We start from the raw sequence: 57,218 nt of genomic DNA, 5'->3' as shown, positions 1-57,218 counted from the left end.
CGTGTTCTCCGGGTTTGGCTGGCTGATCGAAAGCTCGATCAAACACCACTTCGCCATGGAAGATGCCAAAGAACTCGAAACCATGGCCCAGGCGGTTCACCAGGCAATAGTTTCAAGCACCGAAAATGATGACCCTTCCCTCCTCAGACAGCGATTTGGTGATCTACTGGTCGGGCATCACGACGCATCACTTTACATAACCGACCAGAACGGAAAAGTACACTATTCCAGTTCCGGGCCGGATCTGTCGATGCTTGAAGGCATTGCAGTAAAGACAGCCAAAGATGCCAACATACAGGAATGGACCGATGGCGAACATCGCTTTCATATCCTGGTTCGCAAGATGCGTGACAATACCGCACAAGGTAATCAGGTCTACACCATCGTTGCAGCACTGCCTATAGACTTTCACCTGCAGTTTCTCAAACGCTTTCGCCATACTCTGTGGCTCATGATCGCCAGTGGTTTCGCCATTACCAGCCTCATGGGCTGGGTCGTGGTTCGCTACGGACACGCACCACTGCATCAAATAATTACCCAAATACGCCACATCTCCGCGAATGAACTGAATACGCGTCTGTCGCCGGAAACGGTGCCGCGTGAACTGACCGATCTTGCTGTCTCGTTCAATGAAATGCTTGAGCGCATGGAAGAAGATTTTCGTCGCCTTTCCAATTTTTCTGCCGATATTGCGCATGATCTGCGTACGCCGGTGACCAACATGATGACCCAAACCCAGGTCGCCCTTTCGAAGCCACGTACGATCGAGGAATACAAGGAGATTCTCTTCTCGAATATCGAAGAATACGAGCACATGGCCCAGATGATCAACGACATGCTTTTCCTTGCAAAAGCAGACAATGACCCTGACGACATGAAAACAGCTGAGGTGGATCTGGCAAGTGAAGTGGAGACTCTGTTCGAGTTTTACGAGGCATGGGCCGAAGAGCATGGGGTTAAACTGAAACTTGAAGGCACTGCCAAGGTACCGGGTGATAGACTCATGCTGCAACGTGCATTGGGAAACCTGCTTTCCAATGCGATACGCCACGCATCTCCGGGAGCTACTGTACGGATAGAACTCAGTGCTACAGCTATGAACGAAGCCTATATCGTAATAGAAAACCCTGGCCCGTCAATATCACCCGAACACCTCCCCAAATTGTTCGATCGGTTCTATCGTGTCGACCCGGCCCGGCAGGAGGGTGGTACCGGACTGGGATTGGCCATCGTTAAATCCATCGTTGAAGCGCATGGCGGCAGCGTCAGTGTAACTTCGTCCGAAGGCATTACCCGTTTTCAGGTCATACTACCCACAGGCTAATGACCATGATGGTGAGGTTGCGGCTTTACCTCAAGGTTTTCAATCTCTGTTTCCTCAAGATACTTTACAAACCCCCGACTCAGACGTCTCGCCAGACTCTGTCCGAGGACTGCACCGGATTGCGCAATCGTCTCCTCGATCTGCGCTTCTGTTGCTTCGAGCAAGTCGTAAGTAATATCGACGATATCGCCTTCAACATCGACGCGCTTGATACCCATCATCGACTGGAGCTGTTTAATCAATCCCTCTCTGGCTTCAGCTGACAGTGGCTCCGACAGTTTCAGGCGCCGTCGCTTAAGCACTACCCGGCCTTCCTGTCTGGGGGATTTATGCCCGGCTGTACCTATATACAGATTAGGGTTATCTAAAAACCGCTGTTTGCATTGCTCGGAGCAAAATGAAAAATGCATCCCCAGGTAGTCGATAGACAACTCACGCGGATCCACCATCATGTCACAGACCGGATCCCTGACTTTTGTGTATTCAACACTCATAATTTCCTCACTTGTTGATTGTCCATATCGTTAATGCCACGACATGCACAAGTATAGAACCTGTGCACTACACACAGGTCAATACGGCAAATAACACTACCCCGAGTATAGATACAAAGATCATTTAATTCTTTACCATGCGCGCTATACTAGCGGAACCACGCTGGCCAACAGCAGTCTGACCAGAACCTCAAACAAAAACCAACAAGCGGGTTTCATGAAGACAAAGATCGTCATCATCGGCAATGGTTTCGCCTCCCTGTTTTTTATCGGTTACCTGTTATCACTACCGGTCTTCCCGGTTTTTGCATTCTTTGTGCGACGGATTTATTCACGCTACGACATTACCGTTATTGGCAATGGCCAGTTCATCTATTTCCCGGCCATACCTGAATTCATCACCGGCAAAAAAACGAAGGATGGCATCACGCTTGATATCCGACCCTGGCTGTGGCGTCGCAACATACATTTTATAGATGACCAGGTAGTCGATGTTCAGGATGGTGGAAGAACTGTACTGACCACACAGGGTCGTTACACCAACGATGCCCTGTTCATAGGCACAGGTCCGGCGTTCCGGGTCGATGATATTCCCGGCACAGGCATACATACCTTTTCACCCTGCGGCGGGCCGGATGACATGAATGCCTTCATGCAACGGCTGAACACCCTACAGGAAGGTATTATCTACGTGGGCTTCAAGCTCAATAAACTCGATGGCTTTGTTGCCGGCCGCGGTGGCCAGATGTACGAGTGCGCCTGCCTGTTTGACTATGCCCTGAAAGAAAAGGGCCTGCGCGACAAATTCGAAATTCATCTTTTTTCCCCGGACATTGCGCCGGGGGAAACCGGCGCCATCACCGATCGGCTGCTCGAGCGCGACATTATCCTCGACTACGGCTATGAGCCGGCGGAATTTATCGATGGCGGTATGCGAGACGTAGACGGCACTTTCAGAAAAGCGGACCTGATCCTGTTTACACCCGGCATCAGAGCACCAGACTGGGTACAGCAATCCTGTCTGCCGGTCTCCGTTGGCGGTCATATCGCGGTCGACAGGTTCGGCTGTGTACAGGGCCTGGACAAGGTTTTCGCTGCCGGTGATTGCAGTAATCATGAAAATCCACCGCCCTGGGTGCCTCACCAGGCTCACATGGCGCAATTGCGCTCACAAGCCGCGGCTAAAAATATGCGCGCTGTGTTAAAAGGCAAAGAACCCACACACACCTATCGCTTCGAACTTTCCTGCATTTTGAACATGGAGAACGATGCGATATGGCTGCATGCCGCCAACGATGATAAGCCGCCATTCTGGAATATTTTTCCGCGTCATTCGCGCAAACTCATCACCGTCAAGAACCTGTTTGAGCGACTGTACCTGTTTTATTTGCGTTACCTGTAGGCTGTCAGCATGCCTGCCAGGACTGACTGACAAGAGGACAGACAATAATGACTACCCTTGAAGAATACGGATTACTGCTGGGCCTGACAGTCGGCACCATCGGCTTTGTCCTCAGTCTGTATGCCCTTGCCAGCGCGTTTGGCAAAGCGCGCAAGGAACCGGGCAAGGAGGTACCCGCAACCGCTGGCCAGTTGTCACGCGACCCGGTCTGGGTGCGTTACCACGCCCGCTACTATGGCTACGCGTTACTGTTTTTATCCTTCGATATGGAAATGGCCTACATGTACCCCTGGGCAGTGGTATACAAGCAGGAAGGACTGGTTGCCCTGCTCGACATGGGCGTCTTTCTGGCCATTCTGTTTCTGGGATTACTCTACGGCTGGAGTCAGGGTGCGCTGCGGAGACAATAAATGATTACCGGCGCCCGACAGGGAAAACTGTCCGGATTACGGCGGCTGGTTGCTGGCGCGATGGCCCGTGATCTCAACGTATTCCTCATTCCCGGTCCCGACATTGCCCGCGCCCACGGCCTGGACATTGAAGCGGCCGGACTGCAGCGGGTCGCCAGCCCGCGCCACGCCAGTGTGCTGCTGGTGGTCGGCCCTATTCCCCCGGCGTTGCGGGAAGCCGCAGCCGTAGTTTATGCCCAGATGGTCCGCCCGCGGGCGTTGTTCGTACTGGGTACAGAAGACCTGTCGCCTTTACCAGGCGCTGACGTTGCAACGGGGCTTTCCCAGCAGAATTTGCTCGAAGGTGTGCGTCAACTGCGCCATGTATTTTCCGAAAGCGCCTTCCGCCCGGACGTATCGGACTTCGACGCGCCGGTACTGCAAGTCCGTATCGAATATACCTGCCCGATGCATCCGGAAGTCGTCCGGGACGAACCGGGGTCCTGCCCGAAGTGCGGCATGTTCCTGGTGCCACGCGAAGTCCAGGCCGGCGTTGGGCATACGCATGCGGATCAAGCACAGGCTGATGCCAGTGCGGATACGCAGGTGACACCAGCTCATGACTATCACCACATGGATCACGACGCAGCGGTCGAATATACCTGCCCCATGCACCCGGAAGTCGTACAGAGTGAACCCGGCTCCTGTCCCAAGTGCGGGATGGACCTGGAACCCCGCGAGATACAGGCTGAACCGGCGCACGATCATTCACATATGGATCACGATGCGGCAGTCGAATACACCTGTCCCATGCACCCGGAAGTCGTACAGAGTGAACCCGGTTCCTGTCCCAAGTGCGGGATGGACCTGGAACCCCGCGAGATAACGGCTGAACCGGCGCACGATCATCAACACATGAACCATAGCGCCATGGATCACGATGACATGGGCTTCATGTCCATGATCGACGTTACCAAAGACCTGCCACGCAGTGGTGATGGCCTGCAGATGGAATGGATTGATGCCCCCTTCGGGCCTTTTTTCCCGGGCCTGCCCGGCGGATTACTGCTGACACTGACACTCGACGGAGATACTGTCGCCGGGTCCGAAGCACTCGCGTTGAACGGAAACCGGGAACTGCTCTGCCACTCACCGATGGACGCCACGCACTTCATCGAAAGAATGGCCGACCTGGACCCACTGGCACCCGTTGCCTACCGGCTCCTTGCCTGCCAGGCACTGGAAAAGGCCGCTGGCGAAAAGGTGCCTGCCGAAACGGCACAGGCGCGTGCCGGCGCGCTGGAACGGGAACGTATCGTGAGCCACCTGGGCTGGCTGGCGCTGTTTGGGCAACAAACCGGTTTCGACTGGCTGGTGCAACGCGCAGCAGTACTGCAACTGGATTTCCGGCATGCCGACATGAAACAGGTCGCGGCGCTGAGACCAGCCATACAGTCCCTGATGAAACGCCTGCAACGAACGCCTTTACTGAAATCCCGAATAGCCGGTATCGGCCGGCTGGCGCAGGATACGGCACTGCGCGGTCCCGTGGCGCGCGCCTCTGGAATCAGTGACGATGCACGCAATACGGATAAGACCTTTATCACCTTGGGGTTCACACCAGCCAGGCGTAAAGAAGGCGATGCCCTGGCCCGCCTGCACGTCCGCCTTGATGAAATCACTCACAGCCTGATGCTCATTGAATCCGCTGGCGCCATCGCGGTACCGACACCCCCTCTTCCCGGTGAAGCATCCGGGAGCAGTGAAGCCAGCGTAGAAACACCCCGCGGCCCGGCCCGCCTGCAGCTGACACTGGAGACGGGGCAGGTCACTGCGGCACAACTGGAGACCCCATCCACGCACCACCTCACCCTCATTGCCCCGCTGACCGAACAACAGGAACTGGGTGATGCGCTGGTCGCCGTCGGTTCCCTCGACCTGTCTCCCTGGGAGGTGCGGCAATGACGACCGTGCTCCTGCTGCTGTTACTGGCATTCGGCGCCTACCTGGTCGCTGTCCTGGAAAACTGGACAACGTGCGGACGTTTTCGACTGGCCGCGCCGGTACTTGCCGGCATCGCCCTGCTGGGGCGGGAATCTATCCTGACGCGCAAACCCGACCGGATTTTCTTCGAGGTCGCCCCGGTGCTGCTGTTGCTCTCGGCAGTACTCGCGGCTGCCGTCGTACCGCTGACACCGAACCTGATCATCACCGACCTTGCCACCGGCGCACTGTTCATCAACGCCGCGCTGGTCTATGTACTGGTGGCCCTGCTGATGGCCGGCTGGGGGCCGGACGGCGCCTATGCCATGGTCGGTGGCTGGCGTTTTCTCGGCCAGCTTATTGCCTATTCCATGCTCATTGTGATGCCGATTACTGCGGTTGCGATGCGTGCCGAGTCATTATTTACCACACAAATCGTGATCTCACAGGCGCAGTTGTGGAATGTCCTCTATCAACCACTGGGCTTTGTGCTGTTTTTCATCGCGGCCATGGCACTGGCGTTTCTGCCACCGTTTGACCTGCCAACGGCGAAAGGTGAACTGGCCGGTGGCGTGGAAGCCGAATATACCGGCGTCCGACTGGCGGTGTTCCGGCTTGGACGCCTGGCGTTGATTATTACCCTGGCGGCAGCCACGGTGATTTTCTACCTCGGTGGATGGCAGGGTCCGTGGCTACCGCCCTGGGCCTGGAGTGCCATCAAGATACTGGCAGTGACCGCCACCATGCTGCTGGCCGGACGCATGATGCCGCGCATCCGCGAAGCACACCTGCTGGCCTGGTGCTGGAAGCTGGGCATCCCGCTGGCGCTGCTGAATATCTTCCTCGTCGGTGTCCTCGTACTGGTGTTTCCATAATGACGGCGCAAATGTTCTTTATCGGTTTCTTCGGGCTCGCCGCGGTGTGGTTCGGGGTTGTTGTGTTCCGCACGTTTTCGATGGTGCGCTCTGCGCTGGCGCTGCTGTTCTCACAGACCGCGCTTGGCGCCCTGTTCCTGACTATGCAGGCAGAGTTTCTCGGCGTATTGCAGATCATGATGATGGCCACGGAGATGAGCATCATGGCCATTTTTATGGTGATGTTCATGATGGATCCCGGAGGTCTCGGCGAGATGGAGATGACCCACCAGAAACGCCTGTCACTGGGCACCGGTATCGTTTCCTTTCTCGCTGCTGTAGCCGTCGCTGTGTTTGTGGACTGGGGACCGGTGGCCAACGCTGCACCGGGCGCTGCGCAACAGACGGTCGATCTCGGCCTTGAGCTGCTGGGACGATCGATGCTGATTTTTGAAACCGCCGGTATCACCATCCTCACTGCGATGATTGCAGCCACGGCGGTGTCCATAAACAAACCCCTGGATTCCGGCATACGCCGGAATGACGGTAAGGGTAAGGCATCAAAGAGACCGGCAAACGATGAGCATTGAACTCCTTCTCGCCCTGATGACCGGCGCGGCATTGTTCGGGGTCGGCGTCTACGGCGCCCTGTCACAGACCAACCTGGTGATGATCATGATGGGTATAGAACTGATGCTTGCCGCGGCCATGGTCAACCTGGTGGCGTTCTGGCGTTACCTTCACCCGGATAACCCGGCCGGGCAGATGTTTGTACTGATCATTATGACGGTGATGGCGATCGAGATGGCGGTGGGCTTCGGCATTGCCATAGCGCGCTTCCGCGCCAAAGGTTCGGTGGAAATGGAAGAAGCCGCGGAGTTGAAAGGATGAACCTGATTGCTATCGCCATCCTGGCGCCACTGTCCATGATGGTGTTGATCCTGTTACTGCGGCGTTTACCCGCTGCGCTGGCGTTACTGGGCGCTGCGGTCGGTCTGCTCGCCAGCATCGGATTACTGTCCAATGCCTTTAACGGCATGAGTAGCGAGCTGATCCTGCCCGGCCTGCCGGACATGCCACTACGCCTGGTCGCCACACCCCTGACCGCGCTGCTTTCCACACTGGTTGCTGTCGTCAGCAGCCTGGTGCTGGTCTACGCCGCCGGCTACATGAAACAGGACAACGAAAAGATCCGTTTCTTTGCCACCATGCTGCTGTTTGTCTCGGCCATGCAGACGCTGGTACTCGCCGGTGACTGGATCCTGCTGCTCGCAGCGTGGGAACTCATCGGCCTGAGCAGTTATCTGTTGATCGGTTTCTGGTACCGGCGACCGGGCGTCCGGTCCGCCGCCACCCGTGCCTTCCTGACTACCCGCAGCGCTGACCTTGGACTGTATATCGCGGTGTTCATCCTCATTGCCCATGCCGGCAGCAGCGATATCGCCGTTACGCTGAACACCGGGGGTAACACCGCAGTCGTGGCCGGGCTTTTATTGCTGGTCGCCGCCATGGGCAAGTCAGCGCAAACCCCGCTGCACGACTGGCTGCAACGCGCCATGGCCGGACCCACACCGGTGTCGGCACTGCTGCACTCAGCCACCCTGGTCGCGGCCGGCGCTATTCTGCTGATCCGCACGGCACCGATGCTGCCCGCGGAAACGCTGCTGGTGGCGGCTATCATCGGCGGCATTACCACCGTTGTGACCGGGATGATCGCGCTGGGCGAGCGTGACCTCAAGCGCCTGCTCGCTGCGTCGACCTCAAGTCAGTACGGCTTGATGCTGGTCGCAGTAGGTGCCGGTGTGCCGTTGGCAGCACTGTTGCACCTGATCGCGCACGCCGCGATCAAGAGTTCCCTGTTCCTCGGTGCCGGTGTGTTCCAGCATAGTCGTGAAAGCACCATGCTGACTGAGCTGAAAGGCGCCGGTCGTGACCGGCCGCTGGTATTTTCCGGTTTTGCACTGGCGGCACTGGCGCTGGCCGGCATCCCGCCGCTGAGCGGTTTCTTTTCCAAGGACGCCATCATTGCCGCTGCGCTGTCTTCACCCAACGCCTGGCTGCTGGCCTCGTTCGCGCTGGCCGGGACCCTGCTGACCGGTGCCTACATGGCCCGCGCGTTACGCATCCTGTGGCGTGGCGATCGTCAGCATCGCAATATCGCAGGGCTTGGCTGGATGGGCGCCGGACTGGCGGGACTGGTTACGCTGGCCGTCATTCTCGGCGCCGCCTTCCCGTCCATTGAGACCCTGCTGCACACTGCATTGTCCGAAAACACCCTTGCCCGGATCCTTGGACTGGGCGCTGCACTGAGTGGTCTGACGCTGGGCTGGTTCATCGCCGGGCGACGTCTGCTGGGACCGCTGCTGCCCTGGGCGCAACAGGGCTTTGCCATTGCCGGCGGTTTCGATACCTGGATGGTGCGCCCCGCCCTCGCCATGGCACGCAGCTGCGAACAACTGGAACGCGGCCTGTATAACACGGTACTTGCCGTGGGCCGGTCAGGCCTCGCCATGGGCCGTACCATACGCCGCAGTGACGACCAGGGCATCGACGGCCTGATCTTTTCACTGGTGCGCGGCACGGTCGCACTCGGCCAGCGCGCCCGTACCCTGCAGAGCGGCCTGATCCATCGCGAAATGGCCATCACCGTGGTCGGCACGGCACTGATTCTCGTCACCCTGCTGGTGACTTTACTGGTTTATTGATAAGGAGACGCACGCGTGCTTCCCATTGTGTCCATCACCCTGTTCCTGCCGCTTCTCGGCGCGCTGCTCGTTATGGCCTTGCGCAAGGCGCCGGCGCCGGTCGTGCATACCATCGGCATCAGTACCAGCGGGCTAACACTCGTGGGGGCTCTGTGGATGTGGTCGCGCGGCGTCAACGCAAGCGGTTTTGCCCAGCTCGAACAGTTTGAGTGGATGCCGGCCATCGGCGCGGCCTACCGCGTGGGCGTGGACGGCATCAGTCTGCCACTGGTGCTGCTGAGTGCGCTGCTGTTCTTCCTGAGCTTTATTTATTCAGCCAAAGTGAAGGAACGGCCACACGCCTATGTCGTGTTGATGTTGCTGCTGGAAACTGCCTCGATCGGTGCCTTCACGGCACTGGATGCGATCCTGTTCTATGTGTTCTTTGAAGTGTCACTGGTATCGATGTACTTCATGATTGCCGGCTGGGGTCACGAAGACCGCCAGCGTGCCGCGCTGATGTTCTTCATCTATACCCTGCTGGGCAGCCTGCCGCTATTACTCGCCATCCTCGGGCTGTACCTGGGCAGCGACCCGCATACCTTTGATATGCGCGTCTGGATCGATAGTCCACCGTTAAGCGGCAGCGCGGCCATGCTGGCACTGGTGGCCATGCTGTTCACGTTCGCGGTCAAGACGCCGGTGTTTCCGTTCCATACCTGGCTGCCGGCTGCGCACGTTCAGGCGCCTGCCGCCGGCAGTGTCATCCTCGCCGGGGTGATGTTGAAATTCGGCACCTACGGCCTGATACGTTTTGCCCTGCAGATGACACCGGATGCGTTTCGGGAGGCAGGTATTGTCATCCTGGTGTTCGGTGTCATCAGTGCCATCTACGGCGCCTTTGCCGCGCTGGCACAAACTGACCTCAAACGCCTGGTGGCCTATACCTCGGTCAATCATATGGGCTATATCATCGTTGGTGTTGCCATCGCCGCACTGGCTGTCGATCCTGCAGTGCGCGCCGTGGCCATGGACGGTTCGGTATTGCAGATGGTCAGTCACGGGCTGGTCACCGGCGCCCTGTTCATGCTGGTCGGTATGTTGCAGGACCGCGCCCACACGCGCGAGATGGACCGGTTCGGCGGCCTGCTTAAAATCGTACCGGTACTCGGCTGGTCCTTTGTGCTGGCTGCCTTCGCCTCGCTGGGCCTGCCGGGGCTGGCGCACTTTCCCGCCGAGTTCCAGATCTTCCTGGCGACACTGCGGGTCGAACCTGCTGCCGTGATCGTTATTCTCGGTATCGTCATTACCGCCGGCCTGTACCTGAGAGCGATTGGCAAGGTCTTCCTTGGCGAACCGCGCGAACAGTGGGCCGGCATGGGTGACCTGAATACCCGCGAAGTACTCGCCATCTGCCCACTGTTGATCCTGATCGTGGCGGTAGGCATTGCACCGGCCTGGGTGCTGGATGTCATTCACAAGACGACGGCCGCGTTGCAGTTCTGATGGCAGACGATCTTGCCCTGCTGATCCCCGAGATCACGCTCCTGCTGACCATCGTCTTCGCGCTGGTGGCCGAGATGCTGCGCCTGCCCCGTGTTGCACTGGCCGTCACACTGATCGGCCTGCTGCTCGCCACCGGCCTGACCCTGCCACTGCTGGGCACAGACACCAGCGTGTTCAGTGGCACCTATCGCATTGATACCTTGAGTGTCTGGGCCAAGCTCATCCTGTTACCTGCGACAGCGTTATCCGTTCTGCTGGTACGCGCAGAACTCGCGGGCAGTGATCGCGAAGGTACCGTCTATGTACTGGTCAGCCTGGTCACGCTGGGTTCACTGGTACTGGCCAGTGCCGGTGACACCATGCTGCTGGTGCTGGGTATATTGCTCTCCGGCCTGGCGTCCTTTGTGCTGGTCGCCTGGCTGCGTAACGCTATCGCTACTGAAGCCTCAATGAAGTTTTTCGTGTTTGCTTCGGTCACCGGCGCCATCATGATCTTTGGCCTCAGCTACTGGTTTGGCGGTACCGGTTCGACACTGCTCAGTGATCTGGCCCGCCTTGATACAAAACCGGTGATCGCCGCGGTTGGCCTGATTGGCGTCATCGTCGGACTGGGTTACAAGGCTTCACTGGTACCGTTTCATTTCTGGGCGCCGGATGCGTATGAAGGTGCACCCGTGTCGATCGCCGCTTATCTGTCAGTGGTTCCCAAGATAGGCGCTATCTTTGCTATCGCGCAAGTGGTACGCGATTTACCCCTGAACACAGGTTGGCCCCTGGTCATTGCCGTGGTTTCCGTACTGACCATGACCTACGGCTATCTGGCTGCGCTGGTGCAGAACAATGTTGTGCGACTGCTGGCCTACTCCTCCATTGCACAGGCCGGTTATTTTCTGCTCGGCATTGTCGCTGTTGGAACCAGCACGCTTGCGTTCGAATCCCTCGTTGTTTTTGCCGCCGCCTACGCCGCCATGAATCTGGGTGCTTTTACTGTGGTTATGTGCACCGGCCGAACGCTCGATACGTTCTCTGACATCGGGCGCAAAAAAGTGGCCATGAGCGTGGCGATGGTGGTGTTTCTGCTTTCCCTGGCCGGCATCCCGCCGCTGGCAGGTTTCGTCGGCAAATTTATGTTGTTCGGTGCCTCGATCGACGCGGGGTTCACCTGGCTGGCGGTAGTGGCAATTCTCAACAGTGTGTTGTCACTGGCGGTCTACCTGCGCGTTGTGGTGCCGATGTATCAGCAAGGCGGCGATGCAACGGAGCCACCTCCTGTACCAGCCGCTGAACCGATAATGCCATTGATAAGACTGGTGTGGATCATTGCTTTCATCTTTACATTGGGCATCGGGCTGGCGGCACAGAGTCTGCTCGGACAGCTTGTCTGACGGCTCATGGTGACAGGAACAGTATGGCTTGCACGTCGGGTTCCTGTCAGTTGTCCCCGTTTCCACACCGCCGTGCTGACCCTTGACACCGTACGCCGGTACAGCCTCTATTCTTACCGGTTAAATGTAAACCGTTCTTCAGTGCAGGTAGTGTGCCGGCATTGAAGTAACGCAACACACGGAAACCTGAGCCAGGAACACCTGGCGGGAGGGCACCATGGCACAACAATTCGATCTTGTCGTTATTGGCAGCGGCACCGCGGCTACTGTGAGCGCGACACACTGCCGTAAGGCCGGCTGGTCCGTCGCCGTTGTCGACCATCGTCCCTATGGCGGCACCTGTGCACTGCGCGGCTGCGACCCGAAGAAAATGCTGGTTGCAGCTGCCGAAGTCATGGACGGTATAGCCCGCATGGCGGATGTGAATGTCATTCAGGGGAAAGCGAGCATCGACTGGGCGGCATTGCAACGCTTCAAGCGCTCGTTCACCGACCCGGTGCCCGCGCGGCGCGAGCAGATGTTGCAGGAACAGGGTATCTCGACCTTTCACGGCAAAGCCTGCTTTACAGGCATCCGGCAGGTTCAGATCGGCGCCGAGACCCTGGATGCAAAGCATATCGTCATTGCAGCCGGTGCGGAACCGGCGCCACTACCCGTCGATGGTGCCGGGCACCTGATGTTGAGTGACGCCTTCCTTGAACTCGAGACGCTGCCACAGCGGCTGGTATTTGTCGGCGGCGGCTTTATCGGCTTCGAATTCGCGCATGTGGCCGCGCGCGCGGGCGCCGATGTCGTTATCCTCAACCGCGGCCCACATCCACTCAAGCAGTTTGATCCGGACCTTGTCGCTGCACTCGTCGAACGAACTCAGGCGCTGGGGATCAGAGTGCTGTGCAATCACGAAGTCAGGGCAGTTGAACAAACCAGCGACGGTTACACCGTTCGCGCCGCCAGCCCGGATGGTAAGGCTGTTTTTGAAGCGGTCAATGTCATCCACAGCGGGGGACGTGTGCCGGCGGTTAGCGATCTCGACCTCGAAGCTGCGAATATCGCTCACGAGGGGCTGCGTATTTTGCGCAACGACTTTTTTCAGAGCACGTCCAATCCGGCGGTTTATGTCGTCGGCGATGCCGGCGCCCCGCCATTGCCGCTTACGCCTGTTGCTGCACTGGAAGCCGGCGCTGCTGCCGCCAATCTGCTGGAAGGGAATCACGCCACAGTCGACTACACAGGCATACCGACCGCGGTGTTCACGGAACCGGTGCTCGCACGGGTCGGTCTGCTGGAAGCAGAGGCGAAAGCACACGGACTCAGGTATCGCGTAAAGCACGAGACTGTTCCGGGCTGGTACAGTGCACGACGCATAAACGAATCGTGCTATGCATTCAAGGTGCTGGTCGAGGATGGGAGCGAGCGCGTGTTAGGCGCCCACGTAGTCGGTCCCGGTGCCGTCGAAATCATCAACCTGTTCGGGCTTGCCATGCGCACCGGCCTCAAGGCTACGGATCTCGCTTACGCCACCTTTACCTATCCAACCAGCGCATCTGACCTCGAATCGATGTTGCCATGAGCACCCACACCGGAATGCATCGAGGCTGCCCTCGGGCGTAAGTTACAGGGAAAAACGGCACTATGGGACTGTATGGACGAGCAATCACTCACCGCTGGGCTAACTGAAGTCGCTGACCACGCTCCCGGCAAACCCGGTATACCGCCCACCTGGAGCGGCGGACGCAAGAACGCCGTGGGTTGTTCGCTTGGCCCGTCACGCCTGTGGTTTACCCTCGGCCGCGGCATCATCAATGAAGTCTACTATCCACGCGTCGACCTGCCGCAGATCCGTGACCTCGGCTTCATCGTCGCCGATGGCGCCGGTTTCTGGGTGGAGGTCAAACGTCTGAATGCGTACACCATAAGCCAGCCCGAACCGGGCATCCCTGCCTACACGCTGGAACACCGGCACTCGCGTTTTACGCTGACACTGCGTATCTCACCCGACGCACAGCGTGATGTGCTGCTGATCGAATGCCGTCTGCAGGGTGATAAAGCACTGCGTCCCTTTGTACTGCTGGCGCCGCGACTGGGCGGAACCGGTTACGATAATCATGCAGCAACGGCACACTACCGTGGACGCCGTGTACTGTGGGCCGAACAGGGGCCGTTTGGCCTGGCACTGGCCGCTGTGGACGCACATCAGCATGACGCTATCCAGGAAGCCAGCGCCGGTTTTGTGGGTAGCAGCGATGGCTGGCAGGACTTCAATCGCAACGGCTCCATGCGTTGGCGTTACCAACAGGCCGGTCCCGGCAATGTTGCGTTGACCGGTGGTCTGCCCCGTCACTCAGTTCTGGCGCTCGGTTTTGCCAGCAGTCGCGAATCCGCTGCCACAGTCGCTCTTTCCGCCCTGCCAAGAGATTTTGGCAGCCCATGGCAGCAGCAAATAGATGATTGGCGTAACTGGCATTCAGACTGCGGCCTGCGTTGTGCACTCGACCTGGGCCTGCCCAATGCCCTGCACGATGAACTGAAAATCTCGGCAATGGTGCTGCGCACTCATCAGGACCAGATCTTTACCGGCGCCATGATCGCCAGCCTCAGTATTCCCTGGGGCGAAACGCGTAACAAGCGTGGCGGTTACCACCTGGTCTGGCCGCGTGACCTGGTGGAGAGTGCGGGTGCACTGTTGGTACTGGGCGCCGATGACAAGGCGCGTGAAATCCTGCGCTATCTCATTGCCACCCAGCTTGAAGACGGCCACTGGTACCAGAACCAGTGGCTGGGAGGGAAACCTTTCTGGCAAGGCACCCAACTCGATGAGATCGCCTTCCCGGTGTTGCTGGCGGCAGAACTGGCCGCGCGCGGTGCCCTGGACGGCATCGAGGTCGGTGACATGGTCTGCCGCGCGCTGATGTTTATTGCACATAATGGCCCTGCCACCGACCAGGATCGCTGGGAGGAAAATGCCGGCGTCAATACCTTCACCCTGGCGATCTGTATCGCCGCACTGGTCAGCGGCGCGGACTTTCTGGACGATCCGGACAGGGAAACGGCGTTGGCCATTGCTGACTTCTGGAACAGCCGGATCGAGTCCTGGACCGCTGTATACAACACTGCGCTGGCGCGACAACACGGCGTTAACGGCTATTACATTCGCACTGCCCCGCCGAAAGTCATTATGGATGAAGAAGCGCTAAGTGAGCAGTTACCGATCAAGAACCGGTTACAGGATCCCGGGCTGTCCGCAGCAGAACAGATCAGCACAGACTTCCTGCAACTGGTACGTTTCGGGCTGCGGCGTGCAGACGATCCGTTAGTCACTGACAGTGTCCGGGTTATCGATGCCCTGCTCAGGGTGGAGACACCGAACGGTCCGGCCTGGTATCGCTACAATGGCGACGGTTACGGTGAACACCGTGATGGGTCTGCATTTGATGGCACCGGTCACGGTCGCCCCTGGCCGTTGCTTACCGGAGAACGCGGCCACTACGAGTTGCTGGCCGGTAACGACCCCTTGCCATACCTGGGCGCCATGGCTGCGATGACAGGACTTGGCGGGATGCTGCCGGAACAGGTCTGGGACAGTGAACCTGTTCCCAAACACCGGCTGTACCCCGGTCGTGCGACAGGGTCAGCCATGCCGCTTGTGTGGGCTCATGCAGAATTTATCAAGCTGGCATATTCCCGCGCAGCCGGTCATCCGGTAGACAGGATCGATACGGTATGGCGCCGCTATGCTGGCCGGCGCCCGAAAGTCGATCTTGCGGTTTGGTCACCCGGGGCACCTGTTGAATCCATGCTACTCGGTGAGTCGCTGTGCTTGTGTCTGCCACAGCCCGCCACGATTCGCTTTCAGATCGGTAACACAGGCACGACCGGGACGTTGCACACAACACAGGCCGGTCTTGGCATGCACAGAACCACCTTGCCGGTTGAGGGGCTCGCTACCGGTGAATCAATACACTTTACCATCGAAACCGACGAGGTCGATGGCGCACTACAGGGCAATCACCGGATCAACATTGTCAGCCGCGCGCTTCACGGGTGAACAGGCGCCACATTAACCCCAAGGTTATACACCAGTTCACCACCAAAATAGGCCGCCGTCAGAAGGGTCCCGGTTCCCACCAGGGAAATGGCGAAGAACACCCAGCCTGTGGTCGCAGCCAACCGCATACCACGCCAGCGTGAAAACACTTGCCATACTGCAAGGCCAATCAATATCCACAGTGTTGTAAGGCCAAGCTCCTCATGCTGTTCCAGTGGCGCCTTGTCAAAGCCGAGGTCTACGGCTTTATCCAGTGCGATATCACCAAAGGTTGCAGCCACTATCGCCGCCAGGGCGGCCAGTACCAGTGCACTCAGACCAGCCGTGGGAAGGCAATCTCTCGATGCAAGATCACCTTTTCTTACCAGTACAAAAAAATCAATCGCAATCGCTGCCAGGAACAAAACGATCGGGAAATGAACCAGCATGGGATGTATATGTGCAATATCTATCATTAAGTAATCTCCTTGCGTCTGAATAGTATCATCGAAAACTGGCTCATTACCGCAGCGAAGCCGATCAACGCCTGGCCGGTAAAAATGACAACTGTCGCTGACCGGCGATATCAGCGCATAGGGACAATGATCAGCTGTTAAAATTAACGACCGGCCGTTTTACGCCCGCAATCGCCTGCCGAACAGACGCGCCACGAACGCCCTTCGCGCTGCAGTAACTCATCGGCTGCGGATGGCCCCCATTCTCCGGCGGCATAGTTCGGGAAATCGCGCGGCGGCAACGCGCTCCATACATCGAGTATCGGCTCCATCAGCTGCCAGGAGGTTTCGATAATATCCGCGCGCTTGAACAAGGTGGGATCGCCCTGCATGCAATCATAAATCAGTGTCTCATAGCCGGTACTGGGCTCATGTCCAAAGTAATCATCGTAGCTGAAATCCATTTCCACCGGACTCAACCGGAGTGCCTGGCCAGGTACCTTGGCATTAATTCCCAGGCTGATCCCTTCACTGGGTTGTATGCGCAATACCATGACATTGGGCTCAACCTGTCTGTCTTTCAGAACAGAACGTTTGAACGCGGCATTCGGCGCATGCCTGTACTGGATCATGACCTCGGTGAAACGACCGGGCAGGCGCTTGCCCGTACGCAGATAGAACGGCACACCGGCCCAGCGCCAGCTGTCGATCATAAGACTCAACGCAACAAAGGTTTCGGTCTCGGAATCCGGCGCAACACCCGGTTCCTGGCGATAGGCCGGCACACGCTTGCCGTCGGGCATGACACCGGTATCGTATTGGCCGCGTACGGTATGGGTCAGCACCTCTTCTGGTGTCAGCGGCTGAATAGCACGCAACACCTTGGCCTGCTCATTGCGGATTTCATCGGCATCGAAGGATATGGGGGGTTCCATAGCAATAATGGAAAGCACGGCCAGCAAATGATTGGGGATCATGTCCCGCAGCGCGCCGGCGCCTTCGTAATAACTGGCGCGATTTTCAACGCCCAGCGGTTCAGCAACGGTGATTTGCACATGATCGATATAACGACGGTTCCAGATGGGTTCGATAACCCCGTTGGCAAAACGGAACGTAAGGAAGTTCTGTACAGTCTCCTTGCCGAGATAATGATCAATCCGGTACAGCTGGCGCTCATCAAATACCTCCAGCAGCCTGCGATTCAGTACACGCGCGGATTGCAGGTCACGACCAAAGGGTTTTTCGATGACCAGGCGGCGCCAGTGACCGTCTTGCTCGGCAGCCAGGCCTGCACCGGCAATATGCCCGGCAATATCGCCAAAGAAGGTCGGTGGCGTTGCCATGTAAAACAGGTAATTGCCTGGCGTTTTGCACTGATCGTCCAGCTCACACAGCTTCTTCGCCAGCGCCTGGTAAGCCGCCGGATCCCGGAAATCACCTTGCAAGTAGTGACAACACTTGACCAGTCGGTTCCAGACATCCTGTGAATAGTCGCCATCGAGGTGCGCGCGACTTTCGCGATTCATCAGCTCACGGTACGTTTCGCTGCTGAAGTCTTCGCGACTGACGCCCAGGATGGCAAATTTTTCCGGCAGCTGGTTTGCCAGGGATAAATAATAAAGCGCAGGAAACAGTTTACGCTTGGCCAGATCTCCGGCTGCGCCGAATATCACCATAATGCAGGATGGCGCCGGAAGTGTATCGGTCTGTATTTCAGTGTCTGGCATGATGCATTACTCTCGATGGCATTATTTTTTATTTTCCTGGTGACCGCAAAATCCGCCGCGCACCACTCGCTTTATGACCGACGGTTCAGTACTTTGATTGCCCGTGAAACCGCATTTTATGCGCGGGCATCTTGCAGTGCATGCGCCACTGCATCGAGTAATTTTTCGTAGGCAAGGACAAATTTGTACAGACCTTCCGTCAACAGCGCATCGGTAACGTCATCCAGTGAGATACCTTCCTCTTCCAGTGTCGCCAGGTCTGCTTTTGCCTGCTCCAGGTGCTCTTCCAGCTGCGCCCGTACCGAGCCATGGTCACGAAATGCATCCAGTGTAGCCGGTGGTACCGTATTGACGGTTTCCGGTCCAATCAGGGACTCAATATAGAGTACATCACTATAGGCCGGGTTCTTTGTGCCGGTACTGGCCCACAACAGGCGCTGACTGCGAGCGCCTCGTGCGACAAGGGCTTCCCAGCGCTCGCCACTGAACAGGGCCCTGTATTGCTGGTAGGCAAGTTTGGCATTGCCGACGGCCGTCTTTCCCTTGAGCGCCTGCAAACGTGCTGTAACTTCCCCGGATGTAGCGGTTTCGAGCTTCTCATCCAGCAGCCGGTCTACTGCACTGTCTACCCGACTGACAAACAGGCTGGCCACACTGGCTACCCTGGATAAATCACCACCGGCCTTGTCCAGACGCTCCAGACCGCGCAGGTAGGCTTCAACCACCCGCGCATGAACCTTGCGCGAAAAAAGCAGCGTGACATTGACGTTGATCCCTTCCTCAAGCAGGGTCTCTACGGCAGGCATACCCGCTTCGGTAGCCGGAACCTTTATCATCAGGTTCTCACGGTCAACCGTACGCCACAAATAGCGCGCCGCCTGAATCGTACCCGCCGTGTCATGGGCCAACCGTGGTGAAACCTCAAGACTCACATACCCGTCTCTGCCCGTACTGGCGCGATAGACCGGATGCAGGATATCGGCGGCGGACCGGATATCATCAACAGCGATTCGCTTGTAAACAGACTCGGCATCACTGCCCTCCTGTTCTGCCAGTTCCCGTATCACCTCGATGTAATCATCACTTCCGGCAATGGCTTTCTCGAAAATAGCGGGATTAGACGTCATTCCCTTTACACCATCGTCCTCGATCAGCCGTTTGAGTCCACCATTAGCCAGCAGACTGCGGCGAATATAGTCCAGCCATACTGACTGGCCAGCTTCTTCCAGTTGCCTTACCGGGTTCATTCTCTCTCCTTTGGCATATATGGCGAATGTATCAATACCACCTGCAACGACCGCTGGCAGGCGACTGATTCGAGTGGTATACAGGCAAAAAGTTCCTGTCTATGTTATGTCAGGGCTACGCTTACGCGAGGCCGTCACGTTATAGATCGGCACCCAGATCAATGCGAAATACCAGCCATATGCCCAGGCTTCCACCAGCCCGATAAAGAAGCTTTTTACACTCAGCCACTCAAAGCCTGGAAGGAGATCCTGCCAGACTGTATACATCGCGTATCCCGGAAAAAGCAAATCAAAACCAACACACAATACAAACGTAATCGCCAGAAACAGACTGGTAGCGTTACCAACTGCATATATCGAGATTCTGTTTTTCATGCCTCATCTCCTGCACCCGGTCCGGGTGTATGAATACAGGTTCAGTTGTACAGGTCATCACGTCGCAGCGGTACAGGTTGCGGCTGATGCCGGTGGCCGGCCAGCACCTGGTGCAGGCTGATGCTTCCTTCGTCAAAATACCAGGCACAACCCGCCATATACAGGCGCCACAAACGGTACGTTACCTCACTTGAGCAGGCGATTGCCTCGTCACGCTTTCCCTCAAGCCTGTCAACCCAGTGGCGTAATGTAAGCGCGTAATGTCGCCGCAGACATTCAACGTCAAGCGGTTCAAAACCGGCCTGCTCCATAGCGTCAGTCACATCACTGATACGTGCCAGTTCGCCATCAGGAAAAATATAACGGTTCATGAAGCGGGTCATCGGCGTACGCTTCCAGCCAGTCTCGCTGGTGATGCCGTGATTCAGAAACAGGCCGTCGGGTTTAAGTACCCGTCGCACGGTACTGAAATAAGTCGGTAAATTTTTTATCCCTACATGTTCAAACATGCCCACACTTACGACGCGGTCATATTGCCTGTCATCCGGAAGTTTGCGGTAATCCAGTAATTCAATATGCACCTGCCCTTCCAGACCACTGTCATGCACTCTCGTCTGTGCCAGTTCAAGCTGGGCCTCGCTGAGCGTGATACCGTGCACCTTTACCCCGTAGTGGCGGGCAGCCCACAGTGCCAGGGCACCCCAGCCACAGCCAATATCCAGTAGTGTCTGGCCCGGTTTCAGGCGCAGTTTTCTGCATAGATAATCCAGTTTATCCCGCTGCGCCTCGGCCAGCGGCTGACTGTTACTGCGATAGTAGGCACAGGAATACACCATCTCAGGGTCAAGCCATAACGCATAGAAATCATTGCCGACATCGTAATGGTGGGCAATACTGGATCGGCTGTTCCGGTGCGCCGTCAGTTTTGCCCGCCGGAGTCGTGTAGACCCTATGCAGCGCCTTAGCCCTGGCAGACGTAGTACCTGTCGCACCAGGTGCAAGCGTGTAAGCAGGGACAGGTCCAGCTTTTTCAGGCTGTCCTCAAGCTCAAACAGGGATACAATGTCACCTTCCACATCAATTGCACCAGCCAGGTAGGCGTCGACAAGACGTAAAAGATTGCGATGAAGTATCAACTCACGTAATGCTCCAGGCTCCCTGAAAACTATAGTACAGGGCGCACCGGACTTCCCTTGCACAAGCGTGTTATCCCAGAGTCTGACAGCTATTTCACCCTGGTAATCCCTGAGCACTGTTGAAACGATATCTGCGCCAATCAACCCGCGACTGTCGCACTGCCTGGTACCCGGGCTGGGATCCTGTAATGAATCGAATTTTCTTCCTGAGAGCAGCATGCTGTCACCTCCATCAAGGTTATTCACATACTTCGTGGTTACACTTCTCTTTTCGGCGAATATGATAAACAGACTCAACGGGCAAAACAGCAACGATCCCATCACCGTCCAGACCCGTGTGAGCGGCCTCTACGATGGCTTCGGCAATCTCTTCTGCCTTGCCTTTCCCGATAAACACCTCGATACGAACATGCTCACACATCCAGTCCGGTTCATAGAAATTGGCATATTCACCGTAGCCCTTGACCTTGGTGACACTGACACCAGGTACACCCATGCTGCGCAGTTTTTCTTCCACCGCCTCGAGGCGCTCAGGTCGGAAGATAGCCGTTACTTTTCGAAAGTCCATAAATTTCTCCTTTATCAGATGCGTGCATTACGCAGGCGCAAGGCATTGCTGATGACTGATACCGAGCTGAAACTCATTGCAACCGCTGCAATCATGGGTGACAGCAGGATGCCGAATACCGGGTAGAGTACGCCGGCAGCAATCGGGACACCGAGCGAGTTATAGACAAAGGCAAAGAACAGGTTCTGCTTGATATTGCGCATCACCATACGGCTCAGGCGACGCGCCCGAACGATACCGCGCAGGTCACCTTTTACCAGGGTGACGCCGGCACTTTCCATTGCCACATCCGTACCGGTACCCATGGCGATACCGACATGTGCCTGGGCCAGTGCGGGAGCATCATTGATACCGTCACCGGCCATGGCGACGATGCGACCTTCATCCTGGAGTTTCTTCACAATGGCTGCTTTCTGATCCGGCAATACCTCAGCCTCTACCTGGTCAATATTCAACTTGCCGGCAACGGCCTGTGCGGTGGTTCGGCTGTCACCGGTCAGCATCACAATGCTGAGACCCTCCTTGTGAAGGTCCTCAATGGCTTCCGGTGTAGATGCCTTGATCGGGTCCGCTACGCCAATCAACCCGGCGGCTTTACCTTCTATTGCAACCAGCATGACCGTCTGACCTTCTGTCCGGCCTTTTTCAGCCAGTTGCGGCAACTCACCCGGGTCGATGGACAGGCTTTCCAGCAATTTCAGGTTCCCCAGTGCCACAGTTTGGCCATCCACCTTCCCGACAACCCCCTTACCGGTGAAGGATTCGAAATCCTCGGTCGAAGAGAGAGAGACACCTTCTTTTTCTTCAGCACCACGCACAATCGCTTCTGCCAGGGGATGCTCGCTGGCGCGCTCAAGACTGGCGCTCAGGCGCAGAATGTCGTGCTCCTTGTAACCATCGACCGCAACAACCGACACCAGTTGTGGCTTACCCTCGGTCAGCGTACCGGTCTTGTCGACCACCAGGGTGTCCACCTTGCGCATGACTTCCAGCGCCTCGGCGTTTTTGATCAATACACCCATCATCGCGCCCTTGCCGGTACCCACCATAATTGACATGGGTGTAGCCAGTCCCAGTGCGCACGGACAGGCAATGATCAACACGGCAACCGCATTGATCACAGCATTGGCCAGCGCCGGTTCCGGACCCCAGTTCCACCAGACAAAAAAGGTGAGAATAGAAATCAGTACCACCGCCGGCACAAAGTACGCGGCAACGATATCGGCGAGTTTCTGGATGGGTGCACGGGAACGCTGCGCTTCAGCCACCATCTTGACGATCTGTGCAAGCAACGTATCTGAACCTACCTTCTCGGCACGCATCAACAAGCTGCCGGTACCATTGACTGTTGCACCGATCAGCTTGTCGCCCGGTGCTTTCTCGACCGGGAGAGGTTCACCGGTAACCATGGATTCGTCCACGTTACTCAGACCATCCTGCACCGTGCCATCGACGGGAATCTTTTCACCGGGACGCACTCTCAGAATGTCACCCACTTTTACCTGCTCCATCGGGATATCTTCTTCAGAGCCATCTGCGCGAACAATACGTGCTGTTTTCGGCGCCAGGCCCAGCAACATTTTGATGGCGGTATTGGTCTGGCTACGGGCGCGTAATTCCATGACCTGGCCCAGCAGCACCAGGGCGGTAATCACAGCAGCCGCCTCGAAGTAGACCGGCACCACGCCGGATTCATTGAACACCGATGGCGGGAATATGCCCGGGAATACTGTTCCGGCCACACTATAGATCCAGGCCACCCCAACACCGATGCCAATCAGGGTGAACATGTTGAGGCTGCGGTTGATGATAGACTGCCAGCAGCGCACGAAAAATGGCCAGCCGCCCCACAATACCACCGGTGTCGCCAGTATCAGCTCAAGCCACTGTCGGGTATGTGGACTGACGATTTCCGCCACTGTATCTGGCCAGAACTCCGCCGCCATGGCGCTAAAGAATACCGGGATGGCCAGTAACGTACTCACCCGGAAGCGCCGGGTCATATAGTCCAGCTCGCTGGTGTCTTCTTCAACCTCCACGCTTCTTGGCTCCAGCGCCATACCGCACTTCGGGCAACTGCCGGGGTGGTCCTGGATAATTTCCGGGTGCATGGGACAGGTGTACTCGGTTTTTGTAGCCATCACCGGTACTGTCAACGGCTCCAGCGCCATGCCGCATTTTGGACAGGAGCCGGGGCCGGTCTGCTGTACCTCCGGGTGCATGGGACAGGTGTAAAGTGATGTATCGATATCACAGCTGTTATCTACACAGTAGCCACCGGGCTGGTTTTCTTCATCATTCGCCGGCTTTTCCGGGTGCAGGTACATCTCCGGCCTGGCCGTAAACTTCACACGGCACGAGTCACTGCAAAACAGGTACACCTTGCCCTCGTGGATATACCGGTGCTCTGTTTCTTCTGTAACTGTCATGCCACAGACAGGATCAGTCTGTGGATTTCCGCTACTTGTTGACTTGTTTGCATGCTCTGACATGGTGATTCCTTTTTTTATTTTCCGGAAAAACATCCCATCATATTGAAATAGCCAGGCCCGATACGGCTAACCGGGCTTCAGGCACTCCCTTAATTCATGTTCGGTTGGCAACTCACGAAACCTGACTTCACCATCCACGACCAGGTTCGGTGAATGCCGGATCTTGTATTTCTCCACCAGTTCCGGCTCGTCCTCGACATAAAACACCTTGTAGTCCACACCAAGGTCGTCCAGTTCACGCGCCAGGTTCCTGTAATGGGTGCAGTCTCTGGATGCGATTATCATTACGTCCATTTTTATCTCCTGTGTTGAGGTCAATTGATCATTCAGGTCAGGTACAACTCAATGTTTGTTTCCGGGCGACTCATTTTCATTTCCGGCAAACGATTCGATCAGGTGACAGACAGAATTACCGTCCGGGATGCCATCAGGCATGTTTTCCCACTGATCGAGCGCCTGTTCCATTCGGGTCTGTAATGCCATGAGTTCCTCCAGCTGCCGGCGATTTTCATCGATACGCTGGTTCAATATTTCACGCACGCGTGGGCAGGGTGATTTCCCCTGGTCGGAGTCATGCATGATTTCCCGAATCTCATTCAGTGTATAGCCCAGGCGCTTTGCCTGCCGAATAAAGCGTAGCCAGCCCACTTCACGATATTGATACAGGCGGTAACCGTTATCCGGGTTTCGCTTCGGTCGCAGCAGGCCCATACGGGTGTAGTAACGCACCGCATGAGGCGTAGCGCCGCTGCGATTTGCCAGGTCCGTTACAGTCAGTGTGTACATAACCTCTCCGCTTATTTCACAATTGCCATTTGATGGCCTTCCCCGGCTGGGAGGGCAATCTCGCCCAGTACTTTCAACGAATCCTGCTCCACAACCCAGATCTTTGGTTCGCTGCGACTGGAGACATAGAGCTTGCCGGTTCCATGAATCGTATTCAGGTGGTAGGGCGCCGGTGAAAGGCTGGTCTCACGGATCACCTTCCCGGTCTCGGAATCCAGGGCAATCAGCTTGTCACCCTGCTTGCTGCTGACAAACAGTGTCTTTCCATCGTCACCGATATCCAGGCCATGCAGGTTATTTCCAACCTGCCAGCTATCAACCACCTTGCCCGTTTTGATGGAAACGGCGGAAATCTTCCCAGCACGTGGATTAGTCACAAATAATCGACTTCCGTCCCCGGATAACACCATATGCGTCGGCCCGGGGCCTCCTTCAAGCGTACGAGTTACCGCCCATGTAGCGGTATCTATCTCGCTAATGGTTCCATTGCCGCTGTTCGTCACAAAGGTCCGTTTACCGTCCGGCGTAACCACGGCGTAGTTTGGTGCAGGACCCGTGCTGACGGTTTTGATGACCTGGTTACTCTGCATATCCACCACGCTAATACCACCACGCGTCGGGTGAGTGGAAATGACGTAGCGACCGTCCGGTGTAATCGCCTCGTGGTGCGTCCATCCGGACACAGGAATGGTCAGCATCACGTGCCCGTGGGCCGGGTGAATGAGAGCCAGCTTACTGTTGGGCGTGTCGGCGGACTGGCCCGCGGCAAGCGGTGTTTCACTCAGACTTCCTGCTACCAGGTATTCTCCATCCGGGGTCGCCACCAGTCCGTGTGGATTTTCGACGCCGGTAAAGGTGGCGGTTATTTTTCCGCTGGCGGCATCAACGGCAATAACCCTGTTGCCTGACCCCAGCGGGATATACACTGTTGGTGCAGCCAAAACCATCCCTGTTGTAACTGCCAGGGTGGCAACGAATAATCGGATCAAGTGCTTCATGGCTAACCTCCTTGATTACTGAATTCATCATGACTGGTGAATCGACTTTACAACCTGCACCTTGGACACAGGTCAAGGTTTTTATAACAGGCCGCCCGGGGCTCCATGAAAATAATCGGCTGAAACCCGGGTGCCGGGTAGTGGCGCTGAAAAAGATCGGCCACACAAGTGACGGCAAGCAACCGTCTGAAGGGAATTACACGATAGGCGGGGGTGACTCGGGAGTGATGTTCAAACCAGTATGGCGATCCTGCAGGACGGCTTTCATGTGCTCCTTGCCCATGGCAGGAAACTTCACAGCGCCTGTCAGCAAGGCAATGAGTGAAAAAGCTGTGAAATGGTGACAGCTGTCGCTATCCATCGAACTGCAATCGTCAACACGACAGGTGCAGGATACTTTTTCGGGTGACGCCTTTTGGCTAACTGCAGGCGCTCGTTCCTGCATGGCGTGAGGACATGGCGCCATACTGTCGCCACTGATAACTGACAGCTGACTTCCGGCCTGTACTGTCGCAAGTGCCACAGCAACCGGCGTGGTGGCCAGGCTCACCACCAATAGCACATTCAGCAATGTCCGGAAAACCGATTTCATAGCCCTGCCTGTCAAGCCCTCGTTGTTAATAACGAATTGTGTGGTTAAACCTAGCACAAACTCCCGGATTTATCAGTGTGACAGGCTAATATCTGTCAAAGTTTCAAGTTGTGTAAGCTGAATCTAACCGGGAGGCCCAATCAATGGGATCTGGAATAATATCGTTGATTGAATTCAGTCCATATACGCAAATGACAAAAGAGCATATTGCCGGCGCAGCCTGGCCTTCCGTCAATGCATACACGATATTACCTTTATTCTCGCGCGTAGTCAGACTGTCACCTGGGTTGCATCCCGGCCCGGGCGATCCGGATAGAGTCGTACTGTCGGGTTTTAGTAACCCTCTCGACCCGGAAAGCGACCATGCCACAGAATACTGATAGCTACGCTCAACAACCGATAGCTGAAACGCTGAGAGCCTTTGAAGTCAAGGCCGATCAGGGCCTTTCTGACGCCGAAGCAACCCGGCGCATCGAACAGTATGGCTATAACGAAATCGAGGAAAGGGAAGAATCGCTCTGGCACCGGATTTTTCGCCGCTTCTGGGGGCCGATTCCATGGATGATCGAGATTGCCGCGGTCCTCTCTGCCCTGGTGCAAAAATGGGAAGATTTCATCATCATCATGATTATGTTGCTGGTGAATGCTTTCCTGGATTTTTTCCAGGAGCACCGGGCTCTTAACGCGCTCAAGACACTGAAGCAAAGCCTCTCCCACGAGATCACCGTGTTACGCGATGGGAAATTCAAGACCATTCCGTCCCGGGAACTGGTACCTGGCGACATCATCAAGCTCAAGATCGGCAACATCGTGCCCGCAGATGTGCAGTTACTCTCAGGTGACTACCTGCTCATCGACCAGTCGGCACTGACCGGTGAATCCCTGCCAGTGAGCAAAAAGGCCAGTGAGACGGCCTATGCCAGCACCATCGTCAGGCAAGGCGAAATGCTGGCAGTCGTAGTGAACACTGGCAACAACACCAACTTCCATACCGTGGTGGCCCTGGTGGCCAAGGCATCGCTGGAGGAGCGCAGCCACTTCCAGAAAATGGTAATTCGTATCGGCGATTTTCTCATCCTGATCACCGCTGTCATGGTGGTATTGATCATCATGGTTGCGCTGTTCCGCGATGAAAACTTCCTGGAGATCCTTCGCTTCGCCCTGGTGTTGACCATAGCCTCCATCCCGGTCGCGTTACCGGCGGTGCTTTCAGTCACCATGGCAGTAGGCGCCCTGAACCTGGCGCGGCGCCAGGCCATCGTCAGCCGTCTTGCAGCGATTGAGGAGTTGGCGGGAGTGGATGTGTTCTGCTCCGACAAGACCGGCACGCTCACCAGGAACGAGATGCAGGTCGCCGAACCGGTAGTGCGTGAAGGCTTTCAGGAACGTGACCTGTTCCTGGTGGCGGCACTGGCCTCCCGGATCGAGAATAACGACCCCATTGAACTGCCCATCTTTCAGTACATCGATGAACATTTCCCCGACCTGGACTGGCGTGCCTGCCACCAGGTGCAGTTCACACCCTTTGACCCCGTACGCAAGCGTACGGAAGCACAGATTGAAAACGGCGATGAGCGATACATTGCCATGAAAGGTGCGGCCCAGGTGCTACTGGAACTGGCACAGCTTTCCGATGACGAGACCCGCGAAATCAATCAAACGGTGGAGCAACTCGCGACCAAGGGTTATCGCACACTGGCCGTAGGCCGCCAATACAAAGACACCCCACTGGAACTGTTGGGCCTGATCCCGATGTATGACCCACCACGCGAGGATTCCGTGCACGTCATCGCCGAGATGCAGAACAACGGCGTCAAGGTGAAGATGGTAACCGGTGACAACCTGGCCATCGCCAAAGAGATCGGGCGTCTGTTGAACCTTGAGCAACGCACTATCCGTTCGGCGCAACTGTCGGGTGCTGCCAGCAACGAGCTGCTGACTCTGGTTGAGGTGCTGACGACCGAGATTTATCACAACCTCAAAGGAGATGTGTCGCTTAAGGAAGCCAGACGTTTTGCCAGCAAGGTGATGGCGGGAGTGGAAACGCTCTACGATACCCGCCTGCTGGAGCGCGAGTTCCTGCACACCCACGAATCCGCCATCATCGAAATGATCGAGGAAGTGGACATCTTTGCCGAGGTAGTGCCGGAAGACAAATATCGAATTGTCGACACTTTGCAGAAAGGTGGTCACATCGTTGCCATGACAGGCGACGGCGTCAATGACGCCCCGGCACTGAAAAAGGCCGACTGTGGCTTTGCTGTTTCAAACGCCACCGATGCAGCGCGCGCAGCAGCGGACATTATCCTTACCGCACCCGGCCTGGGCGTCATTAACGAAGCGGTGAAGCAGGCGCGCATCACATTCGAACGCATGAAGAGCTATACCATCTTTCGTATCGCCGAGACCATTCGCATCATTCTGTTCATGACACTGGCGATTGTGGTATTTAATTTTTATCCTATCACTGCACTGATGATTATCGTTCTCGCATTACTGAATGATATCCCCATCCTTGCCATCGCTTACGACAACACCAAAGTGTCCAGCAAGCCGGTGCGCTGGAACATGCCGGAGATACTGACTGTCTCAAGCGTACTGGGGATCGGAGGTGTACTCTCGTCATTTCTCCTGTTCTACATCCTCATGCAACTAAATTTCTCGACAGAAATGATCCAGTCGATGTTTTTTGCCAAGTTGGTGATTGCCGGTCACGGTACGATCTATAACACCCGCATCGACGACTGGTTCTGGAAAAAACCTTACCCGTCCTGGCTGCTTTTCGGGGCCACGTTCTCTACCCGTATCCTTGGCACCCTGATTGCCGTCTATGGTTTTCTGATTACACCCATCGGCTGGAAATATGCCATGTTGATGTGGGTTTATGCCCTGTCGTGGTTTGTGTTCAACGATGTGCTGAAAATGCTGACCTACCGCGTGTTGCGGCGGGAGGGAATAACCACCTGATAGTGGTAAAGGAATCATACCTGGCCAGCATGTATGTACTGAAAACCGTTGGTAACCGCGATAAAACAAAACCCTGAGACCAGTAATAACATGACCTCCATTCAGTCAAACCAGCATATAAAAGGCCTTATCATTGGCCTGACCGCCGGTATGGGTGGCGGACTGGTTAGCCTGGGAGGCGGTACACTGGTTATCCCGATGCTGATGGGCTGGGCCGGGTTAAGTCCTGTCAATGCACGCGGCACCGCACTGTTCGTCAGCCTGTTCACAGCCTCCATGGCCGGGCTGGTCTATGCCCGCCACGGGATGTTCGATCTGCGAGTGATACTGTGGGTTGCCGTACCTGCATTGCTGGTTACCCCGCTGGCGGCTGCCTGGTCGGAAAACTGGCCAGCGGCACGCCTCAAGGCCGGCTTTGGCGTCGTGGTCATGCTGGGCGGACTACTGGTTATCTTTCGTGACCTGATCACAACCAGTGCGCTGGTGCCGGAAAATCTGCAACTGCCCTACCTGTTGGCGGTAGGCATTATCGAAGGACTGGTGGCCGGCGTCATCGGCATTAGTGGTGGCCCGGTACTGGCACCGCTGTTCGTATTTGGCCTGGGCATGCCGCAACAGCTGGCGCAGGGTTGCTCACTACTGGCCCGATTGCCCGCTGTGTTGACCGGCAGTTGGGAAAACTGGCGCCTTGGCAATGTGTGGATGAGCCTGGTTCCGTCCCTGGCATTCGGTGCCATTATCGGCGCCTGGCTCGGTAGCAGAATTGCACTGGCCTTGCCGGAACAGGGGTTACGCATCGCCTTTGGTATCTTACTGGTCCTGCTGGGGCTCCACTACCTGCATGGCAGTCGCAGAGCCCGCACACGCTTACCCGTTAGCGAATGGAAACCCTGATGCTCAATAGTAGTAGCCCAGGTAATAATATCACGTTATAAATGTACTGACTTGCAAGGAGCGTTAGATGCTTAAGATACTGAGTATAGAAATACTGTTGAGCGCAGTACTGGGTGCCATACTGTTTCGCCTTGTTTGCGCGTTGACCCGCAGCAACACGTTATCATGGGCCGCTGTCGTGATCTCGGCTGGCATCATCCTGTTCTTTGTCCCGGGCCATGTGGATGAGAGATTGATCGTTGAGTACGGTGGAAAGTTGCCACTACCCTATGAACTCAGCCCGTTGGTCGTCAATCTCCTGCGCTGCCTGGGACTGGTTGCCGGCGCCTGGCTGGCCTCGCTTGCCGTCGCGAAAAGAAAAAAGATGGGGCTTGAAGACGAACCGCCCTACGATGATTTCCCGTGACAGGCGTCCTGTCTATTGCCGCTCTGCCTGTTCCAGTGCACGGGTAAGGCGGGTCAGCTCAAACATTGCAGCCTCATGGGAGTTTCGAAATGACGCATGCCGCTCTCTTTCTTGCAGATGCAGATTCTTCTGCAACCGGTGTTCTTCCAGTAGCGTATCATCTATATCAGAGTATGGATTGCCTTTTTTCATAAGCGCCTGCAATCGCTTTTCATAGGCGCCTACGCGTTGCACATGATCTTTGACACGCCTGGCGTGTTCATCCAGCGAGCTGCCCTCGTCGGGCAAGGCGCGCTCCATTCTGAACAGCAGCAGTTTGAGATACCTTTCCTCACGTCGCCACTTTTCAACATCCTCCAGCCACGTGTCGTGTTCACTGCGCCATTTCTTTACTTCACGGTGGAGTTCCTCGATATTTTTCGGGGAATGCTTGCGGTTGGCAGGGTCTGTCTGCCCGGAGTCTTCATCCATCCTGCTTACTCCCCCTTTCATCGGAAAACCACTGTACCAGTCGTTGCTGAACCACTTCAACCTGCTCCAGCCCATTCATCAAGGTATGCAATCTTCCGTCATCCGACCTGGCAACCGCAATCGGTCCATTCCGGGCGCCAAGGTCCAGCGCCCTGTAATCATCCCGGTCTTCTTCGATGATTACGTCAATACGCAGGCCCCTCGCCGCGCAGCGAAGGCGCTTTTTCATACGAATCAGCTTATCTCTGTCGGTGCCAACGAGTGTAATTTTCATGTCCCGGTACTGAACGGCCGCCCTTCCCCGGCTTCCTCGTGCAACACACCATCACGCAGCCGGTAGAGGCGTTTGAACACCGGGATGATGTTCTCGTCATGCGTCACGACAATAATCGCCGTGTTGGATTCTGCCGCCATTTCGTGCAGCAACTGCATGACCGACATGGCCCGGTGGCTGTCCAGTGGCGCAGTCGGCTCATCGGCCAGAATAATCGAGGGCCGGTTGGCCAGTGCACGGGCTATGGCCACCCGCTGCTGTTCGCCGCCTGAAAGTTCTTCGATCCGTGCTGCAGCGCGATCGGTGATGTCCAGGATGTCGAGCAGTTCATTTGCCCGGTCATAAGCCTGGTGATTGGTCTGCCCCTGCAACATGGGCAGGATAGCAATGTTCTCGGTCGCATCCATAAAAGGGATCAGGTACGGGCGCTGGAAAATAAAGCCGATCCGGTCCCGCCGCAGGGTGCGCCGGTCACTGTATTGCCAGCCGCTATCGAAAAGCGTATCGCCCCCCAGCGTGATGCGCCCGCCGCTGGGGTCGATGATGGCGCCCAGGCACTGTAACAGGGTGGTCTTGCCGGAACCGCTGGGGCCGAGCAACCCTACCACCTCTGCCGGCTGTACATACATGCTGGCATCTTTCAGCGCCTGCACAGCCGATGCGCCCTTGCCATAGGTCTTGCTCAGATTCTCTACCTGTATGGCCGGCCCGGTCATGGTCAACCACCGATCGCCGAGCCGGGTGGAATACGCAGTGCCGCACGGATACCCGCCACGCTGGCGAGGATACAGATGACCAAAGTTATGATCAGCGCACGCAAGGTATCCTCCGTCAGCAACAGGACATGCTTCGGGAACAGGGGTGCCCAGTAGGTCACGGCCAGTTTGCCGGTGAGAAAACCGATCAGGCCCAGGCCAATGGCCTCCAGCAGGATCATGCGTGATATCAGACTATTGGGTGTTCCGATCAATTTAAGTACGGCAATCTCTTTCAGCTTGGTCTGGGTCATGGAGTAGACCGTCAGGGCCACAATGGCGGCACTGACCACCGTCAGGATTACCAGGAACAGCCCGATCTGCCTGGAGGCCATGGCAATCAACTGGCCGATGAGGATCTGTTCCATCTCTTCTCGCGGGTAGGCGGTCAGGCGCAGCCACTGTTCGATATCAGTTGCCACCTGCTGCGCATTTACCCCGGGCGCAAGCTGTACCAGCACAGTATTGACCCGGTGGTTGGAAAACAGTGTGTCTTCCAGGCCACCGAGCAGCGCCGGGTTGCCGGGCGGGTTGAGTCGGGGATTGTCTTCCAGCAGGCGCCGGTCACGAAACAACGCATCGTTGTCCTTGAGAAACTGGATTTCCTGGGCATCTTTCAGGGGCAGAAAAAGGATGGGGTCACCGGAAGGGGAACGCATCCCCCGGGTCAATCCCACCACCCGGTACACATGACGATGGACAGGGATCAGGTCGCCTACCCGGAAACCGCTGCGCTCGTCAGCCACCAATTCGTAGTGGGAACGGGTAACCGGCCTTCCAGCCGTCAGCTGCAGTCGATTCTGGCCTGGCTCAATACCCTCCAGCATCACCCGCACACTGCGGCCGGCATGACTTACCTCCAATGTGAGGTAGGCCACATTGGTCGCGCGCGTCACGCCATCGATGGCCAGGATTCCCCGGTAGATGTCGTCGGGCAGAGATGAAGGTTCTGCAAACGGGCCCAGCGTATTCTGCTGCACCACCCAGATATCGGCATCGGCAGCGCGCAACAACGCGCGGCCATCATCCACCATGCCACGAAATACGCCTGCCATGGTCAAGGTAACGCCAATCAGCAGGCCCAGCCCGATGCCCGTCAACACATAGCGACCAACGGTGTTTGAGATATCCCGGTAAGCCAGGCTAATCATGGTCGGTGGTTTTTAACCGCTTGTCCTCACTCAAGGGCTTTGGCGAGTAGCTCACCACAAGATCCTCCGGCGTGACGCCAGTGTGTATCTGTATTTTCCCGTCCAGGGTTCGACTGCCGGTTCTGACGGGCGCAAAGTGCGACTTGCCACTGACAATCAACCAGACGCCCGTCTGTCGCTCGTGCGTCTGTAAAGCCGCGGCAGGCAACCAATACGCATTCGGCACCTCCGGTGCATTGATCGTCACATTGGCCAATGTACCAACGGCCACACCTTCAGGAATCTCATCGAAAGCTACATCGACCCAGCGCTCCTCGGTGAGACTATCGGCAATCAATTCAACACGTGCCACGCTTCCGTTCAGAGGCTGTTTCGGCTGACTGCGCAACAGGATTTCCGCTGACTGTCCTTTGCGGATGTCCCCGCTGCCCCGCTGTTCGATGCGGGTGCGCACCCAAAGCGTGGCCGGTTCGATCAACCGCAACACTGTTGTACCCGCTACAATCACGGAGCCGGGCTCCACCTCACGCGCGGTCACCAGGCCCTCTACCGGACTGACCAGCTTCAGCTCCTCGATCTGCGCCTGCAGTGCCTTCAGGTCAGACTGCAAGCGCTGCAAGTCGTGACGTGCCCCTTCCAGATCAGCCTGGGCACCGCGCACCTGATCCGCTGCCGTCTTCGCATCCGTCTCCTTCGTCTCTGCCGCTTCGTGACTGATCTGGCTTTTTGCCAGCAGTTCCCGGTAGCGTTTGGCCTCACGTCGTGCCAGTGCAGATCGGCTGTTGGCCTCATCAAGCCGTGACTGGGCCGCCTCTACCTGGTGCTCACTCCGTTCGATACTCTTTTGAGCGCTCTGTAACCTGTCGGGCAGATCCACCGGGTCCATCTTGCCGAGCAGTTGGCCGGTGATGACCCGGTCGCCATGATCGACGTCCAGTTGCAATACCCTGCCAGTTCGCGTCGGGCCGATGGTGTAACTCCGCCGTGCTTCCACGGTGCCTACGCCAAATAGTGCAGGTTGCAGATTCCCCTGCGTCAGCCGCACCGTCTGCACCGACACCGGCGCGAGTGGGCCCTTGATCATAATCAATGCCAGCACGCCCGCAATTGCGAACAAAAGCAACAGACTGTATATCAAGCGCTTACTACGATTATTCAACAGGCATCCTGAAATCGGTTTTACGTTGTGTGTGCTGTCTGCAGCTGAAATCTTTCATCGGGATCAAAATCCTCAATCATTAACCCGACGCCATCCGGCTCACTGTGCACGATCATCCCTTTAACATAGTACTTGTCCGTACCGGCACCATTTCCAGGCAGAAATTCAATATCCATAGACCGGTTTCCGTGTTGCTGCTGATAGATAGTTTCCACAAAGACACCACTCGCCGAGATATTCCGGGTCTTCCCGACGGCCACCGGCACACCATTACTGTACAGCAGGACATTCAGCTGTGCATCGACACGTTTACTATAACGGTGTTCCATGGAAGGTGTCTCCTTAATGCAGTGATGAGTCAGATTGTTATATTGCAGTTGGCAAAGTGTATATTACTTTAGCAGCCCTGCCTGCCAGCGCCACCCCGGCAACCTTTACCCTGATGACCACGGCCACCACCCCGCTCAGCGCAGCGACGAAAAGCAGGCAGATGGTTTTCCTGTGAAGCACGCTGCAATTGCAAAAACACTGATTGCACATCGGCATAGTCCTGCGTCATATCCAGCAAACGGTTGTACAGTTCGGCATTTTCAATTTCTGCCTCGACACCCATTTGACACGCTTCAGTCTCCGAAGCAGGTATCTCAATCTGATCCATCCACGGGTCTTCCGGTACCGGGATGTCATAGTGTTCATACAAGGGTAACAATGCCTGAATATGACGTTCCTCGGCCTCTACGATATTCACGAATGGCCGAATTTCACCCCAGGTTTCGATAACTTTACGGTAGGTAGCCCGGGCCTTGTATTCATCATCAAGAGCCTCGTTCAATGCCTGTTCCAGTTTAGCCCTGCTCATTGCAGCCAGCTCTCCACTGTTTGTCTGTCAGGAATTCCGCCCGCATGAACAACCTTGCCATCAACAACCACACCGGGTGTCGACATCACGCCGTAGCCCATGATGTCCTTGATATCCTCGACTTTTTCCACCACGACATCGGCACCTTTGTCGCGGGCGATATCCTCGATAAGTTTCGCTGTCGTTTTGCAGTTGGCACAACCGCTTCCAAGCACTTTGAATGTTTTCATCACTTACTCCTTACGTCACTGAAATCGTAAACCGGGCCTAACTGGCCGGTTCACAGGATGCCGGAAATCCTGCCCCGATCAGGGCGGCTACAATCGCCTCGGGGTCGGGGCTACCTTCGATATGTGCGAGGTTATTCGCCAGATCAATACGCACGGCCTTTACCTCATCAAATGCCTTGATGACTTTTTGCGCACGGACAATGCTGTTGCCACAACAGATGCCGCCGACTTTAATTTGTACATCAGACTGGCTCATGTTTTTCTCCTGTTCGGGTTATAAAAATCTACAGTACGAAATTGAACACATAGCCCACCAACAATATGCCGGTGGAGACGACAGCTGCGAAGGTGGCAATCAACCGGGGCTTGAGCACCTTGCGCAGAATAATCATTTCGGGGGCCGACAACGCAATCACACTCATCATGAACGCCAGCACGGTACCCAGCGCGGCACCCTTGGCCAGCAAGGCCTGCACGACCGGGATAACCCCGGCGGCATTGGTGTACATGGGTACGCCGATCACGACCGCCAGCGGTACGGCCCACCAGGCATCACGCCCCATAATGCTGGCCATGAAATCTTCCGGCACATAACCATGAATGGCCGCACCCAGTGCGACACCCATGACGATATAGAGCCAGACCTTGCCGACAATTTCGCGTACATGTTTGAAACCGCTACCGATGCGTTCGGACCATTCCATACGGGTGTCGGGTGTTGCCACGTCTGTCTCGCTGTTTTGCAGCTCGCGCACCCAGTCTTCCAGGTGATGCTCCATCCCCAGTCGCCCGATTAACAGACCGGACAGGATAGCCACTGTCAGGCCCAGTCCCATGTACAGGGCAGCGATTTTCCACCCGAACAGGCCAAACAACAGTGCCAGTGCAATCTCGTTAACCATGGGTGCAGCGATCAGGAAGGAAAAGGTCACGCCGAGCGGGACACCGGCCTGCAGGAAGCCGATAAACAGGGGCACGGCCGAGCAGGAGCAGAAGGGTGTAACAATGCCCAGCCCGGCAGCCATGATGTTGCCTACGCCGGTACGCCTGCCGGACAACAACGCACGCGTCCGTTCAGGAGACACGAAGGTATGGATCACGCCCATCACGAACACAACACCCGTCAGCAGTAACAGCACCTTGGGCGTGTCATAAAAGAAAAATTGCAACGCACCGCCGAGATGGCTGTCACGTGCTACCGGCAACAGGCTGACCAGCAGTTCCGAAGCGGGCAGCAGGGATTGGTACAGTGCGAACCATGCCAGCGCTGCCAACACAAGGAATACCTGTGGCTGCCGACCGGGCCAGTGTTTCATTTTGAGGGCTATCGCTTGCATCGTGTGTCTCCGTCGTTACCCAGGGAGACGAATGAACCGGAAAAAGGATGCAGGGCGAGTCCGGAATCAGTTACTTTTTTTCGAGCGCGGTTCGAAGCAGCACACCTTGCCGGCCTCGTCGAAGCGCACCTGGCAGGCCTCGGTGAGGTGGGCGCGCAATCGCCGACGGGCTCGCTGGACGCGTGATTTTACCGCTGGAAGACTGATATTCTTTTGATTTGCATAGTCTTTTTGTTTCATGCCTTCGAGATCACAATGACTCAGGGCATCGCGATCCTCTTCATTCAGCTCAGAGAGGGCGCGCGGCAGACAAGCTGCCATGCTGGCGATGGCCACCGGCTCCTCACTGTCACTGGCAAGGTCCTCCGGTAATGCAACCTGCTCGCGGCTCAGCCGCAACCGGTCAGCCAGGGCATTGCGCGCCACCTGGAATAGCCAGGCGCGTGCGTTATCGAGTTGGCAAAAGCGCTGGTCCTGGCGCATGGCCTTGAGGAACAGATCCTGCAGCATGTCTTCGGCATCTGTCTGACTTCCCAGGCGACGGCGGAGCCAGGCCCGCAATTCATTTTCATGCGCATTCCAGGCTTTCATCAGACAATTCATTCGCAAGGCCTTCTATTCATACACTTGCGCTGCGTCGCAGGATACCTTTCAATTCAGTTCCCGGCGCCACCGTATTGTAGACGGTACCGTACTTGCGAATATTTTCGTGCATCAGTTCCAGCTTGCGATCATTTTCGTCGCTGTCCACTGTAATTTCATACTCGATGCGCATCATCTTTGGCGGCGAATCCTGACGTACGCCGTGCACTTTCACTGTCACACCGCGATAGTCAAAGTGAATCATGGGTGCGATACGTTCCAAATTTTTCAGGATACAGGCCGCTACAGCAGCCAGTAGCAACTCTGCCGGATTAAACGCATCGGGACGTCCATCCAGATCGGTATCAATAACCAGTTGCGCCTGTTTGCATTGCGCCAGGCTGCCGTGCGTATCAACACGTTGTGCAGTCACCTCGTATTCCAGCATCAGACTTCTCCCGGCAACCAGGGTAATTGGATCGTATCAGGCCCGATGTTCGCCATGGAGGTGCAAGTCAACCGGACAACATTCTTCATAGCCTGGGACGCCATCGCGGCGTTCATACCAGTCTTGTGTGCGACTCACGATGCCCACGACAATCAGCATCACCGGCACTTCGATAAGCACACCGACCACCGTAGCGAGCGCTGCACCGGACTGGAACCCGAACAGGGAGATCGCGGTGGCCACGGCCAGCTCGAAGAAGTTGCTGGCGCCGATCAGCGCGGAAGGCCCGGCAATACAATGTGGTGAGCGCACCGCACGGTTGAGCAGATAAGCGAGGCCGGCGTTAAAAAACACCTGGATCAGGATCGGCACTGCCAGTAGTGCAATAATCAATGGCTGGGCGATGATCTGATCACCCTGGAATCCGAATAGCAGTACCAGGGTGGTTAGCAGTGCCAGCAGCGAGACCGGGTGCATGCGGTCAAGTACCCGTTGCAAACGCAGATAACCGTGCTCGCCTTTCAGCAACGCGTTTCGCCAGACATTGGCAATCACTAACGGCACGACAATATAAACCAGCACCGACAGCAGCAGCGTTTCCCATGGCACCGTGATGGCTGACAGGCCGAGCAACAACCCGACAACAGGTGCAAAGGCAAAGATCATAATGACGTCGTTGAGCGCTACCTGTGACAGGGTGAAGTGTGGCTCTCCGTTCGACAGGTTGCTCCACACAAACACCATAGCCGTACAGGGTGCGGCCGCCAGGATGATAAGCCCGGCGATGTAACTGTCGATCTGTTCTGCCGGTAGCCAGGTCCGGAACAACCCGCCGATGAATAACCAGGCGAGCAAAGCCATGGAAAACGGTTTTACAGCCCAGTTGACGAACAGGGTTACGCTGACGCCTCGCCAGTGTGCGCGTACACCCTTGAGTGCATGCAGATCGACCTTGAGCAGCATGGGGATAATCATCAACCAGACCAGCACTGCAACCGGGAGGTTGACCTCTGCTATTTCCAGTCTGCCGATGGCATGGAAGGTCTCGCTGAAGAAATGGCCCAGTGCAATACCGGCAACAATGCACAGAAATACCCACACCGTCAGGTAACGTTCAAAGAACCCTATCCTGGCGCCGCCCGATTTTTTAGCCGCAACTTCACATTGTCCACTCATGCGACTGAATATATGTTTTTACGTATATATTGTCAACCGAATATTAATGCCTGGGCCAGCATACATGTCGGGTAATATCCTTCAATCGACCTCAACGGACTGCCGCGTCATCTCGATATCCTCAAGATCCCAGCCTTTCTTGTCAGCCATCGGTTTATAGGTCCAGCGATAGATGAGCCGGGCGGTCACCTTGATTGCACCCTTTTCCGGCAGGGTAAAGTGGAAGGTCGAGTGGTCGGTTTCGCGTGGCGGGATACGGGTATTGAACAGCTCATGATCCGCATTGAAGCCACCGGCGGGCACCATACCGGTTTTGGTGACAAACGGCCGGGCAAACATTTTGCCGGGATGGCCGGCAAAGTCACGTTCCGTGTTGCCGACGCCAGCCAGGGGCGGCAGTTTTTCCTGCTTTCCGCCCAGGTGCTGCAAATGATTGCCTGCGGCATCCTGCGCATCCACCACCAGGATAATATTTCGTAATGTTGCACCACCCGGCAGGGTGTGGCCGGCGCCACTGTTTGTCACGCTGGCATCGACCACCAGCACGCCATCCTTTTTACCGGCTTCCAGTTTCAGTGTGGCCGCCTTGTCCAGCATGTCCTTGCTGTGCCCGCCGTGGAACAGGTGTCGTCGGATTGTCTCGGCCTTGCGAACCTTGCCACCGATGGCCACAGGCCGATCTTTTCCACCCGTCGGCATGTGGCATTCCTGGCACTGCTGCGTAACAGCGCCCTTGTCATAGGCCGCCTTCCAGTCCGCATAGGTACTGATCGACAACAGGTGCTCCTGGTTCAAATGACACATGGCACAGAATTCCGATTTGAGATGGATCGGTGACATTACAGTCTTGTGCGCGGGTGAAACCGCATCGTCATAGGGGCCACGTTTGGTGTCACCGCGCGCCCGCGTCACGACATGGTTGATATCCGTGGTATAGCGGCCGGTGTCAGGATCACGAATCACCCTGACGTCTGCCACGGTATGGCAGAAATCGCAGGATATTCCCTGGCTACCCTTGTCGATAGCTTCGGTCAGGTCCACTTCATGGCCTTCGTTCAGCACCACATCCGGCGTATGGCAGTTCGCGCAATCACCTGGCTCATCCGGGTGAAAGCCCTTGTAGCCCATGCCGTCCTTTTCACCCTTGGCATTCAGCCCCAGGTAAAACTGCTGAAATACCTTGTCATGCGGGGTCTTTCCCATCATGGACTGGCTGTAATCCCTGAGCTGCTCCTGGTGGCAGGCACCACAATAGCTGTTAGGCTGGTACTGGTAAGCCGGGTCGTCCTTCACCTCATTTGCAGCGAATACCGGTATTGAAAAGAACAGTACTGCCAGATGGATCAATACCTTCATGAGTCATTCCTCTGCAGGGTTTCGTTGACTTCGCCAACCTGTATCCCGAGTGTGGCGAGCAGCTCTGCCAGCGGGGCTGGAGAACCTTTCAGTCATGCAGAATCAGTCGCTGACCGGCTATATCCACGTCGACAATCTGCCCGGTCTCCCTGGCCTGTTCTCCAATCTCCGCCATGGCAGGCATATTGTTGTTCTCGGCAAGCGCCGCAAAAACCCCCTGTGGCTGACAATCCAGCAACAAATCAGGTTCGCCTTCACATCCGCACGCCTGTGCATCGAAATCCAGCCTGAACCCGTCCGGTAACTGCAAAATCACCGGTTCTTCGCGCATCAGCTGCGCCTTGACCTTGACCAGTGTCGGCTTGTCATCCTGCCAGTCAATCTTTGGCATATTCCCGTAATCTCGCATTTTCATTGCCCCTGTGGTTGTATTCAGGATCAGGATCGCACCATAGGGCAGATATGCAAGCCTTTCTGTCACCCAGGTTGCATCGTACCGGTTTGCCCCCATGTACATTGCATGCCATGGGATCAGAACAGCCTTACAGGAGAGAAACATGAAAGACCCGCAGAAACACGACCCGCTTGACGCACTCGGTGAAGCCTATGAGAAAATGTACGAGCGTGCCGCACAGCGTTTCCACGAGGCGGAAGAAAAGACGGTACCGCTGCTGCACAAGCTGATTGATGAAGCCAAGGAGAAAGCGGTTGAACTGAAAGAGGTCTCTGCTGAAGATGCCGAGAAGCTGGCCGACTGGCTGAAGCGCGACATGAGTGAGGCCGTGGCCTATCTGTCAGAAACCGGGCACGAGCTTAAAGACTGGCTGGGTTTTGAAACCACCCTGCTCGAAAGCGGGATCTTCGACTTCCTGCTGAAAGCTGCCGACACAACGACCGTCAAGCTGCTGGAGCTTAAAGAGCAGGCCAGGGAGGCTTCCACGTTCCACACGGGAGAAATTACCGGTCCTGGTACGCTGACTTGTGACAATTGCGGCGAGAAGCTGCATTTTTACAAGACCGGCAAGGTTCCACCCTGCCCCAAGTGCCACGGAACCAGCTTCCATCGATAGCGGCGGCCACAGTTGCGATAACGAACCGGGAGGCAGGCGCTGAGTGGCCTGCTGAAACGCCTGCACCGCGCCTGGTTGCAGCATGTTCTGTTTCGCTCGCGCATTCCATACCCGCTATGGCATGAGGCGGTCTCTTCAGCACCGGTTGTGGCTCGACTGGGCCACCGGGAACTGCATCGACTGCGCAAACTGGCCAGCCTGTTCCTGCATGAAAAGGCCATTACCGGTGCAGGTGGACTGGAGGTCGATGACTTCATGCGGGTGTATATCGCAGCACAGGCCTGCCTGCTGATCCTGAACCTGGATCTCGATGACTTCCAGGGCTGGAGTGAGGTCATTGTCTACCCGGACACCTTTGTCATTAAACGGGAAGAATATGATGCCAGTGGTGTGGTGCACGAAACACGCAAGGCACTTGCCGGGGAAGCCTGGCAACGTGGCCCGGTCATCCTCTCCTGGTCGGATGCCCGGCCGGGGAGCCACCCGCATGGCCCGGCATCCAATGTCATCCTGCATGAGTTTTCCCACAAGCTCGACATGCTTAATGGGGCAGCGAACGGTATGCCGCCCCTGCACCGCGACATGGTACGCGAGGAATGGACGGCCTCACTGTCGCACGCCTACGAAAACCTGTACCACCAGGTCGAGCGTCATCACCACACGTCTATTGATCCTTATGCAGCCGAAAACCCGGCCGAGTTTTTCGCGGTGCTGACAGAAGTCTTTTTTGTGCAACCGGCGTTACTGCACAGGCTGTACCCGAAGGTGTACCGGCAATTGAGCCTGTTTTACCGGCAGGATCCACTTCAATACACTTAAGAGCGTGAAAAAACAGCGTGGTTCCGGCCTAGTAATGGTAGCTGTTTTCGATATCTTCAGCTGTCAGTACACCCAGCACACGCGGAATTCCCGGTACGGTCTGACTGATGACATACAAGGCTCCTGCACCGCTTTCCCGCATTTTTTCCTGTGCTTCCTGTAACGTTGCTCCCATATCGACAGGCAGGGTCTGCACCCGTTCTCCCGGTACATCGATCAGATCGTAGCTTTCCTGGTCGGGTGCATCCCTGCGGGCCCGCACAAGATCGACAGCTGGCAGCAACGTGTCCGCCCGCCCCGCTTCACGCACCAGGATCCACACTGGCTTCCCTGCCAGCGCCTCATCGACTTCGGCCGGAGACACCCGACGCGGCAGCGTCACCACCTGACGATTCATCACACTGCCCACACCGATACGACGCAATGACTGCGCAGCCGGATCATTTCGATAGTCAAGACCACGCGTGCGCAATAAACCCTGAAACACCGACTCGCGGCGACCGACATAGCCACTGGTGATCGTGGCAGCAACCACTACAAGCATACCCGGCAAGATCAGGTTGGGTTCCCCCGTCAGTTCCAGGATGGCAATCAAACCGGCCATAGGTGCCTGTAAGGTACCCGCCATCATGGCGCCCATACCTATAATGGCGTACAAGCCAAACGATGAAGCCTCGTTGATACCCAACATCGCACCGACAGCGCCCAGTAAACCACCAGCCGCCGCACCAATAAACAAGGTCGGCCCGATGATCCCGCCGGGTAGGCCAAGACCAATCCCGCCGGTGGTGGCAATGATCTTTACCACGAGAATGACAAACAACAATGTAATCGCCAGCTCACCGCGAAGCACATGGTTAACCGTATCATCACCAATACCCATCACTTCCGGAACCATCGCCCCGCACACACCGACCAGTAAACCGGCAAGCATCGGGCGTATCCAGGCAGGCATTTTTTCACCCTGCACCGAGACCCACTGAAACAGTGCACTGAAACCGGCGGCCAACAGACCGATGAGAACACCACAGACCAGGATATACGGCAGTTCGGAAAGCGCGCCCGGTGACAAATGCGGGACATCATACGCGAGGTCACTTCCAAACACGGCCCGCGTCAGTGCCGTGGCACTCACCGTGGCCAGGATAACCGGTGCAAAACCTGCAACCGAGTATTCCATTAACAAGACTTCCATAGCAAAGGCCGCCCCGGCCAGCGGAGTATTAAACGACGCAGCAATCCCTGCAGCCGCACCACAGGCTGCCAACACCCGCAAACTATTATTGGGTAAGCGCAAGGCCTGCGCAGGCAGGTTACTGCTGGCAGCACCCAGGTGGGCGCTTGGCCCTTCCCGCCCGACCGAGTGACCTGAAATCATTGTGATCGCACCACCCACAAACTGAACCAGTGCATTGCGCCAGGGCAAGCGACCCTGGTGATGCGCCAGTCGTTCCAGCACATGTAACACACCCACACTGTGTGTTTCTTTGCGTGTTACGCGAAACAGGAGGCCGATCAGTAACCCGCCGGTAACGGCAGCCCCCACCCGCCAGACAGGTGATATCGACTCGAAATTTTCAGCCACGTCGAACGGCAGCACCTTGACTTGCACATAATCGACCAACAGACGCAGTGCAATGACAGTGAGTGCTGCCAACGTACCTGCAATAAGACCCAGAATGGAAAACGGCAAAATGGCGTCGGGCCGGGAAAGCTGCAGACGGAAGGTTTCGAACCAGCGCTGGATACTGTGTGACATATAAAATCGGTTATGAGTACAGGATAGAATTCATCAAAGTATAAGCTTACCAGCCTGGCGGTACTGGTGCAGGGACATCTATTCGAATCCACGTAGGGCAATAAAGGTTCAATGCAACTGCTTAAGAGCTTCGCTGCTTATCAAGTCTGCTCCGAGCCGCTTTAGCACGGTTACGACCATAGCGTCACATCGCTTGCCTGCGAATTCGAAAACATGCAGGCCAGCAACATCCATCTGCTGATCAAGTGCTTCTTGCATCAGGTTCCGTGCCCGATGGTAGCGGGTCTTGACGAAAGCAGATACATAGGCTTCCTGAATTGCATCTTGTGCTGAGTCGTCATCACGTAAAATACTACGCGCCACACGAAAAAGCCGCGGGTTGTAACGCCGCATAATAATCTCATCAGCCAAGGTTTTATTTAACTATTTCGACCGGGAAACCTGCTGCTTTTCCAGGTATGCCAAACGGTTATCGTCAACCTGGACCTGATCTCCGATCGACCACTGCTGCTGTGGTGAGCGGACTATCCGGATGGTCCCGTCGTGTGACTTTATACGATACGCACGCCCATGAAGACCGGTGGTTTCCTGGACATTCCCGCCCAACCAGACGCTAGCGAAACCAACACCGATAGCACCAACCGGTCCTCCAACTGCCGCGCCAACCATGAAGCCTGCAAGTCCACCAAATGCCTTGCCCGGCAGAGTATCAGGCACTTCCTCGATCACGGTATCGTCGTGAACCGACCATCTTGGAAGAACCCACCCTTGGTATGCGTCCAGAGTCCTTTCATCGGCGTGGTTCGATAACCGCCATCAGGGCTACGCTCTGCCTGAAACGTATCGATACCGATTTCTTCGGGTTTGCGGATATTCCAGCCAGGCTCGGTAAAAAGTGGTGGGACATGACAGACATAGCATTGCGCCTTGCCATTGAAAATCTGCTCACCACATTGTGCCGCGAGGTGACCGAATAACTGCCCTTCACTACCCATAGCCAGGAGCGCTATCAGGGCGCTCCAATGCGGCACGCCTCCCCAACCCGTCCGGGTATGGGGATTCACGCCTGCCAGCCCGAATGCAGGCGGAATCAGAGGTGCAGCGGGAGGACTGACGCCCAATCGCGCAACCCTCGACGACTTGGCGACAACACCCTTATGTAACGGCCAGGCACGCGGCCGGTTTTTTTAGTGCCGTGGATGCTTCAGACCTGAAGCGGGGCAATACCTGTGACAATAGCTGCGATGCTGATTGCGACTACAACCGCAGAAAACCAGACGCTCAGCTTCACTCGACAGTAACGGCATTTAAGACAAGTTTTAGTCATTTCATGCACTCCCGGGCAAGTTGATTATGCGTTAAAAAAGGACCTGCATGACCACAGGCCCTTTAGCTTTGTTGGCGTCCCCAAGGGGAGTCGAACCCCTGTCGCCGCCGTGAAAGGGCGATGTCCTAGGCCTCTAGACGATGGGGACAGTTTTTACTGGCCGTCGGGTGGACCCGACAACTGTGAAACGACTGTACCGGCCAGCAGGGCAATAAAGCCCAGAGGAACCAGTGTCAGCAAATTCACTGCCAGACTGTCAGCATCCCTGAACAAGGCGGTGAAGCCTCCGATCAACCCGATGGCGATCAGAACAACTCCTGCATAGACCGTGTAACGGCCGATGTGCCTCATTGGATGCCACTTTCCGAACGATCAGGCAAACTGCCTGTAAATCTGGTGGAGCTAGGCGGGATCGAACCGCCGACCCCTTGCATGCCATGCAAGTGCTCTCCCAGCTGAGCTATAGCCCCGGAAAGTAAGGCGCGCACTTTACGTGACAGGCCCTGCCCTGTCAATAAAAAGGCGGGAATTCCGGGCGCTTTCGGGCAGTTTTTTTCAGCCACCTTTTTTCTCGATTTTCGCCCAGGAATCGCGCAGCGTCACGGTGCGGTTGAATACTGGCAGGCCGTGGCTCTGGTCAGGGTCGGCACAGAAATAGCCTTCCCGCTCAAACTGGAAAAAAGCGCCGGGCACGGCCTGTTTCAGGTTTGGTTCCAGGTAGCAGCGGGTCAGGGTCAGTAGCGATTCCGGGTTAAGGTGGTCAGTGAAATCACCGCCCTCCCTGTCGCTGCCCGGGTTCGGCTGGTTGAACAGGCGATCGTACAGGCGAATCTCTGCGGCAACCGCGTGTGGTGCAGAGACCCAGTGAATGACCCCCTTCACCTTGCGGCCTTCCGGGTTTTTCGACAGGGTGTCCGGGTCGTAGCTGCAACGCAGTTCGATGATCTCACCGTCACCGTCCTTGATGACTTCATCGCAGCGAATCACGTAGGCATTGCGCAACCGCACTTCACCACCGGTGACCAGGCGCTTGAACTTTTTGTTGGGCGCCACTTCGAGGAAATCTTCATGATCGATATAAAGTTCGCGGGTGAAGGGTAGATCGCGAACGCCCATGGACTCATCCTGCGGGTGGTTGGCGGCCTGGAGTGTTTCGCACTGTGCTTCCGGGTAGTTTTCTAGAACAACCTTGAGCGGGTGCAGCACGGCCATACGACGCGGCGCACACGGGTTCAGGTCCTCGCGCACACAATTTTCCAGCACGCTCATTTCAACATTGTTGGTCGACTTGGTCACGCCGATGCGGTCACAGAAGTCACGGATCGACGCCGGCGTGTAACCACGCCGGCGCATGCCGGCCAGTGTCGGCATGCGCGGGTCATCCCAGCCCTCGACATGTCCCTCGTCAACCAGTTGGGTAAGCTTGCGCTTGCTGGTAATGGTGTATTCCAGTTCCAGCCGGGAGAACTCGATCTGCCGTGGATGGTGCTCGACATCCAGCGTATCGAGGAACCAGTCATACAGGGGACGATGGTCTTCAAATTCGAGGGTGCACAGGGAATGCGTAATGCCTTCGATGGCATCCGACAGACAGTGGGTGAAATCGTACATCGGGTAGATGCACCAGGCTTCGCCCGTCTGGTGGTGTAGCACGCCGTGACGGATACGGTAGATGGCCGGGTCACGCAGGTTCATGTTCGATGAGGCCATATCGATTTTTGCGCGCAGGATCTTTTCACCGTCCCTGAACTCACCGGCGCGCATACGCGCGAACAGGTCCAGGTTCTCCTCTACGCTGCGGGTACGGAAAGGACTGTCCTTGCCCGGTTCTGTGAGCGTGCCACGGTACTCACGGGTCTGCTCGGGGCTTAGATCGCAGACGTAGGCCTTGTCCTTTTTGATTAACTCAACGGCATACGCGTAGAGACGTTCAAAATAATCCGAAGCGTAGAACAGGCGGTCACCCCAGTCGTAGCCCAGCCAGTGCACATCCTTTTTAATGGCTTCGACAAACTCGACGTTCTCCTTGTGCGGATTGGTGTCGTCAAAGCGCAGGTTACAGGTGCCCTTGTAATCCTCGGCAATACCGAAGTTCAGGCAGATCGATTTTGCATGCCCGATGTGCAGGTAACCGTTCGGTTCCGGCGGAAACCGTGTCGCTACCCGGCCGCCGTGTTTGCCGCTGGCGATATCTGCATCGATAATATTGCGAATAAAATTGTTTGGTTTACCGGTTTCTTCATTAGTCATTGTAGTTATTCCTGCCCGGCGCGCTGACGGATAAAGTCGAGTGCCCGGTCGATACGCCGCAGGCACGCATCACGGCCCACCAGGTACAGGGTTTCATCGATACCCGGTGAAGCGGCGCGCCCGACCACGGCGACACGCAACGGCTGTGCGACCTTGCCCATTTTCAACTCCAGTGCCTCGGAGACTTCCTGCACAGTGCGGTGCAGGGCTTCCGGTTCCCATTCATCCAGTGCAGCCAGCGCATCACGGGCTTTCTCCAGCGGCTCCAGTGCCACCGGGCGCAAGTGTTTCTTTGCCGCCTTTTCGTCGAACGCATCGAAGTCCCGGTAAAAGAACTCACTGATCTCGGCCATCTCGACAAAGGTTTTCGCGCGTTCCTGCTGGACGCGTGTCACTTCGAGGATATCCGGCCCCTGCGTTACGTCAATCCCCCGCTTCTCCAGCTGTTCCGCCAGCAACGGGGCAAGCTTTGCAACATCGCTGTTCATGATGTATTGCTGGTTCAGCCAGGCCAGTTTTTCCGGGTTGAATACCGAGGCCGCACGGTTTACATCGGTTATATCGAACAGCTCGATCATTTCCTCACGGGTAAAGACCTCCTGGTCACCGTGTGACCAGCCGAGCCGCACCAGGTAGTTCACCAGCGCTTCGGGCAGGTAACCGTCTTCACGGTATTGCAACACACTGACGGCGCCGTGCCGCTTGGACAGACGCTTTCCATCAGACCCGAGTATCATCGGCACATGGGCATAGGTAGGTGGTTCAAGGCCCAGCGCACGAAAGATATTGATCTGGCGCGGTGTATTGTTGAGGTGATCGTCGCCGCGTATTACGTGCGATATCTTCATGTCACTGTCGTCGACCACAACGGTAAAGTTATAGGTTGGCGTGCCATCGGTACGCGCAAGAATCAGATCATCGAGTTCATCGTTACTGATCGTCACACGACCACGAATCATGTCATCGATCACCACCTCACCATCCTGCGGATTACGGAAGCGAATTACATAAGGGGCATCGGCCGATGGAGGTTCGACGCCTGCACGACAGGTACCGTCATAACGCGGCTTGATTTTTTGTTCCATCTGTTCGGCACGCAACGCATCCAGCCGTTCACGACTGCAATAACATTTGTAGGCCTTGTCCTCGTCCAGCAGTCGCTGAATCACATCCCGGTAGCGATCGAAGCGATCGGTCTGGTATATCGGCCCTTCGTCATAGTCCAGCCCCAGCCACGCCATACCGTCGAGTATCGCCTGCACCGATTCCGGAGTGGAGCGTTCCAGGTCGGTATCTTCGATGCGCAGTACAAAGGTGCCGCCGTGACGACGTGCGTACAACCAGGAAAACAACGCCGTACGCGCGCCACCTATGTGCAAATAGCCGGTCGGGCTTGGGGCAAAACGGGTTCTGACAGTCATGGAGATGCAGTAACTCTTTGTGAAAAGGGCGCATTGTAGCAAAGCGTTTACCGGAACAGCGTCACATTTCTCTGAATCCCTGCCTGCATTCCCTTGACTCTTGTTATTTTTGGGATATTATTCCCATTACTGGAGCGTAAAGCAGGGCATACCTCATGCTACAGCCCTCCAAACCTAAATTAAGCTCAAGGAGATTAATATGACTATCAATAAGTTAACCAAGGCTGCTGGTGCAATTGCTGTAGTGCTTGGACTGTCTGCCTGTGGTGGTGGCGGGAGTGGCACTACCAGTGCAACGGCTGGTGCTTCTTCGGTTGGCACCATCACCGGTTTTGGCAGCATATTCGTCAACGGTGTGGAATATGAAACGCGTGGCGCCAGCATCATTATTGATGGCAACCCGGGCACCGAATCTGATCTGGCCGTTGGCATGGTGGTCGAACTGACCGGCAGTGCGAGTGGCGCCACAGGTCGTGCGCTGACCATCAACGCCAGTGATGAACTGGAAGGCATTGTGCAGAGTAACAGTGTAGCGGCTGGCACAGGCACCATGGTGATCATGGGACAGACCGTTACTGTTGATCTCAACACCCTGTTCGAAAGCAAGGTTGCAGGTGTTACCACCATTGACCAGGTAGCCGCAGGACATATTGTTGAAGTCAGTGGTTACAGTGATGGAACCGGATCAGTGTTTGCAACCCGTGTCGAAGTCAAGGCGCCCGACCTGGCTACCTACCTTATTGATCACCCCAACGGCGTGGAAGTGAAAGGCGTGGTCAGCAATCTTGACCCTGCCATGCAGACCTTTGATATCGGCACCATGGCTGTCAGTTACGCCGGCGCGATTATCGATAATGATGTAACCCTTGCCGCCGACTTGTTTGTTGAAGTCAAAAGTGTTGCCGGTATTGATGGTAGCGGAGTACTGGTTGCCAGCAAGGTGGAGCTGGAAGACGACGGCGTGAAAGGCCGTCAGGGTGATGACGGTGAGGAATTTGAAATAAAGGCCGTCATCTCGTCGCCCTTTGACGGCACAAGTTTCAGCATGGACGGTACCACTGTCATCGTGACCGATAACACTGTGTTCCGAAGTGGCGACAGCAGTGGCCTGCAGACAGGTATTCTGGTTGAAGCTGAAGGTAACTTCAATGCTACCGGTGAGCTGGTTGCCGAAAAGATCAACTTCGAGGATGAAGGCGATACCGAGATCCAGGGTATTGTGGCCGACATCAATGCAACCGGCGTCAATAGCGGCACGGTTACATTACAGGATGGTTCGGTGATCACCGTGACCAACTCCACCATCATGAAGGACAGCCGCGATAACGGTATGACTCCTGACACACGTTTCAATCTGCAGGCGCTCGCCATCGGGGACTTCGTGGAAGTTCACCTGTTTGTCGATACCACCAGCGGTGACAGCGTGGCCGTCAAACTGGAACGCGACGACCCCTGACAGAGTATCCCCACCTTGTGGCGGATCGTACTTTCACGGTCCGCCACTTTTTTACCCGGGCAATACAGCCTTGTCCGTTGACCCGCCTCCCCCGCCGCTCTAGAATCCATCACTCGCACATGCCGGGCGATTAGCTCAGTTGGTTAGAGTGCCGCCTTCACACGGCGGAGGTCACTGGTTCGAATCCAGTATCGCCCACCAATTCCCGGCTCCCGGCTATTCCGTCATGCCCGGCCCCAGCAACACCGCAATCCAGCGCGTATCATCGCGTGACGCCAGTGCAATCTGCACCGAAATCGTCAACGGCACTGACAGGAACATCCCCACGGGTCCAAACACCCACCCCCAGAACACCAATGAAACAAATACGATCAGTGGTGACAGGCCGAGCTGGTTACCCATCCAGCGTGGTTCGAGAATACTGCCAATAACGATGTTCACAACCAGGAACAACCCCGCAACACCGAGTGCCCCACCCGCGCCGAACTGCAGCAGGGCCAGCAGTACTGCCGGAATGGCCGCAATGATCGACCCGATGTTGGGAATGAAATTCAGCAGAAAAGCAAAGAAGCCCCACAACATGGCAAAATCGACGCCCATAACCGACAGCCCGACAGACACCAGAAAACCGGTCAGGGCCGAGGTCAGTAACTTGATGCTCATGTAACTCTTTATATTGTCCAGCACTGTGTAGCTTTCTGTCAGGGAGTGCTCGGGGGAACGCAGTGCAGTACGCAGTTTTACGGGAAAGCTCGAAGCTTCCATAAGAATAAAGATCACCGTCAGCAGGATCAGGAAGGCGTTGGTCAGCACGTTGCCAAGGCCTTTCAACAGTCCCGAGACCAGTGCCATGGCAGAGCCCGGGTTGAAGAAACTCAGAAAAGTCCGATCGGATACGTCAATACCCTGGGCAGCAAGCCATTGCGCCAACTCCACCACCTTGTCCTGCAACCGCTCCTGGTACGAAGGCAGTGCCTCGCTGAAGGCATCCAGCGAGGTTCCCAGCAAGGCGGCCAGCGCTACACCGGCTGCGACAATGACAAGGATAATAACGAGCAATGCCAGTGGCATGGGCATGCCCTTGCGATTCAACCAGTTCAGGTAGGGCGCACTGATAATGGAGATAAATGCCGCCAGCAGGAACGGCACAATAATGGACTGTGCGGTTTTCATGCCGGCGACAATCACAACAAGGGCTGCGAGCCCAAGTACAAAACGCAGGGCTGTCGGCTGTGAATTTATATCAGACATGGTCTTGCGTATGTACCCGTAATACAGGTGCTACGCAGCGCCCGGCTGGCAGCATCGATATCCTGCCCGCCAATCTGCGCATTGCCTGTTGCCCCGTAAGTTATTAAGCATATTGGGGAATACTACCAACAACCGCATCTAAAGCAACCGCACACCCCGGCAGCAGCGATGCCGGCTAACGCCAGTATTTTCAGTATTCTGGCTCAAGAAGTCGACAAAATATGCCGATATGCCGTCAGGTAACCCTGATTGTTACCCCAAATCACGCAATGGAGCTCCAGGATGGCAATCGCACCACAATTCACTAAATTGCTGGATATGTGTCTGGATATGGAAATCAGTCATCTTCGGCCTCTTGTCGATCGCATGTTTGAAAATGCCGATGTCGCATTGCTTGATTTCGCTGAAAAAGCCCAGAACAACATGGCGCAATCGGTGTTCTTCGAGGCGATGAACGAAGTACGTAAACGGCGCAAGGCAATTGAGCAGGGCTTTTACAAGGAGCTTAAACGCAGCTACTCGGAGTTTCCTGTCTCGCCAGGCAACGAAGGGCTTGTCAATCCGGATGACGGTGCGCTGTCCCTGGTGAACCCTGAGGACATGGAACTTTCAGTCGCCATCCAGAACGCCAGCCAGAAACTCAGCAGCCGTATCATGGACCGCATCTTTGCGCTCAAACAACGACTGTCCATTGTAAATGGTGGCAACGCAATCGACGAGTCCCAGATACCTGGCGGACCTGCCTGGCTCGGTGCAGCTTTCCAGCATGCCGTCGGTGAACTGGAACTCGAAAACAAGGTTCGCGTTGTCTTTGTCGCATTGTTCGAAAAGTACGTGCTGATCAAGGTTGACAGTCTGTTCGATGAATACAACAAACGGCTTATCGAAGCAGATATATTGCCGAACCTGCGGTATGAAGTACGCAAGCAACCCGGCAGCGTTGAAATCATCCAGAAAGAAGTTGAACCGGGCAGCGAAACGGACCAACCCGACAATACCGATATGACAGCTGACACAGAACCCGAGCAGAGTCCGTCGGAACTCGGTGATGAACTGTTTGGTCGTATCTGTGAGTTAATGGCCGTCCGGCGCACAGCACCGGCGGGCCAGGCCGGCGGGGGTGGTATCGGCGGCGACGCGGCCATGGCAGCCGATAATGTTACACCCATTCATTCTCATGCCACTGCCGGCTACGCCGGATCCGCCCCGGTATCAGGCGGCGGTTATGGTGGAGGTGCTGCGCCGGGCACAGCTGGAGCACCTGTCGAAGGGGGCAATATGGGTGGTGAACCGGGTGGTGGTGGACATTCTCCACTATTGCCACGTATCAAGCAGGTACAGGCACGTATGTCGTCTGCATCGGCCACTGTCTCCAGCGACGAGTTCATCGAAAATATCGAAATTGACCAGACTTTGATAGACCGGCTGCAGACAACGCTCACCGAGGAACGCGACAAGGTTTATGGCGACATGGATCGCCGGAAACTCCCGGCTGCAGATACCAATGTTATCGAGCTGGTCGGGTTACTGTTTGAATACATGCTGAAAGAAGACAGTCTGCCCAACATCGTCAAGGCATTATTGAGTCGTCTGCACACTCCGTTGCTCAAGGCTGCAGTAATCGACAAATCTTTCTTCACCCGTTCACAGCACCCGGCCAGAAAGCTTCTCAATGATATGACTGCTGCCGGCATCAGCTGGGTCGATGAAGGCAATATCGAGCGCGGCATCTTTCCCAAGATGAAAGAAATCGTCGACCAGGTACTGAACGAGTTCGACGAGGACGTGGATATATTTGAGGGGCTGGTCACCGATTTCGGGGAAGCCGTCGCAGATCTCGAACAGCGATCCAGTCTTGTGGAAAAACGTACCACAGAAGCTGCCAACGGACAGGAGAAACTGCAGGCTGCACGACAACGCGCCCAGCAGGAAATACAGTCACTGCTCAGCGAGCACACCATTGCCGTGGATGCAAAGGAATTCCTGCAACGTATCTGGTCAGACAAGCTGACATTTATTTTGCTGCGCCAGCCAGATGCCGATAACAGTGATGACTGGCGCGATGCAATCCAGATTGCCGGGGCGGTCATTCGTTATGCTTCACCGATTGATAGCAACGGAGAACGTGAACAGCGCGAGCAATCACTGGAAGAGCACCAGAAATCCCTGCGGGAAGCATCTGCAACCTTGCAACAACCCGACAAGGAAAAACTTCTGACCCGGCTGTTTTCCAGCCAGAAAAAACTTGTTGATGAATACAGCCCTGCTGCCGAGGTACCCGTAGAAGTTGCTGAACCGGAACCGGTCAGGGCTGAACAGAAATCTGCAACTGCCAGCCTGTCACCGGAGCAGGAAACCATGATCCATGAACTTAAATCTGTTCCGTTCGGAACCTGGTTTGAATTTACCGGTGAAGGTGAGGCTGCACAGCGTGCAAAGTTATCGTGGCGCAGTACCGTGACAGAGAAATTTATGTTCGTGGACCAGATGGGCGTCAAAGCCGCCATCATCTCCATGACAGAGCTTGCCGACAACATGATCGCAGGCAAGGTGCGTGTTATCCATGACCAGAAGAAACCTTTTGTCGACCGGGCGCTGAATGCGATACACCGGATGCTCGACCATGGTACCCGACAGACAGCCCAGGCCTGACAAAGGAGAGCAGCCAATGAACAACGAAACCAACATTAAAGATGACGAGCAACGAAGGCTCACTCGCGTCTCCATACCGGAGCATCCGCAGATCTTTGATGTAAACAACAATACGGTAGCCGGGCAGCTCGTCAATCTTTCGATCGAGGGGCTGATGATGATGAGCCCTTCCCCGGTAAACCCGGGTACTTTACTGCAGTTCCGGATCCCGCTGCAGTGTTGTGAGAGCGTTGTCGATATACTGGTTGGCGTAGAAAGTCTGTGGTGTGATGATACCGACGAATCCGGGGTGTGCTGGACCGGGTTCCATATTATCGACATCTCGTCCGAGCACCTGGAAATCATCAGCACACTGGTTTACGACTGATGCCCTGGCCGGGCAAGCCCGTTACAATACAATAATTGCATACCGCCAGACAGCAGATATACTTGGCGTATGCCTGCTGGTTTCACCCTGCCGCTCACTGTTCTTGTTCGTACGTGCGGGCTGGTGCTGCTCACAGGGCTGTTCCTGTACTCTCCGCACACGTTGGCTGCAACCCCGAATCAGACTGCTCTTGACCTGACGAGCCAGCCGGTTGGCTATATTTCCCTGGTTCTGTTCAGCCTCGCCTACCTGCTGGTCATGTGTGAAGAATTCACACAGTTGCGAAAATCCAAACCGGTCATCCTCGCGGCCGGGATAATCTGGGCACTGGTAGCCTGGGAATACAGTCGAAACGGGATGCCCCTGGCTGCCTCCGAAGCACTGCGACACACATTGCTGGAGTTTGCAGAATTATTCCTGTTCCTGCTGGCTGCCATGACCTATGTCAACGCCATGAGCGAACGGCAGATTTTTGAGGCATTACGTTCCTGGCTGGCAAGAATGCATTGCAGCTACCGCCTGCTGTTCTGGATAACCGGCGTCATTGCCTTCTTTCTTTCTCCGGTCATCGATAACCTGACAACTGCACTTGTCATGTGCGCCGTTGTACTTGCCGTAGGCAAGGATAATACAAAGTTTATCAGCCTGGCCTGCACCAACATCGTCGTTGCTGCCAATGCCGGCGGCGCATTCAGTCCATTTGGCGACATCACTACACTTATGGTCTGGCAAAAGGGGCTGGTGGAATTCGACAATTTTTTACTGCTGTTCATTCCCTCTGCTGTAAATTTCCTGATACCGGCGCTCTGTATGCATGCCTTTATTCCGGACGAGACCCCGCACTCGGATGGAGCACGGATATCGATACGACGCGGAGGCATTATTATCGTGTTCCTGTTTGCTGCCACAATCGTAACGGCCATCAGTTTCCACAACTACCTGAACCTGCCCCCCATGCTGGGCATGATGACAGGACTGGCTTACCTCCAGTTTTTTAGTTACTACCTGAAAAGAACGCATCATAACCACACCCGAAATTCCTCGAACTTTGGAGCAGTGGGTGATGTGCTCCCGATAGCACACAAGGACAAACCTTTTGACATCTACCGCCGTCTTGCCCGCGCCGAGTGGGACACGCTGCTGTTTTTCTATGGTGTCGTACTATGTGTCGGTGGACTTGGCTTTATTGGCTACCTAGGACATTTTGCCGAACTGATGTACGGCCAGCTGGGCGCTACCACCGCCAATATTCTTGTCGGCATGCTATCCGCGGTCATCGACAACATACCGGTGATGTTTGCTGTGCTTTCGATGAATCCCGATATGCCGCTCGGCGAGTGGCTACTGGTAACCCTGACCACTGGCGTGGGGGGCAGCCTGCTATCCATCGGTTCTGCAGCCGGCGTGGCATTGATGGGTCAGGCACGCGGACGCTATACCTTCTTCACACACCTGAAATGGACTCCGGTGATTGCCCTGGGGTACGCCGCCAGCATTGCCACCCACCTGTGGCTGAATGCAAGCACCTGGTAGTACCGGTCAGTGAGTGCTGTCTTTCTGCCAGATCGCCTGGCCACCGGCCGCCTTCGACAGATTTTCAATACAGGCGTCATGTGCAGCAAGTTCATCGCTATCCGGGTGAATTACGCGCAGCGCAGGACGGTCGCTGTCGAGTCGTCGCACTGGCTGCGCCAGGTGGGCACCACTGGCAGACTCTTCACCGTCACCCAGTGACAGGGTGACCTGCCCGCCTGTCATGGCCAGATAAACGTCGGCCAGAATCTCCGCATCGAGCAGGGCGCCGTGAAGATCGCGGCTGGAATTGTCGATCATGTAGCGTTTACACAGCGCATCCAGATTATTCTTCTGCCCCGCATGCATACGGCGCGCCATTTTCAGGGTATCCAGTACTCCGCAGATATCGGCAACCTGGATGCCATGATCACACAACTGCAGCTCGTGGTTAATAAAACCCACATCGAATGGTGCGTTGTGGATTACCAGCTCAGCACCCCGAATGAATTCCACGAAGTCATCGACGACATCTTCAAATACCGGTTTGTCGGCAAGGAATTCATTGGTGATCCCGTGCACCTCGATAGCACCGGGATCGATTTCCCGGCCGGGCTGCAAATACTGGTGGAAGGTATTCCCGGTCAGTTTACGGCCAACCAGTTCGACACAACCGATTTCAATAATACGGTGGCCATCTTTGGGTTCCAGACCTGTAGTTTCTGTATCCAGTACAATTTGTCGCACGTCTTTATCTCCAGTGGCGCGGGCCGGGTTGTTACCGACTGCCCTGTTGTTCAATGCCGCGGTTGGCCAGTTCATCAGCACGTTCATTTTCGGGGTGTCCG

General features: G+C 56.0%; 58 protein-coding genes and 3 tRNA genes (2 of these 61 cut by a window edge). 22 read left to right on the top strand and 39 right to left on the bottom strand.

The features are described 5' to 3' along the window. A protein-coding gene (locus DFR30_RS06320; RefSeq protein ID WP_132971852.1) for a heavy metal sensor histidine kinase crosses the window boundary here: on the top strand, nt 1-1,324 show its 3' portion. The gene continues 62 nt to the left of window position 1, outside the view; the window shows 1,324 of its 1,386 coding nt (coding positions 63-1,386); its start codon lies off the left edge, out of view; the stop codon is at nt 1,322-1,324. Here the strand turns inward: DFR30_RS06320 and DFR30_RS06315 are convergent. Continuing rightward, nucleotides 1,321-1,818 carry a YHS domain-containing protein gene (locus tag DFR30_RS06315; protein WP_132971851.1) on the bottom strand — a complete coding sequence of 166 codons (498 nt, stop codon included), beginning with the start codon at nt 1,816-1,818 and terminating at the stop codon, nt 1,321-1,323. The genes DFR30_RS06320 and DFR30_RS06315 overlap by 4 nt on opposite strands. Nucleotides 1,819-2,035: 217 nt before the next feature. On the opposite strand from DFR30_RS06315, the gene DFR30_RS06310 reads away from it, so the two are divergent. From DFR30_RS06310 to DFR30_RS06250, 11 genes are all read left to right on the top strand, one after another. Then, nucleotides 2,036-3,220 (top strand): NAD(P)/FAD-dependent oxidoreductase, encoded by a 1,185-nt coding sequence (locus tag DFR30_RS06310; protein ID WP_132971850.1) that lies wholly within the window; start codon nt 2,036-2,038, stop codon nt 3,218-3,220. Nucleotides 3,221-3,267: 47 nt separating this feature from the next. Then, nucleotides 3,268-3,630 carry an NADH-quinone oxidoreductase subunit A gene (locus tag DFR30_RS06305; protein WP_132971849.1) on the top strand — a complete coding sequence of 121 codons (363 nt, stop codon included), beginning with the start codon at nt 3,268-3,270 and terminating at the stop codon, nt 3,628-3,630. Next, entirely contained in the window at nt 3,631-5,574 is a 1,944-nt protein-coding gene (locus tag DFR30_RS14655; RefSeq protein WP_207891828.1) for a heavy metal-binding domain-containing protein, read from the top strand. Next, complete coding sequence (locus DFR30_RS06285) at nt 5,571-6,467, top strand: complex I subunit 1/NuoH family protein (RefSeq protein WP_132971848.1); 897 nt, start codon at nt 5,571-5,573, stop codon at nt 6,465-6,467. Before DFR30_RS14655 ends, DFR30_RS06285 begins: the two co-directional genes overlap by 4 nt. Next, complete coding sequence (locus tag DFR30_RS06280) at nt 6,467-7,036, top strand: NADH-quinone oxidoreductase subunit J family protein (protein WP_132971847.1); 570 nt, start codon at nt 6,467-6,469, stop codon at nt 7,034-7,036. Before DFR30_RS06285 ends, DFR30_RS06280 begins: the two co-directional genes overlap by 1 nt. After that, a complete protein-coding gene (gene nuoK / locus DFR30_RS06275) occupies nt 7,026-7,337 on the top strand; it encodes an NADH-quinone oxidoreductase subunit NuoK (RefSeq protein ID WP_132971846.1) in 312 nt (103 codons plus the stop codon). The genes DFR30_RS06280 and nuoK overlap by 11 nt, the downstream gene beginning before the upstream one ends. Beyond that, nucleotides 7,334-9,151 carry an NADH-quinone oxidoreductase subunit 5 family protein gene (locus DFR30_RS06270; protein ID WP_132971845.1) on the top strand — a complete coding sequence of 606 codons (1,818 nt, stop codon included), beginning with the start codon at nt 7,334-7,336 and terminating at the stop codon, nt 9,149-9,151. Before nuoK ends, DFR30_RS06270 begins: the two co-directional genes overlap by 4 nt. A 15-nt stretch (nt 9,152-9,166) precedes the next feature. Continuing rightward, nucleotides 9,167-10,636 (top strand): complex I subunit 4 family protein, encoded by a 1,470-nt coding sequence (locus DFR30_RS06265; protein ID WP_132971844.1) that lies wholly within the window; start codon nt 9,167-9,169, stop codon nt 10,634-10,636. Next, entirely contained in the window at nt 10,636-12,021 is a 1,386-nt protein-coding gene (locus tag DFR30_RS06260) for an NADH-quinone oxidoreductase subunit N (protein WP_132971843.1), read from the top strand. The genes DFR30_RS06265 and DFR30_RS06260 overlap by 1 nt, the downstream gene beginning before the upstream one ends. Before the next feature lie 217 nt (nt 12,022-12,238). Further along, nucleotides 12,239-13,591 carry a dihydrolipoyl dehydrogenase family protein gene (locus DFR30_RS06255; protein WP_132971842.1) on the top strand — a complete coding sequence of 451 codons (1,353 nt, stop codon included), beginning with the start codon at nt 12,239-12,241 and terminating at the stop codon, nt 13,589-13,591. Between the two features lie 72 nt (nt 13,592-13,663). Then, nucleotides 13,664-16,066 carry a glycoside hydrolase family 15 protein gene (locus tag DFR30_RS06250; RefSeq protein WP_132971841.1) on the top strand — a complete coding sequence of 801 codons (2,403 nt, stop codon included), beginning with the start codon at nt 13,664-13,666 and terminating at the stop codon, nt 16,064-16,066. On the opposite strand, the gene DFR30_RS06245 is transcribed toward DFR30_RS06250, so the two are convergent. The 11 genes from DFR30_RS06245 to DFR30_RS06195 all read right to left on the bottom strand — a co-directional run bounded on the left by DFR30_RS06245 (nt 16,057) and on the right by DFR30_RS06195 (nt 26,421). Then, on the bottom strand, nt 16,057-16,521 hold the full coding sequence (locus tag DFR30_RS06245) for a DUF2231 domain-containing protein (RefSeq protein WP_132971840.1): 465 nt from the start codon (nt 16,519-16,521) through the stop codon (nt 16,057-16,059). The genes DFR30_RS06250 and DFR30_RS06245 overlap by 10 nt on opposite strands. A 143-nt stretch (nt 16,522-16,664) precedes the next feature. Then, a complete protein-coding gene (zwf, locus tag DFR30_RS06240; protein ID WP_132971839.1) occupies nt 16,665-18,227 on the bottom strand; it encodes a glucose-6-phosphate dehydrogenase in 1,563 nt (520 codons plus the stop codon). Nucleotides 18,228-18,343: 116 nt separating this feature from the next. Next, a complete protein-coding gene (gene tal / locus DFR30_RS06235; protein WP_132971838.1) occupies nt 18,344-19,474 on the bottom strand; it encodes a transaldolase in 1,131 nt (376 codons plus the stop codon). A gap of 99 nt (nt 19,475-19,573) precedes the next feature. Continuing rightward, nucleotides 19,574-19,849 (bottom strand): DUF5676 family membrane protein, encoded by a 276-nt coding sequence (locus tag DFR30_RS06230; protein ID WP_132971837.1) that lies wholly within the window; start codon nt 19,847-19,849, stop codon nt 19,574-19,576. 41 nt (nt 19,850-19,890) lie between these two features. Beyond that, entirely contained in the window at nt 19,891-21,204 is a 1,314-nt protein-coding gene (locus DFR30_RS06225) for an SAM-dependent methyltransferase (RefSeq protein WP_207891827.1), read from the bottom strand. Nucleotides 21,205-21,223: 19 nt separating this feature from the next. Beyond that, a complete protein-coding gene (locus DFR30_RS06220; protein ID WP_132971836.1) occupies nt 21,224-21,553 on the bottom strand; it encodes a P-II family nitrogen regulator in 330 nt (109 codons plus the stop codon). A 14-nt stretch (nt 21,554-21,567) separates the two neighbouring features. Then, on the bottom strand, nt 21,568-24,045 hold the full coding sequence (locus tag DFR30_RS06215; RefSeq protein ID WP_132971835.1) for a heavy metal translocating P-type ATPase: 2,478 nt from the start codon (nt 24,043-24,045) through the stop codon (nt 21,568-21,570). A gap of 66 nt (nt 24,046-24,111) precedes the next feature. Beyond that, nucleotides 24,112-24,339: a thioredoxin family protein gene (locus DFR30_RS06210; protein ID WP_132971834.1), complete on the bottom strand. Its 228-nt coding sequence runs from the start codon at nt 24,337-24,339 to the stop codon at nt 24,112-24,114. A 48-nt stretch (nt 24,340-24,387) separates the two neighbouring features. Further along, nucleotides 24,388-24,831 (bottom strand): MerR family transcriptional regulator, encoded by a 444-nt coding sequence (locus tag DFR30_RS06205; RefSeq protein ID WP_132971833.1) that lies wholly within the window; start codon nt 24,829-24,831, stop codon nt 24,388-24,390. 11 nt (nt 24,832-24,842) lie between these two features. After that, nucleotides 24,843-25,829: a YncE family protein gene (locus DFR30_RS06200; RefSeq protein ID WP_132971832.1), complete on the bottom strand. Its 987-nt coding sequence runs from the start codon at nt 25,827-25,829 to the stop codon at nt 24,843-24,845. A 196-nt stretch (nt 25,830-26,025) separates the two neighbouring features. Beyond that, a complete protein-coding gene (locus tag DFR30_RS06195) occupies nt 26,026-26,421 on the bottom strand; it encodes a hypothetical protein (RefSeq protein WP_132971831.1) in 396 nt (131 codons plus the stop codon). Between the two features lie 363 nt (nt 26,422-26,784). Here DFR30_RS06195 and DFR30_RS06190 point away from each other — a divergent pair, with 363 nt between their 5' ends. From DFR30_RS06190 to DFR30_RS06180, 3 genes are all read left to right on the top strand, one after another. Further along, complete coding sequence (locus DFR30_RS06190) at nt 26,785-29,388, top strand: plasma-membrane proton-efflux P-type ATPase (protein ID WP_132971830.1); 2,604 nt, start codon at nt 26,785-26,787, stop codon at nt 29,386-29,388. 90 nt (nt 29,389-29,478) lie between these two features. Further along, nucleotides 29,479-30,282 (top strand): sulfite exporter TauE/SafE family protein, encoded by an 804-nt coding sequence (locus DFR30_RS06185; RefSeq protein WP_132971829.1) that lies wholly within the window; start codon nt 29,479-29,481, stop codon nt 30,280-30,282. Between the two features lie 67 nt (nt 30,283-30,349). After that, complete coding sequence (locus DFR30_RS06180) at nt 30,350-30,688, top strand: hypothetical protein (protein WP_132971828.1); 339 nt, start codon at nt 30,350-30,352, stop codon at nt 30,686-30,688. Nucleotides 30,689-30,700: 12 nt separating this feature from the next. Here the strand turns inward: DFR30_RS06180 and DFR30_RS06175 are convergent, their stop codons facing one another. From DFR30_RS06175 to DFR30_RS06105, 15 genes are all read right to left on the bottom strand, one after another. Further along, nucleotides 30,701-31,159, bottom strand: coding sequence for a hypothetical protein (locus DFR30_RS06175; protein WP_132971827.1), 459 nt, complete (start codon nt 31,157-31,159; stop codon nt 30,701-30,703). Beyond that, nucleotides 31,152-31,433 (bottom strand): hypothetical protein, encoded by a 282-nt coding sequence (locus DFR30_RS06170; protein WP_132971826.1) that lies wholly within the window; start codon nt 31,431-31,433, stop codon nt 31,152-31,154. The genes DFR30_RS06175 and DFR30_RS06170 overlap by 8 nt, the downstream gene beginning before the upstream one ends. Continuing rightward, a complete protein-coding gene (locus DFR30_RS06165; RefSeq protein WP_132971825.1) occupies nt 31,430-32,149 on the bottom strand; it encodes an ABC transporter ATP-binding protein in 720 nt (239 codons plus the stop codon). The genes DFR30_RS06170 and DFR30_RS06165 overlap by 4 nt, the downstream gene beginning before the upstream one ends. 2 nt (nt 32,150-32,151) lie before the next feature. Further along, nucleotides 32,152-33,339 carry an ABC transporter permease gene (locus DFR30_RS06160; protein ID WP_132971824.1) on the bottom strand — a complete coding sequence of 396 codons (1,188 nt, stop codon included), beginning with the start codon at nt 33,337-33,339 and terminating at the stop codon, nt 32,152-32,154. Beyond that, nucleotides 33,332-34,498, bottom strand: coding sequence for an efflux RND transporter periplasmic adaptor subunit (locus DFR30_RS06155; protein WP_132971823.1), 1,167 nt, complete (start codon nt 34,496-34,498; stop codon nt 33,332-33,334). The genes DFR30_RS06160 and DFR30_RS06155 overlap by 8 nt, the downstream gene beginning before the upstream one ends. A gap of 20 nt (nt 34,499-34,518) precedes the next feature. Continuing rightward, nucleotides 34,519-34,827: a PilZ domain-containing protein gene (locus tag DFR30_RS06150; RefSeq protein ID WP_132971822.1), complete on the bottom strand. Its 309-nt coding sequence runs from the start codon at nt 34,825-34,827 to the stop codon at nt 34,519-34,521. A gap of 68 nt (nt 34,828-34,895) precedes the next feature. After that, on the bottom strand, nt 34,896-35,357 hold the full coding sequence (locus DFR30_RS06145; RefSeq protein ID WP_132971821.1) for a ferritin-like domain-containing protein: 462 nt from the start codon (nt 35,355-35,357) through the stop codon (nt 34,896-34,898). Beyond that, entirely contained in the window at nt 35,354-35,587 is a 234-nt protein-coding gene (locus DFR30_RS06140) for a thioredoxin family protein (protein ID WP_132971820.1), read from the bottom strand. Before DFR30_RS06140 ends, DFR30_RS06145 begins: the two co-directional genes overlap by 4 nt. 37 nt (nt 35,588-35,624) lie before the next feature. After that, entirely contained in the window at nt 35,625-35,843 is a 219-nt protein-coding gene (locus DFR30_RS06135; RefSeq protein ID WP_132971819.1) for a heavy-metal-associated domain-containing protein, read from the bottom strand. Between the two features lie 28 nt (nt 35,844-35,871). Then, the gene (locus DFR30_RS06130; RefSeq protein ID WP_132971818.1) at nt 35,872-36,924 is read right to left on the bottom strand and encodes a permease; all 1,053 of its coding nucleotides are present in this window, start codon (nt 36,922-36,924) and stop codon (nt 35,872-35,874) included. A 66-nt stretch (nt 36,925-36,990) separates the two neighbouring features. Continuing rightward, nucleotides 36,991-37,515 carry a sigma-70 family RNA polymerase sigma factor gene (locus DFR30_RS06125; protein ID WP_207891826.1) on the bottom strand — a complete coding sequence of 175 codons (525 nt, stop codon included), beginning with the start codon at nt 37,513-37,515 and terminating at the stop codon, nt 36,991-36,993. Nucleotides 37,516-37,543: 28 nt separating this feature from the next. Continuing rightward, nucleotides 37,544-37,954, bottom strand: a complete 411-nt coding sequence (locus DFR30_RS06120; protein WP_132971816.1) for an OsmC family protein — start codon at nt 37,952-37,954, stop codon at nt 37,544-37,546. A 36-nt stretch (nt 37,955-37,990) separates the two neighbouring features. Continuing rightward, entirely contained in the window at nt 37,991-39,130 is a 1,140-nt protein-coding gene (gene arsB / locus DFR30_RS06115; protein ID WP_207891825.1) for an ACR3 family arsenite efflux transporter, read from the bottom strand. A gap of 81 nt (nt 39,131-39,211) precedes the next feature. Then, nucleotides 39,212-40,486: a multiheme c-type cytochrome gene (locus DFR30_RS06110; RefSeq protein ID WP_132971815.1), complete on the bottom strand. Its 1,275-nt coding sequence runs from the start codon at nt 40,484-40,486 to the stop codon at nt 39,212-39,214. Between the two features lie 88 nt (nt 40,487-40,574). After that, nucleotides 40,575-41,003, bottom strand: a complete 429-nt coding sequence (locus DFR30_RS06105) for a hypothetical protein (protein WP_207891824.1) — start codon at nt 41,001-41,003, stop codon at nt 40,575-40,577. Between the two features lie 40 nt (nt 41,004-41,043). Between DFR30_RS06105 and DFR30_RS06100 the strand changes: the two genes are divergently transcribed. After that, nucleotides 41,044-41,556 carry a zinc ribbon-containing protein gene (locus DFR30_RS06100; protein WP_132971813.1) on the top strand — a complete coding sequence of 171 codons (513 nt, stop codon included), beginning with the start codon at nt 41,044-41,046 and terminating at the stop codon, nt 41,554-41,556. A 75-nt stretch (nt 41,557-41,631) separates the two neighbouring features. Next, complete coding sequence (locus DFR30_RS06095) at nt 41,632-42,375, top strand: M90 family metallopeptidase (protein ID WP_132971812.1); 744 nt, start codon at nt 41,632-41,634, stop codon at nt 42,373-42,375. A 28-nt stretch (nt 42,376-42,403) separates the two neighbouring features. Here DFR30_RS06095 and DFR30_RS06090 read toward each other — a convergent pair whose 3' ends face one another. From DFR30_RS06090 to gltX, 9 genes are all read right to left on the bottom strand, one after another. Next, nucleotides 42,404-44,134 carry a chloride channel protein gene (locus DFR30_RS06090; protein WP_132971811.1) on the bottom strand — a complete coding sequence of 577 codons (1,731 nt, stop codon included), beginning with the start codon at nt 44,132-44,134 and terminating at the stop codon, nt 42,404-42,406. 108 nt (nt 44,135-44,242) lie between these two features. Then, entirely contained in the window at nt 44,243-44,527 is a 285-nt protein-coding gene (locus DFR30_RS06085; protein ID WP_132971810.1) for a sigma factor, read from the bottom strand. Between the two features lie 30 nt (nt 44,528-44,557). After that, a complete protein-coding gene (locus tag DFR30_RS06080; RefSeq protein WP_207891823.1) occupies nt 44,558-44,851 on the bottom strand; it encodes a hypothetical protein in 294 nt (97 codons plus the stop codon). Nucleotides 44,852-44,859: 8 nt separating this feature from the next. After that, on the bottom strand, nt 44,860-45,165 hold the full coding sequence (locus DFR30_RS06075; RefSeq protein WP_132971808.1) for a hypothetical protein: 306 nt from the start codon (nt 45,163-45,165) through the stop codon (nt 44,860-44,862). Between the two features lie 368 nt (nt 45,166-45,533). Beyond that, nucleotides 45,534-45,609: transfer RNA gene (locus DFR30_RS06070), tRNA-Glu, on the bottom strand. 5 nt (nt 45,610-45,614) lie between these two features. Beyond that, entirely contained in the window at nt 45,615-45,812 is a 198-nt protein-coding gene (locus DFR30_RS06065; protein ID WP_132971807.1) for a hypothetical protein, read from the bottom strand. Nucleotides 45,813-45,855: 43 nt separating this feature from the next. Beyond that, nucleotides 45,856-45,931: transfer RNA gene (locus DFR30_RS06060), tRNA-Ala, on the bottom strand. 85 nt (nt 45,932-46,016) lie between these two features. After that, the gene (locus DFR30_RS06055) at nt 46,017-47,711 is read right to left on the bottom strand and encodes a glutamine--tRNA ligase/YqeY domain fusion protein (protein ID WP_132971806.1); all 1,695 of its coding nucleotides are present in this window, start codon (nt 47,709-47,711) and stop codon (nt 46,017-46,019) included. A gap of 5 nt (nt 47,712-47,716) precedes the next feature. After that, nucleotides 47,717-49,132, bottom strand: coding sequence for a glutamate--tRNA ligase (gltX, locus tag DFR30_RS06050; RefSeq protein WP_132971805.1), 1,416 nt, complete (start codon nt 49,130-49,132; stop codon nt 47,717-47,719). 199 nt (nt 49,133-49,331) lie between these two features. On the opposite strand from gltX, the gene DFR30_RS06045 reads away from it, so the two are divergent. Both DFR30_RS06045 and DFR30_RS06040 read left to right on the top strand, forming a co-directional pair. Further along, nucleotides 49,332-50,588 (top strand): DUF5666 domain-containing protein, encoded by a 1,257-nt coding sequence (locus tag DFR30_RS06045; protein ID WP_132971804.1) that lies wholly within the window; start codon nt 49,332-49,334, stop codon nt 50,586-50,588. A 124-nt stretch (nt 50,589-50,712) separates the two neighbouring features. Then, a tRNA-Val gene (locus DFR30_RS06040) sits at nt 50,713-50,789 on the top strand. A gap of 15 nt (nt 50,790-50,804) precedes the next feature. Here DFR30_RS06040 and DFR30_RS06035 read toward each other — a convergent pair. After that, entirely contained in the window at nt 50,805-51,839 is a 1,035-nt protein-coding gene (locus DFR30_RS06035) for an AI-2E family transporter (protein ID WP_132971803.1), read from the bottom strand. Nucleotides 51,840-52,121: 282 nt separating this feature from the next. Between DFR30_RS06035 and DFR30_RS06030 the strand changes: the two genes are divergently transcribed. The 3 genes from DFR30_RS06030 (at nt 52,122) to nhaD (ending at nt 56,391) form a co-directional block, all read left to right on the top strand. Continuing rightward, nucleotides 52,122-54,491 (top strand): DUF1631 family protein, encoded by a 2,370-nt coding sequence (locus DFR30_RS06030; protein WP_132971802.1) that lies wholly within the window; start codon nt 52,122-52,124, stop codon nt 54,489-54,491. Nucleotides 54,492-54,507: 16 nt separating this feature from the next. After that, on the top strand, nt 54,508-54,858 hold the full coding sequence (locus DFR30_RS06025; RefSeq protein ID WP_165869110.1) for a PilZ domain-containing protein: 351 nt from the start codon (nt 54,508-54,510) through the stop codon (nt 54,856-54,858). 69 nt (nt 54,859-54,927) lie between these two features. Further along, nucleotides 54,928-56,391, top strand: coding sequence for a sodium:proton antiporter NhaD (gene nhaD / locus DFR30_RS06020; RefSeq protein WP_132971800.1), 1,464 nt, complete (start codon nt 54,928-54,930; stop codon nt 56,389-56,391). A 6-nt stretch (nt 56,392-56,397) separates the two neighbouring features. Here nhaD and dnaQ read toward each other — a convergent pair whose 3' ends face one another. Further along, on the bottom strand, nt 56,398-57,117 hold the full coding sequence (gene dnaQ / locus DFR30_RS06015) for a DNA polymerase III subunit epsilon (protein WP_132974396.1): 720 nt from the start codon (nt 57,115-57,117) through the stop codon (nt 56,398-56,400). A 31-nt stretch (nt 57,118-57,148) separates the two neighbouring features. Beyond that, a protein-coding gene (gene rnhA, locus DFR30_RS06010; protein WP_132971799.1) for a ribonuclease HI crosses the window boundary here: on the bottom strand, nt 57,149-57,218 show its 3' end. The gene runs 410 nt beyond the window's last position; only the last 70 of its 480 coding nucleotides appear in the window; its start codon lies beyond the right edge, outside the window; the stop codon is at nt 57,149-57,151.

Source organism: Thiogranum longum (genome assembly GCF_004339085.1).
Taxonomy (GTDB): domain Bacteria; phylum Pseudomonadota; class Gammaproteobacteria; order DSM-19610; family DSM-19610; genus Thiogranum; species Thiogranum longum.
This window is presented reverse-complemented; position numbering and strand designations above follow the sequence as displayed.

Excerpts from the sequence above, each read along its gene's own strand:
- DFR30_RS06315 (WP_132971851.1), bottom strand. The coding sequence starts at position 1,818 with ATGAGTGTTGAATACACAAAAGTCAGGGATCCGGTCTGTGACATGATG.
- DFR30_RS06310 (WP_132971850.1), top strand. The coding sequence starts at position 2,036 with ATGAAGACAAAGATCGTCATCATCGGCAATGGTTTCGCCTCCCTGTTT.
- DFR30_RS06305 (WP_132971849.1), top strand. The coding sequence starts at position 3,268 with ATGACTACCCTTGAAGAATACGGATTACTGCTGGGCCTGACAGTCGGC.
- DFR30_RS14655 (WP_207891828.1), top strand. The coding sequence starts at position 3,631 with ATGATTACCGGCGCCCGACAGGGAAAACTGTCCGGATTACGGCGGCTG.
- DFR30_RS06285 (WP_132971848.1), top strand. The coding sequence starts at position 5,571 with ATGACGACCGTGCTCCTGCTGCTGTTACTGGCATTCGGCGCCTACCTG.
- DFR30_RS06280 (WP_132971847.1), top strand. The coding sequence starts at position 6,467 with ATGACGGCGCAAATGTTCTTTATCGGTTTCTTCGGGCTCGCCGCGGTG.
- nuoK (WP_132971846.1), top strand. The coding sequence starts at position 7,026 with ATGAGCATTGAACTCCTTCTCGCCCTGATGACCGGCGCGGCATTGTTC.
- DFR30_RS06270 (WP_132971845.1), top strand. The coding sequence starts at position 7,334 with ATGAACCTGATTGCTATCGCCATCCTGGCGCCACTGTCCATGATGGTG.
- DFR30_RS06260 (WP_132971843.1), top strand. The coding sequence starts at position 10,636 with ATGGCAGACGATCTTGCCCTGCTGATCCCCGAGATCACGCTCCTGCTG.
- DFR30_RS06255 (WP_132971842.1), top strand. The coding sequence starts at position 12,239 with ATGGCACAACAATTCGATCTTGTCGTTATTGGCAGCGGCACCGCGGCT.
- DFR30_RS06250 (WP_132971841.1), top strand. The coding sequence starts at position 13,664 with ATGGACGAGCAATCACTCACCGCTGGGCTAACTGAAGTCGCTGACCAC.
- DFR30_RS06245 (WP_132971840.1), bottom strand. The coding sequence starts at position 16,521 with ATGATAGATATTGCACATATACATCCCATGCTGGTTCATTTCCCGATC.
- zwf (WP_132971839.1), bottom strand. The coding sequence starts at position 18,227 with ATGCCAGACACTGAAATACAGACCGATACACTTCCGGCGCCATCCTGC.
- tal (WP_132971838.1), bottom strand. The coding sequence starts at position 19,474 with ATGAACCCGGTAAGGCAACTGGAAGAAGCTGGCCAGTCAGTATGGCTG.
- DFR30_RS06230 (WP_132971837.1), bottom strand. The coding sequence starts at position 19,849 with ATGAAAAACAGAATCTCGATATATGCAGTTGGTAACGCTACCAGTCTG.
- DFR30_RS06225 (WP_207891827.1), bottom strand. The coding sequence starts at position 21,204 with ATGCTGCTCTCAGGAAGAAAATTCGATTCATTACAGGATCCCAGCCCG.
- DFR30_RS06220 (WP_132971836.1), bottom strand. The coding sequence starts at position 21,553 with ATGGACTTTCGAAAAGTAACGGCTATCTTCCGACCTGAGCGCCTCGAG.
- DFR30_RS06215 (WP_132971835.1), bottom strand. The coding sequence starts at position 24,045 with ATGTCAGAGCATGCAAACAAGTCAACAAGTAGCGGAAATCCACAGACT.
- DFR30_RS06210 (WP_132971834.1), bottom strand. The coding sequence starts at position 24,339 with ATGGACGTAATGATAATCGCATCCAGAGACTGCACCCATTACAGGAAC.
- DFR30_RS06205 (WP_132971833.1), bottom strand. The coding sequence starts at position 24,831 with ATGTACACACTGACTGTAACGGACCTGGCAAATCGCAGCGGCGCTACG.
- DFR30_RS06200 (WP_132971832.1), bottom strand. The coding sequence starts at position 25,829 with ATGAAGCACTTGATCCGATTATTCGTTGCCACCCTGGCAGTTACAACA.
- DFR30_RS06195 (WP_132971831.1), bottom strand. The coding sequence starts at position 26,421 with ATGAAATCGGTTTTCCGGACATTGCTGAATGTGCTATTGGTGGTGAGC.
- DFR30_RS06190 (WP_132971830.1), top strand. The coding sequence starts at position 26,785 with ATGCCACAGAATACTGATAGCTACGCTCAACAACCGATAGCTGAAACG.
- DFR30_RS06185 (WP_132971829.1), top strand. The coding sequence starts at position 29,479 with ATGACCTCCATTCAGTCAAACCAGCATATAAAAGGCCTTATCATTGGC.
- DFR30_RS06180 (WP_132971828.1), top strand. The coding sequence starts at position 30,350 with ATGCTTAAGATACTGAGTATAGAAATACTGTTGAGCGCAGTACTGGGT.
- DFR30_RS06175 (WP_132971827.1), bottom strand. The coding sequence starts at position 31,159 with ATGGATGAAGACTCCGGGCAGACAGACCCTGCCAACCGCAAGCATTCC.
- DFR30_RS06170 (WP_132971826.1), bottom strand. The coding sequence starts at position 31,433 with ATGAAAATTACACTCGTTGGCACCGACAGAGATAAGCTGATTCGTATG.
- DFR30_RS06165 (WP_132971825.1), bottom strand. The coding sequence starts at position 32,149 with ATGACCGGGCCGGCCATACAGGTAGAGAATCTGAGCAAGACCTATGGC.
- DFR30_RS06160 (WP_132971824.1), bottom strand. The coding sequence starts at position 33,339 with ATGATTAGCCTGGCTTACCGGGATATCTCAAACACCGTTGGTCGCTAT.
- DFR30_RS06150 (WP_132971822.1), bottom strand. The coding sequence starts at position 34,827 with ATGGAACACCGTTATAGTAAACGTGTCGATGCACAGCTGAATGTCCTG.
- DFR30_RS06145 (WP_132971821.1), bottom strand. The coding sequence starts at position 35,357 with ATGAGCAGGGCTAAACTGGAACAGGCATTGAACGAGGCTCTTGATGAT.
- DFR30_RS06140 (WP_132971820.1), bottom strand. The coding sequence starts at position 35,587 with ATGAAAACATTCAAAGTGCTTGGAAGCGGTTGTGCCAACTGCAAAACG.
- DFR30_RS06135 (WP_132971819.1), bottom strand. The coding sequence starts at position 35,843 with ATGAGCCAGTCTGATGTACAAATTAAAGTCGGCGGCATCTGTTGTGGC.
- DFR30_RS06130 (WP_132971818.1), bottom strand. The coding sequence starts at position 36,924 with ATGCAAGCGATAGCCCTCAAAATGAAACACTGGCCCGGTCGGCAGCCA.
- DFR30_RS06125 (WP_207891826.1), bottom strand. The coding sequence starts at position 37,515 with ATGAAAGCCTGGAATGCGCATGAAAATGAATTGCGGGCCTGGCTCCGC.
- DFR30_RS06120 (WP_132971816.1), bottom strand. The coding sequence starts at position 37,954 with ATGCTGGAATACGAGGTGACTGCACAACGTGTTGATACGCACGGCAGC.
- arsB (WP_207891825.1), bottom strand. The coding sequence starts at position 39,130 with ATGAGTGGACAATGTGAAGTTGCGGCTAAAAAATCGGGCGGCGCCAGG.
- DFR30_RS06110 (WP_132971815.1), bottom strand. The coding sequence starts at position 40,486 with ATGAAGGTATTGATCCATCTGGCAGTACTGTTCTTTTCAATACCGGTA.
- DFR30_RS06105 (WP_207891824.1), bottom strand. The coding sequence starts at position 41,003 with ATGTACATGGGGGCAAACCGGTACGATGCAACCTGGGTGACAGAAAGG.
- DFR30_RS06100 (WP_132971813.1), top strand. The coding sequence starts at position 41,044 with ATGAAAGACCCGCAGAAACACGACCCGCTTGACGCACTCGGTGAAGCC.
- DFR30_RS06090 (WP_132971811.1), bottom strand. The coding sequence starts at position 44,134 with ATGTCACACAGTATCCAGCGCTGGTTCGAAACCTTCCGTCTGCAGCTT.
- DFR30_RS06085 (WP_132971810.1), bottom strand. The coding sequence starts at position 44,527 with ATGCGGCGTTACAACCCGCGGCTTTTTCGTGTGGCGCGTAGTATTTTA.
- DFR30_RS06065 (WP_132971807.1), bottom strand. The coding sequence starts at position 45,812 with ATGAGGCACATCGGCCGTTACACGGTCTATGCAGGAGTTGTTCTGATC.
- DFR30_RS06055 (WP_132971806.1), bottom strand. The coding sequence starts at position 47,711 with ATGACTAATGAAGAAACCGGTAAACCAAACAATTTTATTCGCAATATT.
- gltX (WP_132971805.1), bottom strand. The coding sequence starts at position 49,132 with ATGACTGTCAGAACCCGTTTTGCCCCAAGCCCGACCGGCTATTTGCAC.
- DFR30_RS06045 (WP_132971804.1), top strand. The coding sequence starts at position 49,332 with ATGACTATCAATAAGTTAACCAAGGCTGCTGGTGCAATTGCTGTAGTG.
- DFR30_RS06035 (WP_132971803.1), bottom strand. The coding sequence starts at position 51,839 with ATGTCTGATATAAATTCACAGCCGACAGCCCTGCGTTTTGTACTTGGG.
- DFR30_RS06030 (WP_132971802.1), top strand. The coding sequence starts at position 52,122 with ATGGCAATCGCACCACAATTCACTAAATTGCTGGATATGTGTCTGGAT.
- DFR30_RS06025 (WP_165869110.1), top strand. The coding sequence starts at position 54,508 with ATGAACAACGAAACCAACATTAAAGATGACGAGCAACGAAGGCTCACT.
- nhaD (WP_132971800.1), top strand. The coding sequence starts at position 54,928 with ATGCCTGCTGGTTTCACCCTGCCGCTCACTGTTCTTGTTCGTACGTGC.